Source organism: Crocosphaera sp. (assembly GCF_030064895.1).
Classification (GTDB): Bacteria; Cyanobacteriota; Cyanobacteriia; order Cyanobacteriales; family Microcystaceae; genus Crocosphaera.
Map to the genome: position 1 here is coordinate 1 of NZ_JASJEB010000062.1, position 56,570 is coordinate 56,570.

A 56,570-nucleotide genomic window follows, 5' to 3' on the forward strand; every position below is an offset into this window, starting at 1 on the left:
CTCAGACTTTCTCAAATAGCGAGGGTTATCAACAGTATTTCCCTGAGCATCAGTATAAAACTCTTTTAAGCCCAGATCAATTCCTGTTACTTGTCCCGTTGGTTCATGGTTTTCTTGACGTTCTACATCAATGAGAAACTGGCAATAATAACCGTCAGCACGTCTAACAACTCTTACCCGTCTAATCTGTTGTTCTGAATATAACGTTCTTTGACTACACCATAAATCAAATTCTCCTGCTTTAAATCCATCGGTGAATTTAATTTTACGTCTATCATCAGATAGCTTGTACCCTAATTTATTGGTCGGATTTCATCCCCCGCTAATTTTCATGAGTATTTTGTGGAAAAATGTAGCGGGGGCATTCATCCGACATTTTAGGTAAAAGGTTTCCGTGGTTAGGTAGGCAATGCCCACCTAAACCAAATAAAATTAAGCTTCGTCTAAAGCCGCAATACCAGGTAAAACTTTACCTTCTAGCAGTTCTAAACTAGCACCACCACCGGTAGAAATATGGCTCATTTTCTCAGCAACACCAACTTTTTCAACCGCGGCAACAGAGTCACCACCGCCGATAATAGTTGTGGTTCCGGTGCCGGTTAACTCAGCTAAAGTACGGGCGATCGCTTCGGTACCAGCAGCAAATTTATCAAATTCAAATACTCCCATAGGACCATTCCAAATAACTGCTTTACAATCTGATAAAGCTTCTTGGAAAAGTTTAATGGAGTCAGGCCCAATATCTAAGCCCATCCAACCATCTTCAATGCTATCAACGCTAACGGTTTTAGCATTAGCATCGGGGGCAAAGTTATCGGCTAAAACCACATCAGAAGGTAACAAGAAATCGACACCTTTCTCTTTAGCTTTGGCTTCGAGAGACTTAGCTAATTCTAATTTATCGTCTTCTACTAAAGACTTACCAACGCTTAAGCCACGGGCTTTATAGAAGGTGAAAATCATACCACCACCAATGATTAGCTTATCGCATTTTTCTAAGAGGGTTTCAATTACACCAATTTTACTAGAAACCTTAGAACCACCGATAATAGCCACTAAAGGACGTTGGGGGTTTTCGATGGCAGCTTGTAAATATTGCAGTTCTTTTTCAATCAAATAACCAGCAACACTAGGACTTAAGTAATGTGTTACTCCTTCAGTGGAAGCGTGGGCGCGGTGGGCGGTTCCAAAGGCATCGTTAATGTATAAATCTGCGTTAGCTGCTAACTGCTTGGCGAACTCAGGATCGTTGCCTTCTTCTTCTGCGTGGAAACGGAGATTTTCGAGTAAAGCAACTTGACCATTTTCTAGCCCTGCAATAGCTGCTGTAACGGACTCTCCAACACAATCATCACACATGGTGACTTCTTGCCCTAATAACTCCCCTAAACGGGCTGCAACGGGCTTTAAACTCATGCTCTCAACTACTTTACCCTTGGGACGACCCATGTGGCTACAGAGGATAACTTTGGCCCCATTGGTGATTAATTCTTTGATGGTGGGTAAAGCAGCACGAATACGGGTATCATCGCTGATGGTTCCGTTGTCGAAAGGAACGTTAAAATCAACCCTTACTAATACTCGTTTTCCAGCGAGATCGGCTACTGATAAATTGGCGATCGTTTTCTTAGACACAGTTAATATCCTCCAATGATTGCTTAGAGATGCTAAAAAAAAGATTAAATCAGCTTGTGCCTAAATACAAGCACTCCAACCCCTGAGAGAATAAAATGGAGACTGGGAGATAGGGGAGCAGAGGGAGCAGAGGGAGCAGGGGGGCAACATATTAATATTGTTTCTAGTCTTCCCACACTTCCCACCCTTCCCACCCTCCCCACTTCATAAAGTTTTCTTGCATTGAAATAGGGGCAGGTGATCACATAGTGTTGGTATTCAAAAGAGGGATAAGTTATGTTTAAAACAATTTTGTTTCCGGTGGATCAAAGTCGAGAAACCCGTGAAGCGGCTGAAACAGTGGTTAATTTAGTTAAGACTTATGACAGTCGTTTAATTTTGTTGTCGGTGGTGGAAAAAAACCCCGATGGTGAAGGTGTTTCTCAAGGAGGAATAATGACTTCTGCTGAAGCGGTCGCTCAATTATTACAAGGGGCCCAAGCTTTGTTTGCTGAGCAAGGGATTGAAGCGGAAGTTATGGAAAAGGAGGGGAAACCTCCGTTTGTTATTTGTGATGTGGCCGATGAAAACAATGTGGGGTTAATTGTGATGGGATCACGGGGACTCGGGTTAACAACGGAAGGATCTTCTGAGAGTGTTACTAATTTAGTGATTAATTTGGCTCCTTGTCCTATCCTAATTGTTCCTTAATTTTTTTTTCAATGGGCAATTATTAATTGTCCATTTTTCATTATTGATCTAAAATTTTGGCTACTGTTAGCTGAGATGTTAAATTTAGTTCTGATAATATTGGTGAAGCGATCGCCTCTTTTTCTTTAAATATTTTTTCTTTATATAATCCTTCTACTAGGTTAAATATAGTGATTTTTTGTTCAATTGGATCAACAATCCAATATTCAAGAATTCCTCTTGCTTGATATTGCGATCGCTTATAACGATAATCTCTATCTCTATTTTTTTTCCCTGGTGATACCACTTCTACAACTAACTTAGGGGGTGGCATATCCATTGTAATTGTTGAACGAGAGGCCGATTTTAATGCTATTACTAACTCTTCTGATAGTATTATTAATTCAGGTAAACGGACCGTTGCTTTACTTCCTGTGACTACAATTTCTGTACCGATTCTTAAACGATCAGAGGAAATTCCTTGGATAGCAAAATAAGCAAATAAAAATGAAGCGATACGAAGATTTAAGTCACTTTCAGGAGGCGTGATTAATAATTCTCCATTTTCTAGTTCATAACGATTTTCTGTCTCATTTTCGTATTTAAAATAGTCTTCTAATGACATTATTTGAGGTGCGATAACCATAGTTACTTAACCTTTGATTTTAGAATCATCTAAATTATAATATATTTTTCTTAAGAAATGTTAGGAATGGGTAAGTGAATAATTTGGTCTTGATATTCAGTCTTAAAAGAATATTCAGCAATCAAAATAAGTTCATCTAATGTTTCTCCAATAGTCATTCCAGGACTGAGGATGAAAATACCTGGAATATGACAATTTTTTTGTAAATGATCTTTTAAATTAACAGGCATAGATGTACGATTATTAGTAACAAGAATAAAATCATGTATCTCACACCAAACCAAAATTTCTGGGTCTAAAGTTCCTTTTGGAGGAGTATTTGGATCTCCAATTGACCAAACAACTAGATCGGGTTTCCGTCTTCTTAATTGTTGAAAATAAAGAGGAGATACATTTTCATCCATGAGATACTTTAAGGTCATTATATTTTTTTTCTTCTTTAATTTTCATCAATTTTTGAACAATAGGAGAAGGATTATTTTTTTGTTCTTCTCGCATTTTTTGACCCCATTCTAACCATTCAGCTATATATTTACTTACGGACTCTTTGTTATGTAAATAGTATAAAATGGTTGCATAAACTTGTTCTAAACTTAAAGTATAAGTTTGAGCAATTTCTTCTGGAGTTTTGGCTTTGTAGATAAAATCATACAAGATTGTTTCAATTCCAATTCTAGTGCCTTTGAGTCTAATATCATTAGAATTAATAAAGTTGAAATATTCTTCTAATTGCATTAATTTACCTTATTCATGGGTAATTTTTACTTATCTTATTATTTTATAACAAATAACCTCTGATTGCTTCATAAATGTTCTGTAATAATTCCTCAAAAGTGTCTCCTTCAGTTGCACAACCTGGAAGTGCAGGAACTTCTGCCCAAAAACCTCCTTCTTCTGCTTCATGGACAATAATTTTTACTTTCATAAGGTAATTTTTGGTTATTAATTATGATTAAACGTGATTATAACAGAAAATTATCAAGCTCAACTAATTGTTAATGTTTTGTTGTAATTAGGATATTTTAGAGAAGATTTTGTTATAATATTTCCTATTAGTTTTCGTTAAGCAACTTTATTAGAAAGGAGAATCTATGAACAATAATGAGCCTGATTTAAACAATAATCTTGAGGATAAAATATTACCTGAATATGATTTTAGTCAGGGAGCAAGGGGGAAACATTCTCAAGCTTACCGGGAGGGACATAGTTTAACTATCAATAAAATTAAACTGAAACACTTAATCCAAGAAAAACGCCAACAAATTATTGATATTGCGGCTAAACATGGGGCATATAATATAAGGATTTTTGGCTCAGTTGCCAGAGGTGAGGAAACAGAAAATAGTGATATTGATTTATTAATTGATTATCATTTAGATAAAATTACTCCTTGGTTTCCTTCTGGTTTAATGCAGGATTTACAATCAATTTTAGGTCGAAAAGTAGATATTGTTACTGTTAATGGTTTAAAAGAAAGGGTTAAAGAAAAAGTATTAGCGGAAGCAGTTAAGTTATGAGAGATGATCAAGAAAGATTACGAGATATTTTAGATGCAATTAATCAAATAGAAAAGTATTCAGTACAAGGAAAAGATAAATTTATGGAAGATGAATTAATACAAACTTGGGTAATTCATCATTTAATGATTATTGGTGAAGCTTCTAGTAACATTTCTCAGGAAATTAGAGAAAAATATCCTGATATTCCTTGGGTGGGGACTATTGATGTTAGAAATATTATTACCCATGAATATTTTAGGGTTGATCTTAATATCATTTGGATGATTGTTGAAGATAATTTACCTGATTTTAAAAAGAAGATTGAAACTATTTTATAATTACTTTTTACTCCATTATTATAATATGAAATTACCTGATATTTAATGATATTTTCTTACATATAGCTTATTCGGTGGGCAAATTAATATTATTTAATGGAAGATTCTTAACTTATGAAATTTTCCCCACCCTACCTTAATCAGATGATTATTTTTGACGAGATTTTTTCCATTTATCATAATCTTCCTCAGTTCTAATTAAAATCATTCCTGCTTTTTTGGGGTCAAAATTATCAGGGAAAGTTGTTGAGCAATCATTATTTGAACACCATCTCAATTTTGATTCTGAATCAGTATAAATTGCCCCTGATAGGTTAGCATCTGTTAAATTAGCATCTGTTAAATTAGCATCTGTTAAATTAGCATCTGTTAAATTAGCATCTTGTAGATTCGCTCCTTCTAAAATAGCATCTTGTAGATTCGCTCCTCCTAAAATAGCAGCTTGTATTTTAGCTGATCTTAAATCAGCATTTTGTAGTTTAGCTTCAAATAAATTAGCATTTTGTAGTTCAGCTAATCCTAAATCAGCAGCTTGTAGTTTAGCTGATCTTAAATCAGCATTTTGTAGTTTAGCTTCAAATAAATTAGCATTTTGTAGTTCAGCTAATATTAAATCAGCATTTTGTAGTTTAGCAGATTCTAATTTAGCATTTTGTAGTTTAGTTTTAAGTAAATTAGCATTTTGTAGATTAGCTAATCTTAAATCAGCATTTTGTAGTTTAGCTTGAAATAAATTAGCATTTTGTAGTTTAGCTTGAAATAAATTAGCATTTTGTAGTTTAGCTTGAAATAAATTAGCATATTCTAGATTAGCTGATTCTAATTTAGCATATTCTAGATTAGCTCCTCGTAAATCAGCATATTTTAGATTAGAATTATTCAAAGTAGCACCACATAACTTAATTTTAACAAGATAAGCATTTGGTGCAAATAAACCGTTTAAAGGCTGTCTTGGAAACCGATAACCAAAACTTCCTCTGTTTTTACATTCTTTACCATCCCAATACCAATGTTTATCTGTTGTGACAGTTATAAATGGAAATCTCGCAATAAATGGTAATCTTAATGGTCGAGAATTAAGAAATTCTAATGCCTCAATTCGTCCTCCACTTCCTGATTGTCCTGTTGCACTATTAATAGTTTGCCAAGCAGAAAAAATCGCAGAATTGCGACGGTCATCTTCCGTAACAATAAACATAATTAGACCAATAACAATGGCTAAATTTCCTAATCTTCCTAATATATCAAAAAAAGCTTGTTTATCTGTCCATGCTAACCCTGGTTCTAATATTTTTCTCTCTAAAATATAGTAAGGTTTGCCAACAACAAAATAAAAAGGTTTATATATAATTGGTAATCGTTTAAACTTAATTTTTTGCTTTGCTTTTTCCCAATAATAGTCTTCATAATAATCTAATTTATCCTCTGGTTTTCCATCTTTTTTCCAAAGAAAATAAGTCATTGATCTAATTTCTATTTCTATTTCCGCTTGCTGCAAATATTTTTGAAATTTTCCTTTAGGTTTTCCTGCTTCTTCCCAAAGTAAATAAGCAGTAGGTTTAATTTCTTGTTCTAATTGTGCTTTTTTATAATAATAATCAAAAGTTCCTTCTTCTCTTCCTGCTTCTTCCCAAAGTTCATAAGCTCTCTGCTCAATTTCTTGTTCTAAAGCATCGTTTTCTTGTAAATTCTTTAAACGAAAATTATTGAATCTATCTCTAAACCAATTCACTGTTTATTCCTCTAATAGTTTAAGGTAAATAATCATCATTTAAAATGTATTCAACAGGGAAAGGAATCTCTATAGGAAGAAGATTATCAGATAAATTAGTCTTATCCAAAACAATTTTTCTTGCATCACTGTAACATTTAGGAAGATTCTCATAAAATAAGGGGTTTAAACTAGGACTATCTTCAAGCAATAATAAAATTTGTCTTCTTTGTTCTCTAATGGTTCCTTTCCAATTTCTTTGATTATAATCTCTTTCAGTTTCCCAATAAGCTAATTTTAATAAGTATTCTAATAAAACAACTAAGAGACTTTTTATTTCTCTTTTATCGGACTTACCTAAACTATCTAATTCCTCAATAAGATTATCCCAGTCAATTTTATCAAAGTCTTGTGCTTTTATTTGTTTAATAGTGGTTTCTATCCATAAACAAAAATCTTGCTCATAGAGTTTTTTTTGAGTAAGTACCGAGTTGATAGGATGGGTATTCATAGACAGAAGTTAAGTCAAGGTAATCTTATTATAATTCACTTATCAGATAATGAAAGTAGAATCATGAGATGGAAAAAAGAAATAATTCAGATTATGATACAAGAAAATAAGTTACTCTAATTATGGAAACTAATAATAGAAAAAGCAAACTTATCCACAGGATATTGATTAATTCGAGTCAGCAATTTTATATACTCTGTTCCTGATCTTCGCTGTAAAAAGCTAATATGATCAGTGTCTAATAAATATATCATGTCTCCTCATCTATTTCATCCGTTAATTTTTCAGATTTACGCCATTTTTCACCATATTCTAATGCTTCTAAAAAAGCAGATTCATCAGAGATTGATCCTGTTATCTTTTCTAACCAGTTATTAGAATTAGGTTTATCATTAATCTTAGTTTGTAGATCAGCGATCGCTTGTTCAATATCGATTAATCTTTTTTCTAGATTGGTTTCGTTTAACATAAGATTGATTGATTAAAAACAATATTACTTTAATCTTAGTGTAGCATTTTATTATAAAATTTGCCTGAAATTGAGATCGCCTGTCAAATATTGTTTAATCTCTTTTCTATATTGGTTTCGTTTAACATAATATTAATTGATGATGTTAGATTTTACGTAGATATCGCATTTACTCATTGTTTGATTCTGTAATATATTATCTTATGATACAATAGAATAGATTAGTGTCAAATTAAATTACTAAATTATAATGCAAAAAATAATCATTGAAGTAATCCCTTTAGAGATATTATAATTATTACTCCCAATAACTTTTTGAATAAGTTAAATTTAGAATAACAGATTAATCTTATTGGGTGGGCAAATTAATATTATTTCAGATAAGATTGGTAATTTATTAAAATTTGCCTAACCTACTATACTTATGATATTATAAAAGTGGCGCGTCCCCAGGGAAAACTTACTAATAATTCAATTAACTGATTACTCCACATAAAAGAGGTAAATACAATGACTGATATTTTTATAAGTTGTAGTCTCAAAGATATTGAATGGGTTAAGCGTATTCAAGAACATCTTGCACCTTTACTTGAAAGAAAAAATTTATCTCTTTGGTCTTATGATTTTATTTATCCTGGAGAAAATTGGCAAGAGACTATAGAAAAGTCCATCAAAGAATCACAAGTTATCATTGTATTAATCAGCGAAAACTATCTGAATTCAAGTCTTCCAGAAGTTGAGCTATCTCTAATCTCTAAGAAATATCATCAAGATTCTGTTAAGATTTTCCCTGTTATTATTTCTTCTGTTTCCCAGTCGTCTGTTCCTGATCTTTTTCAAATGATACAAGCTTTTGGTTCTGTTTCTAAACCCTTAAGTGATCTATCAAAAGAAGGACAGGAAAAAGCTTTAAGTGAGTTAACAAAAATAATAGATGATTGTGTGTCAGCTAAACCACAGAATATACATATAAAAATAGCAAATATGGGTAATATAACAGATAATGTATTCGTTAATATAGCAAATAATTTAGCCAAAGATCATGAACAATAATCCAGAGGAAATTCACTCTCAACAAATTGATAATGATGATCTTTTTCTCATTCAAGAAGATGAAGAAGTTTTTTCTATTCTTATAGCATCTACTAATAAGAATTCAAAACATGATGAATTATTAGGGATGGTTGCTTATGCAAAGTATTCTCTACAAAAACATCAATATGTTAGTTTATATAAGCGAGAAAATAGACAATTACCAAGTAAAGAAGTTCTCAAAGCGATTATCACACCTTTCAAAGATGAAAATAGTGATGCTTTATCCTCACTAAAACAAAGTTCAGAGCAATTTTTAAAAGAATATACTCAAGAGTATTTAGAAAATACTAAACAAGAAAAAATAATACAGCCACTAGAAAAAGTTATAGAAAAAAATACTAATTTTTGGGTTGCTGTTTGGGCTGGTATAGTAGGAGCATTTATTTATTCAGTTATAATAGCTTTAGTCATTCTCATTGTAACTGCGGCTATTCCTAATAATAAGTTTGCCAGAATTATTAAAATTTTACTCGAAGATAATACGACAGAAATAAAACAGCCACCCCAAAACCCTTAAACCTAAATAAAGGATTAGATTGTAGCAATAAAGGCAAAGACAGAGTATACAATAAATTCGGTTTATTCTATCTAACTCTACAAAAACGCTTATGCCACGCCGCGAAGACTTAAAGAAAATCTTAATTTTGGGTGCAGGACCCATTGTTATTGGCCAAGCTTGCGAATTCGACTATTCTGGTACTCAAGCCTGTAAAGCACTACGAGAAGAAGGCTATGAGGTAGTATTGGTGAACTCTAACCCTGCCTCTATTATGACCGATCCAGGAATGGCCAATCGCACCTATATCGAACCCCTCACCCCCGATATGGTAGCAAAGGTGATTGCCAAAGAACGTCCCGATGCGTTATTACCAACAATGGGAGGACAAACTGCTCTTAATGTTGCCGTAGCGTTGGCAAAAAATGGCGTTCTCGACAAGTATAATGTAGAACTGATTGGTGCAAAATTACCAGCCATCGAAAAGGCAGAAGATAGGGACTTGTTTAAAGAAGCAATGAACAAGATCGGGGTTCCCGTCTGTCCTTCAGGTATCGCAAGTACCCTCAAAGAAGCACAAGCGATCGGTGAAGAAATTGGCTCTTACCCTTTAATTATACGTCCTGCCTTCACTTTAGGGGGTACAGGAGGAGGTATTGCCTATAACCAGGAAGAATTTGAGGAAATGGCGCAGTTTGGCATCGATGCGTCCCCTGTATCGCAAATTTTAGTAGAAAAATCCTTATTAGGGTGGAAAGAGTACGAACTGGAAGTAATGCGCGACTTAGCGGATAATGTGGTAATTATCTGTTCCATCGAAAACTTTGACGCTATGGGTGTGCATACTGGGGACTCTATCACCGTTGCACCGGCGCAAACTTTGACCGATAAGGAGTATCAACGCTTAAGAGACTATTCCCAAGCTATTATAAGAGAGATTGGGGTAGAAACCGGCGGATCTAACATTCAGTTCTCTGTTAACCCTACCAATGGGGATGTGATCGTTATTGAAATGAACCCCCGTGTCTCTCGTTCCTCGGCCTTAGCATCGAAAGCAACTGGGTTCCCTATTGCTAAGTTTGCAGCTAAACTTGCAGTGGGTTACACCCTCAACGAAATAAACAACGACATCACCAAACAAACCCCTGCATCCTTTGAACCCACCATTGACTATGTGGTAACCAAAATACCCCGTTTTGCCTTTGAAAAGTTCCCCGGTTCTCAAGCTATTTTAACCACCCAGATGAAGTCTGTGGGGGAAGCAATGGCCATCGGACGCACATTTCAAGAGTCCTTCCAAAAAGCGTTAAGATCCCTAGAAACCGGACGCTATGGGTTTGGCTGCGATCGCACAGAAACTTTACCCTCTCTATCCCAAGTTCGTTCAAGTCTGCGTACTCCCAACCCGGATCGAGTTTACAGTATCTATCATGCCATGAGATTAGGCATGACACCGGAAGAAATTTATGAGTTGACTGCCATCGATATCTGGTTTTTGGATAAGTTACAGGACATCATCGAAACAGAAAAAGTCCTCAAACAAACCAAGTTAAACGATATTACAGCGTCTGATATGCGCGCTATCAAACAAAAAGGTTTCAGCGATCGCCAGATAGCTTTTGCTACGAAAACAACGGAAGATGAAGTGAGAAACTATCGTAAAGGTTTAGGGATCATTCCTGTTTATAAAGTAGTGGATACTTGCGCTGCTGAGTTTGAAGCTTATACCCCTTATTATTATTCCACCTACGAACCAGAAGAAACAGAAGTCACTGTTACTGAGAAAAAGAAAGTGATGATCTTAGGAGGAGGTCCCAACCGCATTGGCCAAGGGATCGAGTTTGACTATTGTTGTTGTCATGCGTCTTTTTCCCTCAGTGACGCAGGGTTTGAAACCATCATGGTTAACTCCAACCCGGAAACCGTTTCTACTGATTATGATACTAGCGATCGCTTATATTTTGAACCATTGACCAAAGAAGATGTTTTAAACATCATCGAAACCGAGAACCCTGTGGGGGTTATTATTCAGTTTGGTGGACAAACACCTTTGAAACTTGCAGTTCCATTGCAGACATACCTGGATAGTCCCGAGTGTCCTGTACAAACGCAGATATGGGGAACTTCGCCCGACTCTATCGACACAGCAGAAGATCGGGAACGGTTTGAAAAGATTCTTGATGATCTCGATATTAAACAACCTCCTAATGGTATTGCGCGCAGCTATGAGGAGTCTGCGGTGGTTTCTTCTCGTATTGGTTATCCTGTGGTGGTTCGTCCCTCCTATGTACTGGGAGGACGCGCTATGGAGATCGTTTATTCTGATGAAGAGTTGGAACGATATATGACCTATGCAGTACAGGTTGAACCGGATCACCCTATTTTGATTGATAAGTTCTTACAAAATGCGATCGAAGTGGATGTTGACGCATTGTGTGACGCTACTGGAAAGGTAGTTATTGGTGGCATTATGGAACATATTGAACAAGCAGGGGTACACTCTGGAGACTCTGCTTGTTCGGTTCCTTTTACTACTCTTTCTAATAATGCTATTGAGACTATTCGTACTTGGACAACTCAGCTTGCAAATAGTTTAAAAGTTGTCGGTTTAATGAACATTCAATATGCAGTTCAAGGGGAGACGGTTTATATTTTGGAAGCGAACCCCCGCGCGTCTCGAACGGTTCCCTATGTTTCTAAAGCAACTGGTCGTCCTTTGGCAAAAATTGCCTCTTTGGTAATGTCAGGAAAAACCTTAGAAGAGTTGGGAATAACAGAAGAATTTGTTCCCCGTCATATTGCTGTTAAAGAAGCGGTTTTACCGTTCCAAAAATTCCCTGGTGCAGATACTTTATTGGGACCGGAAATGCGTTCTACGGGTGAAGTAATGGGAATAGATGAGGACTTTGGTAAGGCCTTTGCCAAAGCAGAAATTGCTGCCGGTGTTGATTTAGCTACGGAAGGAACTGTCTTTGTTTCTATGAGCGATCGGGACAAAGTTTCAACGGTTCCAGTGGTTCAAGATTTAGTTGAGTTAGGGTTTAAAGTAGTGGCAACTTCTGGAACCCAGAAAGTTTTAGAAGAGAACGGAATAGAAGGAGTAGAAGTAGTTTTAAAACTCCATGAAGGTCGTCCCCATGTGATAGATTGGATCAAAAATAAACAGATTCAATTTATTATTAATACCCCCAGTGGAGAAGATTCACACGCCGATGGTCGTCGCATTCGTCGCACTGCTTTAGACTATAAACTACCCATTATTACCACTATAGCAGGGGCAAAAGCAACCGTTGCAGCCATTCGTTCTTTACAGACTGAACCCTTAGAAGTTAAAGCGTTACAAGACTATATTTCCTAACATTTCGTCGGGTGGGCATTGCCCACCTTTTTGTTATATCATTAAGCTATCATCAAGTATAGGAGGTAAGATAAAATTTTACCCACCAATGAACAAGGACAAAAATGTATTTATTTATGTCAGTCCTTAACCAATACTTATCAGCCAATTTATTTAGTACGTCTTGATGAAAGAGACGGTCAATTATTTATTTTGGCAGGTAATGATATTCAGATATTAATTAATCGTAATGGAGATTGGGAGTTTTTAACATGAAACCAGATTTTAATAACATGAGCAAAGATCAATTACGTCAATATGTTATTACTCATCAAGAGGATAAAGAGGCGTTTTATATTTATGTAGATCGTTTAAAATCTAATCCTTCTACTCAAGTATATTCTAATTCTCTTTCTCCTAAAGAAATTGATGAACTTGTCACTAATCATTTAAAAGAAAAACAAAATTAAAATAATTATGGTTATTTGTAAATTATCAAATCCTTATCAACCTTCCGATGAAGAATTAGCACAAATAAGAGCAATTTCTGATGATGAAATTGACTTTTATGATGCACCTGAAACTGATCTAGAATTTTTGTCAAAAGCAACTAAAGTTAGTCCAAAAAAACAGGATAAAACTAAGGTATTAGTATCTTTAGATCAAGAATTAATGAACTGGTTAAAAAGTGAATCTGAAAGTCAAGGACTTGATTATTCTTCTTTGATTACTTCAATTTTATTCTCTTACAAAGAAGAAAATAATTAACATGGATATTTTTCATGTACATAATGGAATTACATTTGAATGGGATGAGAAAAAAGCAGTTTTAAATCTTAATAAACATAATAGTTCTTTTGAAAAAGCTTGCGAAATCTTTTTTGACCCCTTTTTATTATCATTAGAAACAGAATATGTGCAAGGAGAAGAACGAGATCGTATAATTGGGTTAACCTTAGACTGGAAACTTTTATTAGTGGTTTATTTCTTAAAACAAGATACCATAAGAATAATATCAGCACGTCCCACAACTTCTACAGAAAGAAAACAATATGAAATTCGATAAACTTAAACAGCGTTTACATCAAGATAGACCAAAGATTACAATCAATTTAGAAATTCCAGAAGATGTATTAAAAGACTTACAAAAAATTGCCCCAAAGTTAGGATTTTCTAATTATCAAGCTTTAATTCGTGCGTATATTGGTCAAGGTTTAAGAGTTGATTTGGAAAAACTCGACAATGATAGTATATCAAGTTTAATTGATAGTTTAAGAAAACATGGGGTTACTGATGATGTTATTGCTGCTGCTGTAGCTGATACAAAACAATCTTAATGTTAGTTAGCTGAAATATTTGGGAATACTAATACAAGGTATCAGTTAGATCAATTTGTTTATGGAATGGAAAAATTGGCAAAATACATCTTTCAAGTCCAAAGATCATCTTCCCTCATATTCGGGTATTTATGTAGTAGCAGATAAAGATGATCGTGTTTGGTATGTTGGACAAGCTAAAAATATATACTTAAGATGGCAAGGTACAAGTCATCATCGATATCCTCAACTAAATCGATCGCATAAAAAATTCAATTACACTATCTATTATTATCCATTTTCCCTTGAACAACTAGACGAAAAAGAACGTTACTATATCAATACCCTTAACCCAGAACTAAATAATAGTGAAGTTAAACAATATCTTCCTAAAGTTCCCTCTCTTGAAGAAGAAATTAAACGTATTCTTAAGGTACTCAATAAACCCAATAGTCTCTATCCAACCGTCCGATCACTGATTTTAGGCCAGTATCAAGATAATAATAATACTATTCATGTTTTGTGTCTTATTAATACTAATGACTATGACATATTGCAAAACTCAGCAACGAGAAAAAATGGAGGTTTAGTTAGAAATGCTTGGTCTGGACTTTATCGACATTCTAAGCGTACAATTGTTTGGATAGACACCCCTATTTATACAATGTCTGGATATCAGTTTGAGTTTTATGGTGGGTCAGAAGTCATTAATCATTTGGAGAGACACAGTGATCAAAGAAGTCGTTATCTTGAAAAAGCAACTATCTTAGGGGTTGATGTCTTGATGATAAAAGACTTGAGAATTCTTACTCTATCTAAATTACCTTTAAAAGACAAATTAAAAGACAAATTACCTTTATTAGAAAACAAAATGAATACAAACAATCAACAAGAATCACAAACCCAGTCCGAAGCATTAGTAACACCATCTTTACCCAAAAAGATGAAGCGATGGTTAGTAAATGTAGAAGATGTTGAAGTAGAAATCTGTAAAGATGAAAATGAAAAATATTATGTCCGACATAATTTATATTGGTATATTTTCTCTGGGAGAAAAAATCCAGATCCTATTCATAATTGTGTGATCAAGAACTGTGAAGATATAGTAAATAATAAACTAACTACAATTTGGTGGGCAGGTTACAGTTTTAAATTTGAAGAACTTGAGTTTGAAGAGGGACTTATAACCGAAGCTGTATTATTACCTTTAAAGATGTTTGAGGACTTTATTAAGTATTTATATGAAAACAATTTGAAAAATGACCGTTTTTCTGGTTATATTCTTCCTCCTGGACCTCCAAAATCTATGGGTTCTTCTTATAGAATATATCAATTAGGTAAATGGCTTCAAAATAATAGTTTAGAACAATTTAAAAAGTAGTTAATTTTAAAGCGATCGCTTAATTATGATGAACAAGGAAACTGGTTAGGAAATAAATGATATAATTTAACTAATTAACAGTTTTTACCTGAGTCTATGTTGAACTTTTATTGTCCCTATTGATGAAATTGACTTTTCTAATGCACCCGAAAATAATTTATAATTTTGTTCAAACGCAACTAAAATTAGCCCAAACTTAAAACATAAAAAAATGAATGATAAGTTAAACTCTATTTTAAAATCAATAGACAACTATTTACAAAATATCTATCATGATGAACTAGATAAAGTCATTCTTTTTGGATCTCAAGCGAGGGGTGATGCAACTTTTCAATCAGATATTGATATTTTAATTGTTTTAAAACATTCTTTTAGTTATTATCAAGAAGTCAAAAAAATAAGTGAATTTATTAGTGAATTATCTTTAGAATATAATCAATTAATTAGTTGTTGTTTTACTACATCACAGCAATGGGAAATAGAAAATAGTGCTTTTTATCGTAATATTCATAGAGAAGGAATAGTTTTATGAATGAAATTCAGCGTAAATTTTTAGAAAAACCAGAAAAAAGTTTAGCCGTTGCTAGACAAATAAATGAGACAGGTTATTCTGAGTTTGCCGTATCGAGAGCCTACTATACTATGTTTTATGTTGCTTCTGCTTTCTTAGAAGGAGAAAATTTATCTTATGGAAAACACTCAGCCATCATTTCTGCCTTTGGACAATATTTTGCTAAGACTGAACGAGTTCCTAAAAAGTATCATCGTTATTTAATTGAAGCAGAAAAACTTAGAAAAGGAGCAGATTATAATCTCGATATTGACATTAGTTTTGATGAAGCTAATCAAGTTATACAGCAAGCAGAAGAAATGTTAGTATTTGCTTTTGACCATTTATGAAAAACTATTTTATCATTTTATAAACAACAAAAAAGCACCCTCATTTCTGAGAGTGCTTTTTTGTTAATATTTAATTTTTATCAAGGAATTAACCATTGATTACAGGAGCAGATACAGGCTCAGCAGAAGCTAAGTCTAAGGGGAAGTTGTGAGCGTTACGCTCGTGCATTACTTCCATTCCGATTCCTGCACGGTTTAATACATCAGCCCAGGTTCCGATTACACGGCCTTGAGAATCAAGGATAGACTGGTTGAAGTTGAAACCGTTTAAGTTGAACGCCATGGTGGATACACCCATTGCGGTGAACCAGATTCCGATTACAGGCCATGCACCTAAGAAGAAGTGTAAAGCACGGCTGTTGTTGAAGGAAGCGTATTGGAAGATTAAGCGACCGAAGTAACCGTGAGCAGCTACGATGTTGTAGGTTTCTTCTTCTTGTCCGAATTTGTAACCGTAGTTTTGAGATTCAACTTCGGTGGTTTCACGAACTAAAGAAGAGGTTACTAAGGAACCGTGCATAGCGGAGAATAAAGATCCACCGAATACACCAGCAACACCCAACATGTGGAAGGGGTGCATTAAGATGTTGTGCTCAGCTTGGAACACGAACATGAAGTTGAAGGTTCCAGAGATTCCTAAAGGCATTCCATCAGAGAAAGAACCTTGTCCGATGGGGTAGATTAAGAATACTGCGGTAGCAGCGGATACAGGTGCAGAGTATGCAACACAGATCCAAGGACGCATTCCTAAACGGTAGGAAAGTTCCCACTGACGACCCATGTAGCAAAATACTCCAATTAAGAAGTGGAAGATTACTAACTGGTAAGGACCGCCGTTGTAAAGCCACTCATCTAAAGAAGCAGCTTCCCAGATGGGGTAGAAGTGAAGACCAATCGCATTGGAAGAAGGAACTACTGCACCGGAAACGATATTGTTTCCATAGAGTAAAGAACCAGCTACAGGCTCACGAATACCGTCGATGTCAACGGGAGGAGCAGCGATGAAGGCGATGATGAAGCAGGTGGTAGCAGTTAAGAGGGTGGGGATCATTAAAGTACCGAACCAACCTACATAGATGCGGTTGTTGGTGCTGGTCACCCACTGACAAAACTGTTCCCATACGGAAACGCTCTCGCGTTGTTGTAAGGTGGTAGTCATTTTGGTATAATTCCTATTCGTTTTTCAAGGTACGAAGGTTGGCTTTTTTGCCCGAAGGCGTTTGCCGTTTGTATGTATGAATCTATATTAACGAACCTGTAACGGTTTGTAAAGGGGTGTAACGAAAGATTTACTTATTATAAGTATAAGTAAGGTTAATGATTGTTAAAATCTTCTGTGGTATTAGCTGAATTACACCGAATCGGGGTAGGGTGATATTAGGGAGTGAAAATTTATAATATTTAATATTTCGGTAAAATATTCGACTTTAAAGCTATTAATTGTTAAAAAATATCACAATCTATTCTTAACTCTTATTTTCTGCTTTTATCTTCTGATTACTTCCCAAAAATATAATTTTTCTCATTAAGCAAACCGTAAAATGACCCCTACAGCCCTAAAAACCTATCTACAAAACCTCGTCACCCATAACCTGTATATCAGTACAATGATTTGGGGTGCGCCTGGTATTGGTAAGTCTAGTATCGTTGCGCAAGTTGCCAGGGAAAATCAACTAGAGTTTATTGACTTACGTTTAAGTCAGCTTGCCCCCACAGACTTAAGGGGTTTACCCGTTGCCATTGCAGAAACGGACAACTCTCCCCAAGGACTTTCTACTTGGTATCCTCCGGAGTTTTTACCCAGAGAAGGGAAAGGTATTCTCTTCTTAGATGAACTTAATATGGCACCTCCGGCCATGCAAGGGGTAGCGCAACAGTTGATTTTAGATAGACAAGTGGGGGCCTATAAAGTGCCGGAGGGTTGGTTTATCTGGGCGGCCGGAAACCGCAAAGAAGATCGGGCTTCGGTGTTTGCTATGCCCTCTCCTTTGGCAAATCGTTTTTTACATTTGAATGTAGAGGTAGATTTTGATAGTTTTAAGGCTTATGCGTTATTAAATAGCTTTCATGAACAGATTCTTGCCTTTTTATCCTATCGAACCAATCTATTACACTATCTTGACCCTCAAAATGCCGCTTGGCCTTCTCCTCGTTCTTGGGAAATGGCCAATTATCTCCATCAGGTTAACTTAGATATTGCCTCGGCAGTAGGGGAAGGAGCAACAGCAGAGTTTAACGCCTTTGTTAATTTATATGAAAATTTACCGGACCTCAATGAAATATTAGACGGAAATGGTCATCATGTTCCTTTTTCCTCTGAACCCTCTGTGCGCTATGCCACTACCATTGGTTTAACCGTGAGGGCAAAAGATGTTAATCAAGCTTACAATGGGTTTCGCTGGTTAACCGATAAAGCTACTGCGGAATGGGTACAAATATACTCAAGTGATTTAATTGGTCAAATGAGGGCTAAAGGACAGGTCGGAAAATTAGCCCAGTTAATCCAAAAAGATTCTAAATTTAAGGAATTCTTCCAAGACTATAAAGAATTAATGGGAGTGTCCTAATAGCAAAATCCGTAGGGACTTAATGGTATTAAGCCCTTGGTTAATAATATTAACATTGCTGGAATTATGAATGAAAATATTTTAAATTTACAACAAGAAGCTATTAATGAAAACACTTCCCCTGAAAGATTAGAGGAACTAGCTGATATGTCGGAATTGGCACATTTAGTTGCTCAAAATGTTAATTGTCCTTCAGAAACTTTGATAAAATTAACAAAAAATGCTAGTGATAATATTCTGAAAGCTGTTGTTAGTAATCCTAGCACCCCAACAGAAATTTTAATAGAATTAGGTGCTAAATTTCCTCAAGAATTAGTCAAAAATCCCATTATTGATCTTTGGTTACTAGAAGATGAAAATCCTTTATATTTTGACAATCAATTAACAGCAAAGTTAGCTATCAATCCGAATACACCCATTAACTTATTAAAACTATTAGCTCAATTTCCTGATTCTCAAGTTCGGATTGATGTAGCTAAAAATAGCAATACTCCTGCTAGTATATTAGAGAAGTTAGCTACCGATTCTGATGCCAATGTTCGTCTTCGAGTATCTTACCATCAGAATACTCCTATTAGTGTATTAGAGAAGTTAGCCACTGATTCTGATTCTGGTATTCGTTGTTATGTAGCTTTGCATCAGAATGTTTCTGTTAATTTACTACAACAATTAGCCGAAGATTCTCATCTATTGGTTCGTTATAATGTAGCTAAAAATACCAATACTCCTGTTACTTTATTAGAAAAATTAGCTACTGACTTTAACTATGGTGTTCGTTGTAATGTAGCTAAAAATCCTAATACTTCTATTATTTTACTAGAACAATTAGCCAGAGATGCTGATGTAGTTGTTCGGTGTTGTGTAGCTGAAAATCCGAAGATTCCTCTTAGTTTACTGCAACAATTAGCCACTGATGATAAGAAATCTGTTCGTCGTAATGTAGCTGCAAATCCAAAGACTCCTATTAATTTATTAGAGCAATTAGCCAACGATTTTGATGTAGTTGTTCGTCGTGGTATAACTTCTAATGAGAACATTCCTATTTATTTATTAGAAAAATTAACCACTGATTCTGATGCTTCTCTTCGGTCGACTGCTAGAAAAAAACTAAAATATCGTAAGGATAATTCACATGAATAATAACCTTTTAAACCTACAACAAGAAGCAATCAATGAAAACACTTCCCCTAAAAGATTAGAGGAATTAGCTAATATTCCAGAAGTGGCTCATTTAGTTGCTCAAAATGTGAATAGTTCTCCAAAAACTTTAACACAGTTAGCAGAAAATTCCAGTGAGAATATTCTGAAAGCTCTTGTTGTCCATCCTAGTACAGCAACAAAAATTTTAATCAAATTAGGTGATAAATTTCCTGAAGAATTAGTCAAAAATCCCATTGTTATTTCATTAGAACAATTAGCTACCGATTCTGTTGATTATGTTAGTTATACTACTAGAAACCAACTAAAATATCGTAAGGATAATTCATATGAATAATGACCTTTTGACCCTACAACAAGAAACTATTGACGAAAACACTTCCCTTAAAAGATTAGAGGAATTAGCTGATATTTCGGAATTAGCACATTTAGTTGCCCAAAATGTTAATTGTTCTCCAGAAACTTTAACACAGTTAGCAGAAAATGCTAATGAGAATATTCTGAAAACTCTTGTTAGTAATCCTAGTACACCAACAGAAATTTTAATCAAATTAGGTGTTAAATTACCTCAAGAATTAGTCAAAAATTCAATTATTGATCTTTGGTTACTAGAAGATGATAATCCTTTATATTCTTACAATCAATGTAGTGTAGCTGTTAGTTAAAAAACACCAATTCATCATAGTAATTATTTTATATATAAGCCAATCTTTGCCTAAAAATCAGTAAGAAACTGCACCTCCAAAATCAACTCAAATGACTGAAAACATCGACAAAATTATCAGTGCTTCTCGCCTTCGAGTTCGCATGAAATCACCTTTCTTTGCTACTCTTTCTCTCTTTGCTAATTATAGACCATCTTCTTCTATCTCTACTGCTGCAACCGATGGAAAAGATGTCTATTTTAATCCCGATTTTCTATTATCTTTATCCAAACCTCAACAAGATGGATTACTATTACATGAACTACTCCATGCTGCTTTACTACATATTACTAGAAAGGGGCAGAGAGAAGCTAAATTATGGAATATTGCAGCCGATATTGTGGTTAATGGGTTAATCTTTGAACAAGGGTTATTTGAATTACCAGAAGGAGGAATTCGTAAACCAGAATGGGAAAAAATGAGCGTTGAAGAAATCTATGATTTATTACTTAAAGAATCTCCTCCCTTAAAATTATGCAACCCTGATTTATTATCCCAACCTCCTAAAGACTGTCAGGGAAATAGTTCAAGTATTTCTCACAATTCAGAAGCAGAGCAAGATAAAAATAAAGATAAAGATAAAAAGGCTTCAGACAATACTCACAATACTCAAAAAAAAGAAGAGAAAAATAATAGCTCATCTCAGAAAAATAAGGATAATAAGCATTCAAAAACTAATCTATTTGATAGTTTAAGTGAAGTACAAAAACAAAAATTGGCATCCCATTGGAAAAATGCCATGCAACAAGCTGCGGTAATTCAAAGAACAAGTAATCAAGGAAAATTCCCAGCAGGAATTATCAGACAGTTAGAAGAAATATCCCAATCTCAAATCGACTGGCGTAGTTATTTATGGCGATATTTAGTACAAACTCCTAACGATTTTCAAGGTTATGATCGCCGTTTTGTTAGTCGAGGTTTATATCTAGATACTGTAGCAGGTGAATCGGTTCAAGTCTTTGTTTGTGTGGACACCAGTGGTTCTATTGGGAATCAAGAATTACAATTATTTTTAAGCGAAGTTGTGGGAATTTTGGGGTCATATCCTCATGTAAAATGTCAATTATATTATGCAGATGCTGATGTTTATGGACCCCATTCTCTTACCTTAGATGAAAATATTCCTAAACCAGAAGGAGGAGGAGGAACCTCTTTTATTCCTTTTTTTGAAAAAGTAGAAAAAGATCGAGATCCTAACTTGGAAGGAGTCTGTGTTTATTTAACCGATGGTTATGGAACTTTCCCCGAAGAAGAACCATTATTACCGACTCTTTGGGTAGTTACTTCAGGAGGATTAAACTTAAATAAAATTCCCTTTGGTGAATCTGTTAAACTATATATTAATTAACTATCTAATATTGCTATGAATGAAAAATATTTAGCCTTAGAACAAGAAGAAGAAGCACTTAACGAAAATACTCACCCCGAAAGATTAGATGAGTTAGCGGATGTTCCACATTTAGCTGCTTTAGTTGCTGAAAATGTTAATACTTCACCAGAAACTTTCACGAAATTAGCAATAAATAAAAACGAAGATATCCTTAAAGCTATTGTTCGTAATCCTAGTACACCAACAGAAATTTTAATCGAATTAGGTAGTCTATATCCTCAACAATTAGTCAAAAATCCCATTGTTGATCTTTGGTTACTAGAAGATAATAATCCTTTTTTATATGAAAATACCTTTAAGAAAAAGTTAGCTTGTAATAGAACTACACCCGTTAAACTCTTAAAAATATTAGCTCGTGATTCTGATTCTAACGTTCGTTTAGAAGTAGTAAAAAATCCTAATATTCCTGTTAGTTTGTTAGAAATATTAGCTCGTGATTCTGATTCTAACGTTCGTTTAGAAGTAGTAAAAAATCCTAATATTCCTGTTAGTTTGTTAGAAATATTAGCCTATGACTATGACCCATTGGTTTGCGATACCACATCTATTTATTTTGTCTATCGAGTGTTGACAGATGATAATACCCCCGTTAGCTTATTACAAAAATCAGTGAATCAGCTAAAACATAATAAAGGTTTCTTATCTTTATTATAATTATCTAAACCTATTGAGGAATGCTATCAGGTTTGTCATTTCAGGAGTAATGATCTTTTTGAACTTAAAGAATTAGTGCTGAAAATAGCTAATAATCCTAATACCCCTCTTAACTTACTCCAATTTATAGTTGAACATTCTCCCAAATATGTTGATGAGATAGTTTATGTGGGAGTGAATTCTGGCATACGGGGATGCATAGAGACAACTGATAATACAATCTATATAGTGGCATACCGCAACTTCTACAAACGTCACGGCAATCGCATTTAATTTTTGCTCATGCTGACTGCATAGAGGTAAGCGCGATCGCTGTTCATTTGTACTGGAACTCTAAAATCTTTACTGGATCACGGATCTCAGATTTTAATGCGATTGCCCTGCCACAAACGTAAATTTAGGGTCTAATTCAATGACGAAAAACCACAACCACAACAAGTACGTGGAGCAATCGCTAAACTATAGAATAATTCTACACACACTTAATTTATTACGTTATGAGATGGTCTATTTTTAGCAAAAGTTGGCGATCGCTTTTAAAATCTCGCTTTTTACAACTCTTTTTAGCCACATTTTTCAGTACCATATTACTCAGTCACCCTTTATTTGCCTTTTCTCCTCCTAAAACAGAGATTCGTGGGGTTTGGTTAACTACAAATGACACTGATACTTTACTTGATAAACCCAAACTAGAAGAAGCGATCGCCGAATTATCTCGTCTCAATTTCAATACAGTGTATCCGGTGGTTTGGAATTCCGGTTATGCGCTTTATCCTAGTGCGATCGCAGAAAAAAAAGGAATACAACCCTTTGTTCATCGGGGTTTTCAAGGGCAAGATCCCTTGACAGATTTAATCGACAAAGCACACGCTAAAGGTTTATTAGTCCTGCCCTGGTTTGAGTTTGGGTTTATGGCCCCACCCAGTTCAGAATTAGCCAAAAAATACGCTAGATGGTTGACTCAGAAACGAGATGGAACCCAAACCACCATCAGTGCAGCCGGTCGAGTAGTATGGTTGAACCCATTTCGTCCCGAAGTCCAAGAATTTATTACTTCTTTAGTATTAGAAGTAATGGACTTATACGATGTAGATGGGATTCAATTTGATGATCATTTAAGCTTACCCAGTGAGTTAGGTTACGATCCATATACAGTTAATTTGTATAAACAAGAAACGAAAAAAAATCCTCCTGCTAACCCAGAAGATCCAGCTTGGTTAAAATGGCGGGCTGATAAATTAACGTCCTATGTTTCTCGACTAAATAAAGCCATAAAAGCGAAGAAAAGTAATGCTATTTTTTCTGTTTCACCTAACCCTTATGATACGGCTTATCAGGGTCATTTACAAGATTGGTTTAACTGGGTCAAAAAGGATCTGGTTGATGAGATAATTGTGCAAGTTTATCGCCCAGATTTAGAAACTTTTATTAGACAGGTAGAAAAACCAGAAATAAAAGAAACTAGACGAAAAATTCCGACAGGTATTGGTATTTTAACCGGGTTAAGGAATCGACAAATTGAAATGGAGTTTATAGAGGAAAAAGTCTTAGCAGCGAAACAAAATGGTTTAGGGGTTTCTTTCTTCTTTTATGATAGTTTGTGGAATTATGCACCAGAATCTAAAATAAAGAGACAAGAGCAATTTTTAGCTTTATTTCCTTATCCAGCAGAACGAAAATTACAAACTATTAAACGTCCCACTTTACCAAAACCACAAATAATAGAAATACCAGAAATACCAGAAAATACAACTAGAGTTGATGATTTTAAACCCTATCCAACTCAGCAATATAATAACTTTGATCCCTATAATGAAGTTCCAGAGGTCATGGAAAATGCTCTTCCTGCTCAACAACAAGAACTTATCATTCCTGTAGAAAATAATATCCCTAACCAACAACAAGAAATCATTATTCCTGTAGAAAATAATATCCCTAATCAACGACCAGAAAACAAGCCTCCAGTAGAAACAAATATCCCTAAACCACCACAACAAATTATTATTCCTGTAGAAACAGCTACCCCAAATGAAACCATAGAAAATATGCCAGAAATTGAAAATATTACTCCTTCTCGACCATCAGGAAAAGTTCCCTTTGATGAAAATTTTACACCCTATCAAACACCAGAAAATATGCCTCTTGTAGAAGAGATGAAACCCTATAGACCTTAAAAAATGTTGATTTTTTATAATCTCGATAATAAACTAAATTATTATTAATTAATAATCAAAAATCTTTTGATAACTATCAACTGTATCCTAAAGTATTAGTAAATATTATTCAGATTAATTTATCCACAAAACTGTTAGGTCAAACCCTATGTATTGCTATTCGTATTAAATAGTTTAATTGAGTCTCTCAGAGATTAAATGAGTTTCTGTGTTATAATTCTAACTGTTAATTTTCCAGTAGCATAGTTACTTTAAAATAACTTAATGCTATCCCAATTAATATAAATAATAATCATATTTTGTTTATAAACATTCTTTTAGAATTAATAATTATGTCAAAAATGAAGAAAATAAAAACAAATCAACATCCCATGCAACGGCTTTTTCAATATGGAAAAGCTTACCGTCCTCTTATTTGGCAAGCTGTTGCCTGTTCTATTATAAATAAAATCTTTGATTTAGCCCCTCCTGTATTAATTGGTGCTGCTGTTGATGTTGTGGTTAAACAACAAGATTCTTTAATTGCACAGTTAGGGTTTAAAGATGTTTTTTCTCAATTACTCATTCTAACATTTCTCTCTGCTTTAGTCTGGGGATTAGAATCATTATTTCAATATACTTATGAACAATTATGGCGTAATTTAGCTCAAAATATTCAACACGATTTAAGACTAGAAGCCTATGGTCATTTACAACAATTAGAGTTAGCCTATTTTGAAGAAAGAAATACAGGTCTACTTTTATCTATCTTAAATGATGATATTAATCAACTTGAGCGTTTTTTAGATGTAGGTGCCAACGAAATATTACAGGTTGCGACCACAGTTATTATTATTGGAATTGCCTTCTTTATAGTTACCCCAGGAACTGCATGGATGGCTATGTTACCCATTCCTTTTATTTTGTGGGGTTCCATTACCTTTCAAAAATTATTAGCCCCTCGTTATGCAGATGTTAGGGAAAAAGTAGGCTTATTAAATAGTCGTTTGTCCACTAATTTAAGCGGAATTACTACCATTAAAAGTTTTACAACAGAGGCTTATGAATTAGAAAGATTACGGGAAGATAGTCAAGGTTATAGAAAGAGTAATCAAAAGGCGATCATCTTCAGTTCTGCTTTTGTTCCTCTCATTCGCATGGTTATTTTAGCAGGATTTACTGCTATTTTATTATACGGTGGCATGGAAGTAGTTGAGGGTAAATTAGCAGTGGGAACTTATAGCGTTTTGGTGTTTATGACTCAACGTTTACTATGGCCATTAACTAAATTAGGACAAACTTTAGACCTATATCAACGTTCAATGGCTTCTACTAATCGGGTGATGAAGTTATTAGATACTCCTTTAACTATTCATTCTGGAACTATTGCGTTACCCATAGGAACAGTCCAAGGAAAAATCAATCTTGACAATGTTACTTTTGCCTATCAGGAAGGTTATCCTATTATCAAAAACTTATCCTTAGAAATCCCTGCTGGTCATCGCATAGGTGTTGTGGGTTCTACAGGTTCAGGAAAAAGTACATTGGTGAAATTATTACTCAGATTATACGAAATTAATCACGGTCAAATGACTTTAGATGATATCAATATTCAGGATATATATTTAGGAGATTTACGAAAAGTGATCGGCTTAGTTAGTCAAGATGTGTTTCTATTTCATGGAACCGTTAAAGAAAACATTGCTTATGGAAATAATGATACCAGCTATCGAGAAATAATAGAAGCTGCTAAGATAGCAGAAGCACATGAATTTATAGAACAATTACCCCAAGGATACGATACTATTGTAGGAGAAAGGGGACAGAAATTATCTGGAGGACAAAGACAAAGAATTGCCATTGCTAGAGCAATTTTAAAAGATCCACCTATCTTAATTTTAGACGAAGCAACCTCAGCAGTAGACAACGAAACCGAAGCTGCGATCGCTCGTTCCTTAGAAAAAATTACTGCCCAAAGAACTACTATTGCGATCGCCCATCGTTTATCGACTATTCGTCATTCTGACTGTATTTATGTTATGGAATTTGGCAAAATTGTTGAACAAGGAACCCATGAACAACTATTAGAAAAGCAAGGTATTTATGCAGGGTTGTGGCAAGTACAAACTGGGGTTATCAGTGAATATTAAGCAACGGAAAACGATAAGAAATTATGGAAATAAAATCAGAAAACCTTCTTGAGTAAAATGTTTATCATGACTCAAAACTTCTGTAATTTCTAATCGTTTCATCGTATTCATAGAAATACAATCAGTCAAACTATATCCCTTATCTAAACGTTGTTGATATAGGGCAAATCCTAAACAAAAAGATTGATGACTTTGTTCGATGACTTGAATTTGATGATGGGTGAGAATACTTTGGACAAAAGTGACTGTTTTTTGCCTTAATTGATAACCAGATTTTGAATAAAAAGCTAGAACTTATCCCAAAATTTCTTCTGTTGTGATTAATCGAGTTTGAGTCAAGGATTGACTCACTTGAATCACTCTCTCATACCAATCATCTTGAGGGTTAATTAAAGCAACCCAGTAAAAAGTATCAGCAAAAACAAGTCTCATGAATTTATTTTCGGTGTTCCATAAATATAGTGGTCATGTTGTTCTGCACCATCTTTAGGAAGTTCTGATTTTTCATCTTCTGTCAAGTCTTCCATCAAATTTTGAGCAATTTCCCAAATTGGTTTATCTGTCTCTTGATCTGAAGTGGTAGCAGATTCTTCTAAATAGTTTGCAATAGTTGTTTTAAGATTATTAACGACAATATCTAATGATTTAGCGGTTACTTTATACCCTTCAATTTCTGAACAGTAAGCAATGTAACCTGATTCATCTTTTTCGATTAGGATATTGATTTTTTGTTTCATTATTACCTCTTTTAATGTTAAGGATCATTTTAAGCTATGAGCAAAGGAATATTAATCATTATGATACAAGGGAAAGCTTAGAAAGATGAAATTACTACCTCATAATTCAGCAAAATCTTAATAATGACAGATTAATTTAATATTTTGCCCTGTGAATAATTGCTTAAACCTGGGAATCTCTCGCTGATGGGTTTATTCTGCTTATATTGATAAAAAATAAGCGTTTTCTTGACAAATTTTGAGGGGGGGGTAGAATAAGGGCGTTTATTCTTTTTCAGTAATAAATAAAGGATAAAAACCTGGTAAATTGCTTTATTTTGCCTGAAACGAATATGAACAAAACCACTTTAACCGCACTGACTGTTTTGGGTGTCTCTGCTACCTCCCTTTTGATCAGTAACTCTGCTCAAGCAGCACTTTTTTTTAACGTAACTGAAGATGGGGGAAATACCACTGTTACTCTAACTGGTATCGACTTTACTACATCTGGGTTAACTCCAGACTTTGTGACTTCTATCGTAGATACTTCTATCACTCCTTCATCTGGTAGTATTACCTATTCTGGAGCCACAGATACTTTTATTCCTTTAGATGGACCTGCTTTCATTATTCCAACATTTTCCTTTGGAACTGGTTCAGTTGAATCATCCGCTTTCGACTTAAGTTCTAGTAATCCTTTTATTAACCTGGATGGACAGTTAGGGAATATTTATAGTCGTGCATCTTCTCCTATCCCTTCTGACTTTGTTGCCACCGCTACTTACGCTGGAACTATTGCCGATTTAGGGATAGACACGACACCACAGACAATTACTTGGTCAAATGGACAAGAGTTTCGTTTATTTCAACCTGTACCGTCTGCATCTACTCCTGAACCTGGAACGATTTTAGGCTTATTAGCTTTCGGTTCTATGGGTGCATTAGCTCGCAAACGCAAATAACGTTAGTTCGGAGTGCGGAGTTCGGAGTTCGGAGTTATGATTTTTTAAACGAGAGAATGAGGGTTTGATATTTCTGATTTGAGTCAGTTTTCTACAAATCTACTTATATCGAACTCAGGTTAAATAAAACCCCGTCGTTAACTACGGAGTTTAAATAAAACATAAATTTCGGTGTGAGGAAGGTTTAAACCCCTTCTTTTTTTTGTATATTCCTAACCTTTTCAATGTCTAACTGTAGGTTTCAGCTACCTGTTCAACTGTTAACCCCAATGCTAATAAACGAGGGACAGTTTCTAGTTTATTCTCAAGTATTCCCTCCTCGCGGCCTTCTTCAAGAACATCCTGAAAATACCGAGTTTACTTTAATTCATCTAAACTAAACTAAACATCGCTTCTACCTCCCTACGGGTTAAACGGGGTAATTTATAAACAAGAATTGTCTCTATTAATTGTAAAAGTTCTTCAGGCTTTTGGTCTGGCGTTAACTCGTTTCTGACTCTTTGAATCAGTTGACGGGTAAGATCAATAGCTTCTGCTTCAGGTAAAGTAATTAACTGTACAGTTGCTAAACCAATTGAACTTTGATTAAGGTTTTCTAGTTCATCCAAATAAAGGCGAGTCACCCTACCAGAAGTTAACATATCTCGATAGTGTTCAATATTATCTGTGTCCACTCGACGGTTAGGATAGATGATTACACCACGCCAATCATTGGTTAACTCGGTTTGACTGAGATATGAGAATATTTCCGCAAAAAAGCGACCATAAAAGTCATCATCCTTTTGAAACTGTACCTCACAAAAGTAAATCGGTACATGAGGATTATTATTTTGCGGTAGAAATATCCCGTCAATGCGAAAAGATAACTGCTTAACCTCTAGGGAGTTAAAACAAACCGACTCGAAACAATAGTTATTTGCTTCCGTTGCAGGAAGTTGAATCAGTTCAAAGAAAATAGACGGAAAAGATTGAAAGATAGGATAAAAGATGGTATCTGTTTTCATGCTTTCATTGTACCTTTATAGGTGTGAGTAAGGTTTAAAGCCCTTCCTTTTTTTGTATATTTCTAACCTGTTCAATGTCTAACTGTAAAGCTTCGGCAACCTGTTCAACCGTTAACTCTAATGCTAATAAACGAGGGACAGTTTCTAATGCTTTGTCAAGTCTTCCCTCATCGCGACCTTCTTGACGACCTTCTTCACGGCCTTCCTCAAGAACATCCTGAAAATATCGAGTTTGCTTTAATTCATCTAAACTAAACATTGCTTCTACCTCCCTACGAGTTAAACGGGGTAATTTATAAACAAGAACCGTTTCTATTAATTGTAAAAGTTCTTCGGGCTTTTGGTCTGACGTTAACTCATTTCTGACTCGTTGAATAAGTTGACGAGTAGTATCAATAGCTTCTGTTTCAGGTAAAGTGATTAACTGTACTGTTGCTAAACCAATTGAAATTTGATTAAGGTTTTCTAATTCATCCAAATAAAGGCGAGTCACCTTACCAGAACTTAACATATAGCAATAGACAGGCTAGTTAGGACACATAAATTATATTTTAAGGGAACAGGGAACAGGGAACAGGGAACAGAAAAATGTCCTAATAGCTTTGGCGACTGCTATATCTCGATAGCGTTCGATGTTATCCGTTTCCACTCGACGACTAGGATAGATAATTACACCACGCCAATCATTCGTTAAATCGGTTTTACTCAAATACATGAATATTTCTGCAAAAAAGCGACCATAAAAGTCATTATCCTTTTGAAACTGTACCTCACAGAAATAAATCGGTACATGAGGATTATTATTTTGCGGTAGAAATACCCCGTCAATGCGGAAAGATAACTGCTTAACCTCTACTGAGTCAAAATAATAGTTATTTGCTTCCGTTGCAGGAAGTTGAATTAGTTCAAAGAAGATAGACGGAAAAGATTGAAAGAGACGATAAAATATAGTATCTGTTTTCATGCCTCTATTTTACGTTTAATCCTGATGCGTCAAAATGTTACTATTTTTAATTGGTGGGCGTGTAGCGCATCCCCTCCCTTCATTGAAAAAAATAGACTATGACATCTATCCGCGAACTCCATCAACAATTAGTCAACAAAGAACGATCTGCCGTTGAGATTACCACAGAAGCCTTAGAAAGAATCAACGCAGTCGATAAACAAGTTAAAAGTTTCCTACAAGTTACCGCCGATCACGCCCTGGAAACCGCCAAAAAAGTCGATGCCAAAATCGCCAATAACGAAGAAATTGGCCTGTTAGCTGGTATTCCCATCGGCATCAAAGATAATATGTGTACCACAGGCATTAAAACAACCTGTGGGTCGCAAATTTTAGCTGATTTTGTCCCTCCCTACGAATCCACCGTCACCCAAAAATTAAAAGATGCAGGGGCCGTCATGGTGGGCAAAACCAACCTGGATGAGTTTGCTATGGGTAGTTCCACCGAAAACTCCGGTTATCAAGTCACCGCTAACCCTTGGGATCTTTCCAGGGTTCCAGGGGGATCATCCGGGGGATCAGCCGCAGCCGTAGCCGCCTCAGAATGCGTTGTCTCCCTCGGTTCTGATACAGGGGGTTCGATCCGTCAACCAGCCTCTTTATGTGGCGTAGTGGGGCTAAAACCCACCTATGGTTTGGTGTCTCGCTATGGGTTGGTAGCTTATGCCTCTTCTCTGGATCAAATTGGACCCTTTTCCCGCAACGTAGAAGACGCAGCCATCTTATTAGGGGCGATCGCAGGTTACGATGCCAAAGATTCCACCAGCATTAACACACCCATACCCGACTATACCCAATTCCTCAAACCCTCTTTAGAAGGGTTAACCGTGGGAGTGATTGATGAAACCTTTGGGGAAGGATTAGATCCTGTGGTGGCTAAAACCGTTCAAGAAGCGATCGCCCATCTGAAAACGTTAGGGGCAAAGGTAGTTAATATTTCCTGTCCCCGTTTCCGTTATGGTTTGCCTGCATACTATATCATCGCCCCCTCAGAAGCATCCTCAAATTTAGCCCGTTACGACGCAGTAAAATACGGTATTCGTGAAGATGCAGATACCCTCATCGATATGTACACCAAAACTCGGGCCAAAGGATTTGGAAATGAGGTGAAACGACGCATTATGATCGGAACTTATACCTTATCCGCCGGTTATTATGACGCTTATTATCTGAAAGCGCAAAAAGTTCGCACCTTAATTAAACAAGATTTTGATGCAGGGTTTGAGAAGGTTGATGTATTAGTTTGTCCTACCTCTCCTACAACCGCATTTAAAGCAGGGGAAAAAACATCTGACCCCTTGAGTATGTATCTGTCTGATTTAATGACTATTCCAGTTAATTTAGCTGGTTTACCAGGGATGAGTATTCCTTGTGGGTTCGATGAGCAAAATCTACCCATTGGCTTACAATTAATCGGTAATGTTCTGGAAGAAGGGAAACTATTTCAAGTAGCTTATGCTTATGAACAGTCTACAAATTGGCACAATCAATTACCTCCTTTAAAGTAAGGTGAATAGAATATATTAATGTGCAAAAATTGAGGATAATCCCTGAATGTTAAATAACCTTCTTTTGAAAGGATTACTAACTGGTGTTGGTGTAGGAGTGATAGCCTATCTATCTCTTTGTGTTGCTTTGATTTGGGGTCAAAATCGACTGATTCTAAAACCTTCTTTCTCCATAAATACAACTCCTAATGAGTTAGGAATGTCTTATGAAGATGTCTGGTTACCGGTTACGACTCCTCAAGGCAACATAGAAAAAGTACATGGTTGGTGGATTAACCCTAATACTTATCCAGAAAAAGTCTTATTATATTTACACGGTATTGGTGGCAATGTTAGCTACAATTTAAGCACAGTTCAAACCTATTATGATCAGGGATATTCTATTCTGATTATTGATTATCGAGGTTATGGCCTCAGTAAAGGTCAATTTCCCAGAGAGGCAGAAATATACCGTGATTCTCAAATAGCATGGGATTATTTAACCGAAGAACGTCAAATTAAACCGCAAAATATCTTTATTTATGGTCATTCTTTGGGTGGGGCAGTAGCCATTGATTTAGCAGTTCGTCAACCAGACGCAGCCGGTGTTATTGTTGAAAATACCTTTACTTCTATGATGGATATGATTAATTATTCAGGGTTAATTTATCAACTATTTCCTGGCAAATTATTGTTACATCAACGCTTTGATTCTTTAGGAAAATTATCCTCATTAAAAGTTCCTTTACTGTTGATTCATGGAACTAGCGATCGCACTGTTCCACATACCATGAGTGAAACCCTTTTTAAAACAGCTAATGTTCCCAAAAAACTTATCCTAGTTGAAGGTGCTGATCACGTTAATATTAGTGCGATAGCCCCTGAAATATACATCAAAGGTTTACAAGAATTTGAAAAATTAGTGACTCAAAATCAGACAAAGTTAGCTTTCTAGTTTTACTTTTTATGTCTTCAAACTATCATTCCGAGGAAAGAGAAATCTCTGTAACTTTCTAATTATAATATGGAGTTTTATAGAAATAATCAAAAATTTAAGGATTACCCATAAAGAATGTTCTAAAACCTGCCGTTGCTATTGCCCCAGCTAAAAGTACAATTAAAGCCCAAACTTGATTTTTTTGGGTTCCCTCAACTGATTGTAATCGTTCATTCATTCCCTCAACTTTTTCGGTTAGTTTTGTCTGTCCTATTTCTAGACTGTTAAGACGTTCTTCTACTTTCTCAAATTTAGTCTCGAATTTCTGCTCAAGTGCATCTATTTTAGACTCAAACTTCTTATCAAGTGCATCAAATTTAGCCTCGAACTTCTGATCAAGTGCATCAAATTTAGCCTCAAATTTCTGGTCAAGTGCATCAAATTTAGCCTCAAATTTCTGGTCAAGTGCATCTATTTTAGTGTCGATTTTTTCATCAAGTTTATCTAACTTACTATTGATATTTTTTAAAAGTTCTTCTAGGGAGTATTCCACTGCGATGGGTGTTTGACTCATGAATTAAATTCCTTAATGAACTGGACAATGATCATATTATCATTATACAATAGTCCAAAAAATTAGTAAGTTAAAATCAAAGATAGTTAATCTGAAAATTTTACACAACTAATAAATTATCTAAAAACTATTGAATATTGAAACAAAATCAATGGCTTGGTCAAGAGGAAAAACATTAAAAAATAATAGATATATCATTCAAGAAATCCTTGGAAAAGGAAGATTCTCTCTTACTTATTTAGCTAAAAATAGTCAAAATGATGATAAATTTGTTATTAAAACAGCAAAAGATGTATTTTTAAATTTAGGTAAATTCAAAGAATTACAAAACAGTTTATCTGAAGAAGCAGTTAAATTAGCAAAATGTCATCATCCCCATATTGTTGAGATTAAAGATACTTTTTACGAAGATAATATTTATTGTATTGTCATGGAATATATTAGTGGAAAAACTTTAGATAAAAGAGATAACAAAATCATCTCAGAAAAGGAAGCATTAAATTATATTCAACAAATAGGAAACGCTTTAATAGAAGTGCATAATCATCAATTATTACATCGAGATATTAGACCTGGAAATATTATCATCCGTACGGGAAAAGCAGAAGCAGTATTAATTGACTTTGGTTTAGCACTAAATTTTGATCATGAATTAACCAAAACTAGAACCGAAGAATTAGCAAAAGGTTTTGCCCCTATTGAATGTTATTATCGTGACGGCAAACGGTCAGCTTATACAGATATTTATTCTCTCGGGGCAAATTTATACGAATTATTGACAGGAACAACTCCAGTTAGTGCTATTGAACGTAAACTGGAAAATAAACTCTTAATTCCCCCAAAAACTATTAATTCTGCTATTAGCGATCGCACTAATCATGCTATTTTGAACGCAATGGAACTTGAAGCAAGCGATCGCCCTCAATCAGTACAAGATTGGTTGAAACAGTTGGATTTATCTCCCAATGGGGTGAAAATATCCTCAAATTCAGGGTTTTCTATTCGTGCTATCAATTGGACTGTGTTCTGGACTGCGATCGCTGCGATCGCTGCCTTATTAACTGCATTGGGACTTCCCCAAATAGTTGAAACATTGTTAACACCCCAATCCACTCCTACTCCTACTCCTACTGTTTCCCCTAGTCCTTCTTCTTCGTCTCAACCTTAAAGCTTTTTCCAAATTCATTATCATTGAAGTTTAATAGTACAAATAAATCTTTATAAAGATATTTATGTATTGCTTGAGAGTTGAAAATTCTCTTGTTTTTATTATCTTGGCTGTTTTTTAGTACACAAAAACCTTTATAAAAATATTTATGTATTGTTTGAGAGTTGAAAGTCCTCTTATTTTTATTATCTTGGTTGCTTTATAGTACACAAAAACCTTTATAAAGATATTTATGTATTGTTTTAAAGACAAAGTTCCATTTTCTTGTTTTCCTCGAGTACAATTTCAGAGAAAGATGTAAAACAATGTTATGGTTTGGCAAACTGGCCAAAAATTACAGGGAGGAAAATACGAAATTATCAAAGTCTTGGGACGAGGAGGGTTTGGTATCACTTACCATGCGCGTCACATAAAGCTCAATACAGAAGTTGTCATCAAAACCCCTGATCTCCTGCAAAAAAAAGATATTGAATATGAACAATATGTAAAGCAATTTCAGGATGAAGCGCAAAGATTAGCCAAATTTTCAACTAAACCACATCCTCACATTGTTAAAGTTCGAGATTATTTCCTAGAAGACACATTACCCTGTTTAGTGATGGATTTTATCAGGGGACAAACCTTAATGGAGATTATCAAAACTCAAGGGCGTTTGTCAGAAGCACAATGTTTAATCTATATTCGTCAGATTGGCAAAGCTTTAGAAACCATACATCAAGCCAAAATGGTGCATCGAGATGTCCATCCTGGGAATATTATGATTCAAGATGGTGAGGCTATCTTGATTGATTTTGGCATCGCTAGAAACATTATTCCTGCAACTCAAAGTATTACAAGTAACGCCGCAAACCCCAGTTTTGCACCCTACGAACAGATATATCGAGGCAGTAAGGAACGTCAATACACCATTGATGTTTATATCCTTGCTGCTACGTTTTACTATGCTGTTACAGCAGAACTTCCCACTCCTTCGATGCAAAGAAAGTTAGATAAAAACAGTATTCTTCTTCCTCCTAAACAAATTAATAATCAACTCAGTGAACATATTAATGAGGTTATCCTAGAGGGAATGGCATTAGAAAAAGAAGATCGTCCCCAGTCTATCTCAGCATGGCTTGGGTTATTAGAATCCTCTCAACCACCTCCTTCTGTTGCGCCAGAGTATCGAAAAGAGCAGATTAAACCAAAACCAAAACCAAAACCAAAACCACCACCACCTAGAAGTGTTAATGTACGTCTTCCGTTGTGGCTTGCGGCATTGACATGTATATGGAAATGGGCATGGGAATTGGCATCGGCATGGGAATTGGCATTATTGGCATTTGCATGGGCATTTGCATGGGTATGGCCATCGGCATTTCCATTACCATTGGCATGGGGATTGACAGGTCTATTGGAATCGGCATTGAAAAAGCTAAAAGAAAAAAATTTTAGTCGAACTCATCAATTTTTAATCCTTTCAGGTGTTAGTTTAAGTGGGATAGGTTTAGGTTATTTAATATTTAGTTATTTTGGGGACGTTTTGGACGTTGAATGAAGTATTTTAGGGTGGGCAAAGCCAGAATATAGGTGAATTAATCTAGAATATAGATATCTTGCCCACCTAACACCTAAATGATAATGGTGGGCAATGATTATGGGTTAGTATTCAATAAAATAAATTACCCCATTTGTCCACCCTACTCTAATTCTCATAATGATGGTGGGGAATCATTATCGGTTAATATTAAATAAAATAAATTCCCCCATTTGCCCACCCTACCTATTCGCCGACTTGATCAATAATATCAGAAAAATCAGGTATTTTAGGTGACTTACCTTGACAACAACATCCCCATTCAACAGGATATAATCCCTTCTTTACCCATTTATGAAAACTGGAATATTGCCAATTATGGGGACAAGAAACTAATCCATGTTTAACCGGATTATAATGAATATACTCTAAATGTTTTTCTAAATCTTTTTCATCCCTAATGGTATGTTCCCAAAAACGTCTTTGCCATACATTACTTTCTCTATGTTTACCTCGTGAATTAGAAATATTATCCACTAATCTTAAATTTCTTCCAATAGAACGAGTAAATAAAACCTTCATCCGTGCAATACGTTGAGAATAATTACTATCATTTTTTGGTAATGACCAAATAAAATGTAAATGATTAGGTAAAATAACAGCCCCGACAATATCAAAAGGCTTCTCTTTTTTGACTGTAGAAACAGCAAGACGTAATTTAGCGATCGCATCAGGATCTTTAAATAAAGGAACTCGTTGATAAGTCACAATAGTTAAGAATACGGTGCTACCTTGACAATATAAACGACGATAATTTGACATTTTTAAATCAATTTTTAATTATGAATCTTGTAGGGTGGGGAAAGCTAGAATATAGGTGAATGAATCTAGAAGATAGATATCTTGCCCACCTAATACCTAAATAATAATGGTGGCCAATCATTATAGGTTAATATTCAATAAAATAAATTATCCCATTTGCCCACCCTACTCTGATTCTCATAATAATAGATATCTTTCCCATCTAAATAATCATGGTGGGCAATGATTTTGAGTTAATCTTAAATAAAATAAATTATTTCATTTGCCCACCCTACTCTGATTCTCATAATAATAGATATGTTGCCTATCTAACACCTAAATAATAATGGTGGGCAATGATTTTGAGTTAATCTTAAATAAAATAAATTATTCCATTTGCCCACCCTACTCTCATTATCATAAAAATCGTTAAGTATATGGTAATTTATAAATGCGATCGCTTAATAATAGATTGAGTTCAATAAGCGATCGCATTATTTGCTCTTAAGATTCCTGTTGTTTTCTATTCTGATTAAAAACTTCAAAAACTTGACGGCAAAAACACTTAAATCTTTCCGCAATATCCTTAGCCGGTTGATAGTCACCTTCCAATTGCCAGTTTTCTACAGTTGAAAGTCGCCACGCTTGTCCCTGATGATTAAAAGCAGTTATTTCTAATCCCACTAACCTTTGGATTTTATCCACAGGATCTTTATGAAACCTAATCTGTACTAACATACTCCGACTTTGAAAGCGAGGACTCCATCCAGGTAAATGAAAGGCAATATCAATGGAGTGAGGATCGACTAATTCCAGGGTATCAGGATCATTACGCCAGGGTTTAAGGTCTGCTTTAGCATCAGGAAAATGGGTTTTAAATAAATGAACAGTAGATGCAATTTTTGTAGCGATTTCTACACCTTGAGCTTTTTCCGATGCGTTCATGTTTTAGTCTCCTCTTGATAAATCTTAAGCAACGGCTAAAATTAGCCATCCTGCTTTATTCTATGTCAGTATTTTAGTTAATTCATTGATTAAACAGGATAACAAACTTAAAAATTTTGTGTAATTTTTTATCAAGTAAATACGAAAATACTATTTATCAATTTTTTAACCTCCCCGTCTCCCCATTGGGGTTAGTGAGCAAGATGCTCATAGTCCGTAGACTTTCGACACTAAACCTAACCTAAAACTCTGATAGGGATTATCATAGCTGTAGAGAAGTTTCTAGTTGACTCACCAGATGGTGAATAAGGGCTGGAAACTCTAGTGTAGATATCCGCTTATTTGAAACTATTAATCCCCTTACAACTGTCTTTGAGGCAATGGCCATTATGGCATCAAATCAAGATAAAGATGAATTCTTCTATCCTCGATATCCTTATCGTGGGGAAGTAAAACCGGAAAATGTAGTTTTTAATGCCAACCTACAAGAGTTTGCCCAAGAAGTTAACTATCTTTGTAACTTAGAAACCGCGGGAAAAATTAAACCTGAACAAGCTTATCAAAAAATCAAACAACTATGGAAAAAACTCAAATTATCGAAAAAAGAATTAAAAATAGGAGAAAATTTATTTAACCAAGAATTTGATGACGATGACGAAAAGGGGACTGACAATGAATAGCTTGACCGATCGCACGGTCTAAAGTAGATAATATTATAACTCTGGTTTTCTTGCTATTACGGGCAACCCCTGGTGATCCGGCGTATGCTATTTTGGGAAACCCTGCGCCGGACCATTTGTTAACGGCCATATCTTATTAATTTAGGAAAATATGAAATATTTAGATAAAATCAAAACAGTTTACAAACAAATTTTAACCCTAATTTTAGTTGGGTTTTCTATCTTAAATTTAACCGCTTGTGCTGCTGCTGGTAATCAAAATCAAGTGGTTTTATCCATTTTAAGCGATCCTAAAACTTTTAATGCTGTCTTATCTCAAGAATCTCCTAATATTTTTGGTTTAACCTATGAAGGGTTAATTACAGAAAATCCTTTAACAGCAGAAAAGGAACCTGCTTTAGCAGAATCTTGGGATATTTCTGAGGATAAATTAACCATTGTTGTTACTTTAAGAGAAGGTTTAAAATGGTCTGATGGAGAACCATTAACAGCAGATGATGTTGTTTTTACTTACAATGATTTATATTTGAATGAGAAAATACCTAACCTTTATCAAGATCGTTTGCGAGTCGGCCGTAAGCGGGATTTCCCTACTATTAAAAAGCTAGATGCTCGAAGCATAGAATTCAAAATTACAGAACCCTTTGCTCCTTTTCTAGATAGTGTCAGTTTTCCTATTTTACCTGCTCATATTTTGCGTAAAACCATCCAAGAAACCGATGGGGAAGGTAGTCCCAAATTTTTATCAACCTGGGGAACAGATACCCCACCAGAAAACATTATTGTTAATGGTCCTTATAAACTTAAGGAATATGTGACAAGTCAAAGGGTTGTCTTTGAAAAAAATCCTTATTATTGGAAACAAGATCAACAAGGAAATCAGTTACCCAATATTGAAAATGTTGTTCAGGCAATTGTCGAATCAACAGATACTTCTTTATTACAATTTCGTTCAGGTAGTTTAGATTCTATTAGTGTCACTTCTGAATATTTCTCTTTATTAAAAAACGAGGAAAATCGCGGTAATTTTACTATCTATAATGGTGGTGCAGCCTACGGCACAGTGTTTATTTCCTTTAATCAAAACCGAGGTAAAAGGGAGGGTAAACCTTTAGTTAATCCCATTAAAGCTGAATGGTTTAATAATGTTAATTTCAGAAAAGCTGTTGCCTACGGAATTGATCGTCCTCGAATCATTAATAATATTTATCGTGGTTTAGGTAGTCCCCAAAACACACAAATTTCTGTGCAATCTCCCTACTACAATCAAGCAGTAGAAGGATATGATTATGATCCCGAAAAAGCCAAAGAATTATTATTAAAAGAAGGGTTTACTTATAACTCAGAAGGAAAGTTATTAGATAGTAAAGGGAATAAGGTTGAATTTAATTTAATTACCAACTCAGGAAACGAAATCAGAGAAGCAATGGGAGCGCAAATTGAAGAAGATTTGGGCAAACTAGGAATGCAGGTGAATTTTAGTCCTTTAGCTTTCAATGTTTTGGTAGATAGACTTAGTAATTCCTTAGATTGGGAAGCACATATTATTGGTTTTACAGGAGGCAATGAACCCCATTCTCCTAGTATTTGGTACACAGATGGTAACTTACATATGTTTAACCAAAAACCCCAACCTGGAACTAAACCTCTCACCGGAAGAGTTGTATCAGACTGGGAGAAAAAAATTGAACAGTTGTATATTGCTGGTTCTCAAGAAGTCGATATGGATAAACGCAAACAAATCTATAACGAGGCACAGGAATTAGTATCAGAATACCTCCCTTTTATTTATTTAGTTAATCCCTATTCCTTAGCTGCGGTTAAAAATCGTTTTGATGGTATTGAATATTCTGCTTTAGGAGGTGCTTTTTGGAACATGGAAAAACTGTCTGTTAAAGATGTTAGCCAAGAATAACTCAAAGTTAAGCAGGATTTAACATTATCTCTTGTCTTTTTGATAAATATTGGCTGGAGTGGAACGAGAATTATTGCAATTACATCTATTGTTTAAAAGAGATTACTCGTTCCTAACCAATAACAAATTATACCCTGTTTAATAAGGGCAATTTAGATGCACTTATCTTGCCAAAAATACTATCTAAATTATTCAGTAACGCTTCTGAAATAATTGAGGAAGCCCAAGAATAACGGTAATTTGGCATAGCATTGCAGCCATTATACCAAATAGAATGGCCTGACTGTTTAATTAACTTAAGAGGTTGAGAAAGTTCAGTTGTCTGGGTAAAATTAGCACCATGATCCGGTTTATGAATAGGATCAATAAATGCCATATTACATTTTAGTTGAGAAAATTTATCATCAGGAACAAAAGTCCATTTTGGTTGAGAACTAGAAGGAATTGTAGCGTTAACAATAATATCAGCTTGGGGTAACAGATTATCAATTAAAGGTAGCTTTAAATCCTCATTAATCACCTCATAAGTATTATTATAATCATATTCCATCTGACGATATTCTACTCCTTCCAATTTATTAATTAGGCTTGAAGGTTGACGCTGAGTGTAAACAACAATTTTCTCAATTCCTTGTCGAATTAATTCTTTTGTTGCACCAATTCCCAAATTTCCATAACCGAGAACTACTGCTAATTTTTTCTCTGTAATTGCAGGAGAAAATGGATCACTCTGTTGTAATGTTTCTAGGGTTTGAAGCACCCCACATTCACCAGAAATATGAGCATTTTTATAGAGTAATTTTTGGGGTCGTCCTTCGCACCAAATAATAATGTCTTCTAAATCTAAAAATTTTACATTGGTTGTATGTTTAGGAGGTAACTGAAGATGATTAAACCAACCAATTAAGACAGTTCCAGGACGCATATATTGCCATTCATCAGTAGGTTTGAGAGAAATTACAATATCACTTGATTTAAGTAAGGTGAACCTATCTACAACTTTACAACCGAGTTTAAGTAAATGATCATCGGCTGATTTTTCAAACGTATGTAAGCCAAAATTTTCCTCAAAAATAAACTCTTTAACTGAGTCATGATTAAGATGTTTAGAGGTTAAATGTTGGTACCAGATAGGTGAACGCATCTCTTTTGGTAAATTTGAGCGACTAATAAAGCCTAAAGAGTATTTATTATTCATGATTTTAAGCTGAAAATTATTTAATATACCCGCTCTAATTTGATTAGGGCGTGGCAAGCAGATTATAAAATACTTTTGACAGAAAGTCTATGAACGTTTGGTCTGAGCAAGGCGAAAGCAATAGAGATAATTTTTGAATGCTTCGCCCCTAGAAAATGTAATTATTGGCTACTTGTTTATGCTGATGTTAACAGTTAGTTAAGTATCAGAAGAAAAGTAAGGTGTTGTAGTTCACCCAGTTAGGGTTACCTATATTTAATTAATTATCAATTATCCATTAATAAAAATACAGGGTAAAATTTAGCAGAAACTAAGTTTTACCCTGTATTATCAAAAGAGTTTTTATTTGTTAAGTTGTAACGTTTTAAACAGCAGCTAATCCATGAGCGGACATTTTCATGATCTCACGAGTAGAGAAACCAATCTCACCCAAAGCTTCTCCATAACTAATCATGAAGTCTTCTACTAAAGCATCTTTTTCCATCCCCAAAACTTTGGCATCGTCTTCAACTTCGTTGAGCATTTGCCAAACAATAGGTAAATTTTCTTTATTGGCTTGTTCTAATTCTGCTTTAGAGTCCTCAAAATGTTCTTTTAACCAAACTTCCCCAAAATTAAGGTGAGTGTACTCATCTTTAACCACCCCTTCGGTGATTTTGCGAGCAAAGGGATCAGCCATGGGGATATAGATATTATAAGCAGCGATGGCAAAAGCTTCGATAATCAAAGATTGAATCAATAAACAGGTAACAATTTTGCCTTCAGCTTTAGCAGTTTGAAAGTTGCCATGAAGTTGAGAGAAAAATTTTTCAGCGTAGTCCATATCTGGGGTAACGTTGAGATTTCTGCCACAAGCTTGAAACCCCTTTTTATGACGGTTTTCCATCTTAGACAGACGGATTAACTCCTTCTTGTCCTGTGGAAGAAGTTCGCCCATATCAATATAATTTTCATAGGCTTCTTGTTCACCTTCAATGACAATAGCGTTGATGCGACTGTAAGCATCTTTATAGGTGTCGCTGTTAAAATCGAGTTCTGGGCGTAAAGCAAGCTCTTGCATAAGCTATTTTATCTCCTGTGTTTTATGAACTAAGTTACTGGTTAAATGGGTTTCTCTAATTAGGTTAACGCAACTGACAATATAAGTATAAGTCAACCGTTATTAACTTTTGGCTATTGTCCATCTATGAGTTCTACTCTAATGTATATACTTTAAGCCGAAAAGACAATTAAACATAGATGATCACAGAACAAACAATAACGATTGGTTCCTTAGAATGGTTTTATCGAGAAGTTACCCCCAACAACCCCAACAAGAAACCCCCAGTAGTTTTGCTTCATGGGTTGCCCAGTCATAGTTATATTTGGCGCAGGGTGATGGCTAATTTAGGAGACCAAGGGTTTCGAGCGATCGCCCCTGACTGGATCGGTTCAGGGTTTTCTGCTAAACCAGATAAACGGGACTTTGCTTATACCTCAGATGCTTATGAAAAGGCTTTAGGTGAGTTTCTTGAAGGGTTGGAATTGGAGCAAGTATCTTTAGTGGTGCAAGGTTTTTTGGCTTCTGTAGCCATTCAATACGCTTTTAACCATGCTGATACCATCCATCGCTTAATTGTTCTCAATACCCCTTTATCTCCTGACGTTAAACTTCCTTGGTTGATGCAGCAATGGACTATTCCCTTTGTGGGGGATATGGTGACTCAAGATCCCTTATTGGTGGATCGTACCCTGGAAAAAGGCAGTGGTTTTGTCATTGAGGATCAAGATTTAGATATTTTTCGACAACCCTATCTCAAAAGTTCTGCCGTGGGACGCGCTTTGTTAACAACCACAAAAAATCTTAAGCTATCTCAAACCTTGAAAAACATAGAAAAAGATTTTTCTGCTTGGAGTGTTCCCACCTTGATGCTTTGGGGTATGAGTGATCCTTGGTTATCGTCTGATATTCCTGAAAAATTGACCGCCAATGTTTCTAATATTGAGATGGTTAAGTTAGATGAGGCGAAACATTATCCCCAAGAACACTGGCCTAAAGAAGTTAGCGAAGAAATTATTACTTTTTTGCGTCGTCAGGTAGTTTGATAACACTTTTTGCATAATTCTAGAATCCCTGTGGTTTTAACCCGGGGAATCTCAAAGAGTTTTCATTTGCATAGAGCAAAATATTAATATTGATTCTAGTCTTCCCACACTCCCCACACCTCCCACACTCACTCAACCAAAATATATAATACACTCAATTGAAAACTGCTACAGACACCAAGGATCAAACCCACTGTGAGTTCTAAATATCTACCCAAAACCACTGCTTATGTCCGTATTACTCAACAGTCTTGGCAACAAGGACAAATGGAAGGAGAAGTCAGGGCAGCAGAATATGAATGGCGGTTTAAATGGCATTTCCGTCAGGGACAATTATTAGTACAACCATCCTTAGGTCGTGCCTTAATTTATGAACCTTTAGGTCGGTTTTTGGAACGATCTGACTATCAACTCGAACCAGGAGGAGATTATGAGTTTACCCTGCGATCGCAGCTTTAACTCGCCCTTGTGGGCAAAGTAAAGAGGCAAAAAGCAAATGTAAAAATTTAGCCCGAAATTTAGACTTAAAGGGTCTTTATTTATGAAGAAGAAAAACAAAAAAATAATTATTTATTGAATCCTACTTTTGTGCGATAGCGTGCCGGAACTTAGTGAAGAAATCCTGAACCGTATTCACGGCTTTTAATCTTCGTCAAATTCTGGCCATAATAACCGCAAAGCCATTACAGCAAAGCCTATAGCTGCCATCGCCTTTAATAGTTTCGTTGGTAAAAACTGGGCAATAGTTCCCCCAGCGATAACCCCTAAGAAACTAGCTAAAATTAAAGCAGTAATTGAACCAAAAAATACCGCACGAGGTGACTTAGAACTCCCTCCTAATGCGATTGCTGCCAGTTGACTTTTATCTCCAATTTCTGCTAAAAAAACCGTAATAAAACTTAATCCAAATAATTGCCAATCCATGCTTAATTCACCTTAACTATTTAACACATCTCCTATCAATAACCCTGTAATTATTAGTAATAACAAAGCTACTGCTATATCTAACTTTTTAGGAGATAAACGACGGGCTAACCAATAACCAATTAATACCCCTAATAAACTGGTGGCAATTAAAGCGAGCGCCGACCCGGCAAAGACGACCCAAGGAGACTGAGATTCTGCACTAATTAATAGGGTTGCTAGTTGGGTTTTGTCCCCCATTTCTGCTAAAAATATGGTCAAAAAAGTCGAACTAAAAACCGTCCAAAAACTCCATGATTTTTCTGGTTTTGAAGTTTCTTCAGAGGTCTGATTTTGCTGATTTTCAGTTTCATTTTGATCAGAAATATTCATGATAGAATAGGTTAAAGTTTAAATTATTTTTTATCTTGATAAGCCATCCCATTTGCTTCTGCATAACGTTCCATAAAACGCATAAACCGATCCCAATGCTCATCTTTTTCGAGATCAAATCCACATCTAACCTCTTTTAATTCATCCCCTTCATCCCCTCCCCAAATAATTTTTAAAGAAGAAGGTGTAACGCTAATTTCTCCCTCCGAATCAATTAAACGTAAATCACCATAGGTTTGTGTTGTATAACTTCTAAACCTTTCTAAAGATTTTAAATTCTCAAAAATCATCAATACATTACGGATTCCTGTTTGCTTGCTTCGTCGTAAACTCACATTACTTAATTCCTCAGAAATGCCCACAAAAAACTCAATGGAAGGGCTGATATCGCTCATAATTAATTATTTCGATATTTTATTAACAATAGGGATTTTAAATAAGGAGGAAAGTGAATACTATAAGCCAATTTCCTCCTAATGCTTATGGCTTATTCAGCTTCCCCTCCTTGAACTTTAAGAATAAGAAAGCCCCAAGCTAAGCCAAAAAGAACTAAAACCATTAAAACAACGGCACCATTAAACATCATACTTTCAGCAGTCATTTTTATTCTCCTAATTGAATGGATAAGTATTAATAATTACCTGACAGTTTTAGCTTATCATTGAAGTTACCATTACGGTAAAAGTTCATCAATTTCAGCCAAAGTTTGCCCATCATCCTCTAAGTATTGTAGAACACCAAGGCACAATCATAAGATGCAATCTTCACACAACCCAAAACCTCAACGTCCCCATTTAGCCTTAACTATGGGCGATCCTGCTAGTATCGGACCAGAAATTATTCTCAAAGCTTTGTCTGATACCAGTATCACCGAAACTTGTGATCTCACGGTCATCGGAACGCGATCGCTACTTGAGCAAACTTATCGCCAATTACACTTACAGGGACAGTCTTTAGCTCATCCGGACAGCTTATCCATCATTGACATTGCTCTCGACCCTAACACCCTTAGTCAAATTATTCCAGGATCGGGGAATGCAGCAAGTGGGAAGGCTAGTTTTCTCTATTTGGAGACAGCGATCGCCCATACCCTGGAAGGAAAGTTTCAGGGTATTGTGACGGCCTCCATTGCAAAGTCTTGTTGGAAAGCTGCCGGTTATGATTATCCAGGACAAACAGAAGTATTAGCCCAAAAAGCCAAAATTGAGCGATTTGGGATGTTATTTGTGGGGCGATCTCCTTATACGGGTTGGACTTTGCGAAGCTTATTAGTCACCACACATATTCCTCTCAATCAAGTTTCTCAGACATTAACCCCTCAATTAATGTCCCTGAAGTTGGAGTTATTAATTAATTGTTTGCAGCAAGATTTTGCCCTGAAAAATCCTAAAATTATCATCTCAGGATTAAACCCTCATAGTGGAGAAAATGGACAGCTAGGGACAGAAGAAAAAGATTGGTTATGGACCTGGTTAGAAAAAGCAAAAAAGCAGTATCCTCATGTAGAAATAGTTGGTTTAGTTCCCCCTGATACTATGTGGGTTAACCCGGCCAAAGCTTGGTATGGAGATCCTTTAAAAACAATTGAAAGCGGTGATTCATCTCCTTTAAACATCAATAATTTAGGGGATGCTTACTTAGCCTTGTATCACGATCAAGGGTTAATTCCAGTGAAATTAATGGCCTTTGATCAAGCGATCAATACCACCATTGGTTTACCCTTTATCCGTACTTCTCCCGATCATGGTACTGCCTTTGATATTGCTGGAAAAGGTATTGCTAGGGAAACCAGTCTTAAAGCAGCCATCCGCTTAGCTGTTGAGTTAAGCCAACAAAGATTAATATAAATTTACGTAAGTAGAATGTTAGAGAAACACATCTAAGGTGATCAAGATCACCGTTTCAGTAGGATTTAGATCAGTGGAAATTACAGATTAATCATTCATAATTAAGGACAAGTTTATGAAGTGATTCAGATAATTACATCGTTCTTCCGCTACTCTTGAATCTTATTATGATACATTCTACAGAAAAGAAACAAAATATACAACATATATTGGCCTTTAATTTAACCAGTGGGCAACGAGTATTTTATCTGGAAGAACCAGAATATTGTATTGGAAGATATTCTAAAAATTCTATTTTTATCAATGCCGAAGGAATTTCTAGACAACACGCCACCTTGATCAAAAAGCAGAAAAAAAATGCTCCCTTTTCTTATATTTTAATTGATGGCAATAATCAAGGAGATAAAAGTACAAATGGACTTATGGTTAATGGGGAAATAATTGAAGAAGTGGAACTCAAACATGGAGACACGATTCATTTTACTAGAGATGTGAAAGCCCATTATTATATTATTGATAACAGGAGTCAAGAGTTTATTGATAAATTGAAACCCAAGGTCTTTTCAAATGCTATTTATCCGAAAAATAATACCCTTTCTTCCGATACACAAATTGTACAAAGTACCGCAAAAAAACCAAGCTTATCAGAAATAAAAAATCTAGCTTCTGTTGTAGAGTTGAGTCCTATTCCGATTGTTGAAATTAATTATCAAGGGACTATTACTTATCTTAATCCTTCTGCTAATTTAAAATTTCCCAACTTACAAAAAGCGCAACTTGAACATCCTTTATTGAAAGGATTAATTGAAAAACAAAATTATAAAAATGGCAGTCTAGTGATTCGAGAATTTGATATAGAAAACCAAAGTTTTGAACAACATATTCATTATTTAGCACAAGAACAACTGATCAGAAGCTATATCTTTGATATCACCCAGCGCAAACAAGCAGAAAATAACTTAAAGTATCATGCTTTTCACGATAATTTAACAGGACTACCCAACCGCAGTTCTTTTAATCAAAAGATTTCTTTAATATCTCAAAATAGCCAAAGATATCAAAAATTATTTGCTATTTTATTTCTTGATATTGATAATTTTAAAAATATTAATGACACATTAGGTCATAACATCGGTGATCATATTTTACAATATTTTGCACAACGTTTAAGCTCTCAAGCCCGAAAAAGTGATTTTGTTTGTCGTTGGGGAGGAGATGAATTTGTAGTGCTTCTTACAGAGATTAAAAGTCCCGATCAAGCAGCTAAATTTTCCCAAAGATTGCTAAAAAGTTTTGAATATCCTTTACAAATAGAAGGGCATGAAATATATCTTAAATGTAGTGTAGGAATTGCCATTTATCCCGAAGATGGAAAGGATGTAGAAATACTGATCAAAAATGCTGATTCTGCTTTATATCGTACCAAAGAATATGGGCGAAATCATTATCAATTTTATAACCCACAAATGAGTGTAGAAATTGCCGAGAATTTTACCCTAGAAAACCAGCTTCATCAAGCTATAAAAAATGGTGAACTCATTCTACATTATCAACCCCAAATTAATATTAAAACAGGTGAAATTTACGGTTTAGAGGCATTAATTCGCTGGAAAAATCCTCAACTGGGTTTAATTAGACCAAATAAATTTATACCTCTAGCAGAAAAAACAGGGTTAATTTTACCCATGGGTGAATGGGTACTAAAAACTGCTTGTCAACAAAATAAAAAATGGCAACAAATGGGTTTACCACCTGTAAGAATTTCAGTTAATCTATCCGCACAACAATTACAACAACCTAACCTACTTGAAACCGTAGAAAGTACCTTAGAAGCTGTCGGATTAGACCCCCAATGGTTAGAGTTAGAAGTAACTGAATCTATGTTGATGAAAAATACAAAATTAGCAAAGAAAACCCTAGATGAATTAAGGCAAATGGGAGTTTATATTTCTATGGATGACTTCGGGACAGGATATTCATCTTTAGGTTACTTAAAAAAATTCCCCTTTGACACCCTGAAAATTGATCAAAGTTTTGTGAAAGAACTTAATCAAAGTTCTGAAGATGTGTCTATTATTTCTGCTATTATGACCTTGAGTCGTGGCTTTAATATGAGAGTTATTGCTGAGGGAGTAGAGAATAAAGAACAGTTAAAACTCCTTCGAGAATTAGATTGTGAAGAAATGCAAGGATATTTATTTAGTCCTCCTTTAAACGCAGAAGATATACTAAACTATCTACTAAGTTTTAAAGAACAAAAAAATTTAATTTTTGCTTTACCCTAACCATTTAAGAGATTGTAATTGAACTTTTGCTAAAACCGATCATCTCTAAACATTATGAACACTCATGTAAATCATTCTCACGAAAACCGCCACCTACTCGTTATTGAAGATAAAAAGTATCGTCAAACTCTTTCTTTAGAAGAAGAAACCTATTCCATTGGCAGACATACAAGCAATTCTATTGTTATTCATTCCCAACAAGCTTCCCGTCGTCATAGTACCTTAATGAGACGAAAACATAGCTATACTAATAGTTATTCCTACTGGATTATTGACGGGGATTTAAATGGTCATAAAAGTCGTAATGGGATTTATGTCAATGGAGAAAAATGCTTAATCAAAGAGTTAAAAAATGGAGACTTAATTAACTTTGGATGTGAAGTCAATGCCACCTATTATGCTAGTCATGAATGGTCTAATACAATCATCAATGTTGTTCAAAGTAAACCCCAACCATTATCTAATAATTCCTCTGTAGTTAATAGTCCATATACCTCATCACAACCTCATATCAATTTTAATACTGATTCTCAACCTCTTAATCCTAAAGATACACTTCAAGCACAAGAATATCAAGATCCGTTAACTAAATTACCTAATAGAATTTTATTTCAACAATACTTGTTAAATTCTCTGAAAAATGCTCAGCAATATCATACACTAATGGCAGTAGTTTTATTAGATATTAATCATTTTAGAGCCATTAATAAAAATTGGGGTTATCCTGTGGGTGATAAAATTTTAGTAGAAGTAGCTAAAAGACTTAAATCAAGTTTAAGAGGAAGTGATATTGTTAGCCGTTGGGTAGATGATAAATTTATGATTTTATTACCAAAAATTAGCCAGGTAGATGATCTTGAAAAAATAACGCAGAGACTTCTAAAAAATATTGGTGAGTCCTTACAATTCTCAGAAAAACTCTTACACTTAGAATATAGTATAGGTTCTGCTATTTATCCTCAAGATGCTCAAGATGTCAAAACCCTTCTACGACAAGCAGAAGTGAGGTTAGTAAATCATAAAAAAGAGATGCGATCGCAGGATAAAAAATCTCATTTGACAATTGATCCCAAAGCCTCTAAATTATTAAAAGCGAAAACGGCACTAGAAGAAGCTTTAAACCGTCAAGAATTAGAACTTTATTATCAACCTCAAATCAAAATAAACACAGGAGAGATTTCAGGATTTGAAGCATTAATTCGTTGGAATCATCCAGAATTAGGTCAAATTAATCCGAAAAAATTTATACCTGTTGCTGAACAAACTGATTCAATTCTATCCATAGGTGAATGGGTTTTAAAAGAAGCCTGTCGTCAAAATCGTGCTTGGCAGGATATGGGTTTACCTCATTTGAGAATGTCCGTTAATTTGTCGCCTTTACAATTAAAAGATACTAATTTTTTCAACATAGTTGAAAGCATATTAAGGGAAACAAAACTAGATCCTCAGTGGCTAGAATTAGAGATAACAGAAAAAGCAATTCTAGCTAATACAGAACTAGCGCATAAGGTTTTGCAAAATTTAAGACAATTAGGAATTCATTTATCTATGGATGATTTCGGCACTGGTTATTCTTGTATTAATCATCTTCCCCAATTTCCTTTTGGTACCTTAAAAATTGATCAATCTTGTGTTCAAGAAATAACAGATAAACCAGCAAATATTGCTATTATTTCGGCGGCTGTTGCCTTAGGAAACAGTTTAAATTTACGAGTAATTGCGGAAGGAGTTGAAACTCACAAACAACTAAATTTATTGGAAAATTTAGATTGTCGAGAAGCCCAAGGATATTTATTAAGTCAACCCTTAAATTATCAAAAAGCAACCCAATTCTTAGAAATTTATCGAGACCAGAAGGTTCCTTGTTAATTTTGATAAAATGGTAACATAGCCTTTTAGGCTGCGATCAGCAGTCTACTGGTGTTATATTATTGACGACTCAAATGTAAACCATGTCTGAAGCAAGCGATAATAATTCTTGGAACTTTCCAGACTTAGACGAAGCGTTAGTGAATTTTGATGAAATTCAAGAACAATTAAACTATCAACAAGCACAAGATAGTCTCAGAAATTTAGTTAACCATTTAGATTTAACTAATAGGGAACAAATTGGCTTAGAAAGTGAGTTAAAGAACCTAACAGAGATGTTAGAAAAATTGGAATGTTCTCTGGTACAAATCGTTGCTTTTGGTATGGTAGGAAGGGGTAAATCTTCGCTTTTAAATGCCTTAATAGGAAAAAATATTTTTAAAACAGGGCCTTTACACGGAGTGACTCAAACTATTGATGCAGCAGACTGGAAACTACAAGAAGATGAGCAAATAAAAGGGTTACAAACAGTAGCATTATCTGGGTGGGGACAGTCTCAAATACAGTTAATTGATACCCCGGGAATTGATGAAGTGGATGGAGAAAGTAGGGAAATGTTAGCCCATGATATGGCTAAACAAGTAGACTTAATTCTCTTTGTTATTTCCGGGGATATGACTAAAGTAGAATTTGAGGCTTTATCGCGGTTACGATCAGTAGGAAAACCGATTATTTTAATTTTTAATAAAATTGACCAATACCCAGAAATTGATCGCTTAGCTATTTATGAAAAAATACGGGATGAACGGGTTAAAGAGTTGCTTTCCCCAGATGAAATTGTTATGGTTGCTGCTGCCCCTTTAATCACAGAAATTAGTCAAGATGAACAAGGAAATTTAAAACAGAAAAGAAGTAGAGGAAAGCCAAAAATAGAGAGTTTAAAGTTAAAAATATTAGAAATTTTACATCGGGAAGGTAAGTCTTTGGTCGCGCTTAATACAATGTTATACGCCGATGAAGTTAATGAGCAAATCGTAGCTCGTAAATTACAAATTAGGGAAAAAGCAGCTAACCAATTAATTTACAAAGCAGTGATGATCAAAGCCATGGCTGTTGCTTTAAACCCCGTTACAGTAGTCGATTTATTCACAGGGGCAGTGGTAGATGTAGCCATGATTTTGTCCTTGTCCAATCTCTATGGTATTGCCATGACCCAACAAGCAGCGATCGCCCTTTTGCAAAAAATTGGGGTGAGTATGGGTGGTATTAGTGCCACCGAGTTTCTCACCTCCTTGGGGTTGAGTTCCCTCAAAGGAATGTTAGGGTTGATGGTTCCCACAACCGCAGGGTTGTCTTTGCTTCCTTATGTTTCCATTGCCATTACCCAAGGTAGTGTGGCCGGGGTGTCTTGTTATGCTATTGGCCAGGTAACTAAACGTTATTTAGCCAATGGGGCAGCCTGGGGACCAGAAGGACCAAAAACAGTGGTGAAGCAGATTTTACTATCTTTGGATAAAACTTCGATTTTGAATCGCATTAAGTGGGAGTTGGGGGCTAAGTTGAAGCGAGATCAGGGTTTTAAGGTTATGTAGTGATAGGGCGTGTGGGAAGTGTGGGAAGTGTGGGGAGTGTGGGAAGAATATTAGTCTAACCATAAGAGCAACTTTTGCTAAGCATTAAGAAAATTTACAAAAAGGGACTTGACGAATCCTTAAAATTTGCTGTACTCTTCTATAGTAATTAGACTATGATTTATTTAAAACAAATAGAAGTTAGTCTATAACGTTATCAGCAACAGACTTCTCGCTCTGTTGAGGGTGTAAGTACGGGATTCATAAGAGTCTTGACCCTTTGCCCCCTCATCCATAAAGTAACTTTTGTCTGTAAATTTACGGAGATGTCTTAGCAAAAGGCACTAAGCACATAAAATCAAAAAATGAGAAAATTCTAAGCAAAACTTAACATTTAGTCATGCAAATAACAAATCGTATTCATTTTAGAAATGTCAAGGGGGATATATTCGGCGGGGTAACCGCAGCCGTGATCGCCCTTCCCATGGCCCTAGCTTTCGGGGTGGCCTCTGGTGCCGGTCCTGCTGCTGGTTTATGGGGTGCAGTGTTAATTGGTTTTTTCGCTGCTTTATTTGGCGGAACTCCAACCCTCATATCTGAACCCACTGGTCCAATGACGGTGGTAATGACGGCGGTTATCACAAAATTAACCGCAGACAACCCTGAAAACGGTCTAGCGATGGCTTTTACCGTGGTCATGATCGCAGGGATCTTTCAGGTTATTCTCGGTGTGTTGAAACTAGGTAAATATATTACCTTAATGCCTTATACGGTAATTTCTGGCTTTATGTCGGGTATTGGACTGATTTTAATTATTTTACAATTCGGTCCATTACTGGGAACAGCTAACCCCAAAGGTGGGGTAATAGCAGCCCTACAAAATGCCCCCAATGTCTTGAGTAGTCTCAATATGAATATCGGTGAGGCTATTTTAGGGTTGTTAGCGGTAGCAGTATTATTTTTAATGCCCTCGAAACTGAAGAAAGTTGTTCCTCCTCAGTTAGTAGCTTTGATTGGTTGTACTTTAATTTCAATCTTTTTCTTTGGCAACGCTGAGATTAAAACCATCCCTGAGTTTAGTGCGGGACTTCCTTCTTTAGTTATGCCAACCTTTAGCGCAGATCAAGTACAAATCATGATTGTAGATGGTTTAGTGTTAGGGATGTTGGGATGTATCGACGCATTATTAACCGCAGTTATCGCTGATAGTTTAACCCAAACGCAACACAACTCTGATAAAGAATTAATCGGTCAAGGTATTGGTAACTTAGTCTCTGGTTTATGCGGTGGTTTACCCGGTGCTGGTGCAACTATGGGAACCGTCGTTAATATTCAAGCTGGGGGACGCACTGCCCTATCTGGTTTATCTCGTGCTTTCATCTTATTAGTTGTGGTGCTTTGGGCTGCCCCTTTAACCCAAAATATTCCTTTAGCGGTGTTAGCTGGTATTGCCTTTAAGGTGGGTATCGATATTATTGACTGGAAGTTTCTCCAACGCGCTCATAAACTTTCTTGGAAAGCAGCGGCCATTATGTATGGGGTAATGTTGCTCACTGTCTTCTACGACTTAATTACTGCTGTTGGTTTAGGGGTATTTGTTGCGAATGTTTTAACCATTCAAAAATTAGCCAATATTCAAGCCGATCGCGTCAAAGCTATTGACACCCATGAAGATGATCGTCTGGCTAATCAAGAAGCTAAATACTTAATGAAAGAAGCCAATGGACGCATTTTATTACTTGACTTAGGTGGTCCTATGAGTTTCGGTGCTTCTAAGGCCATTACCCAACGTCAGAATATCTTAGATAACTACGAAATGTTGGTCATTGACTTAACTCATGTGCCTTTATTGGGTGTCACTGCTACCTTAGCCCTTGAGAAAACGATCGATGACGCTTATGCTAAAGGTTTAGAAGTTTATATTGTCGGTGGGGAAGGCAAACTCAAAGAAAGACTGCAAAAATTCGATATTTTGGATCGGGTTCCTCACAAAAACCGTGTTCAAACCCGTGTTGCAGCTTTACAGTTAGCCGTGGCCAGTCTGAATGGAGACACCATCGAACAAATTGACAAAAATATGGGAATGAATGCTTCTTATTTCCCTGAAGATAATACTAACCCATCTAATGGGTCTAGTTATAGCGATCCCATTTCTAAGTAGATAAGGCAGGGGGAGCAGAGGAAGCAGAGGAGGAAAATGTAAATATTCTTCCCATACTCCGCACACTCCCCACACTTTTCTCAAAATTGTCCACTTATTAAAAAATTATGTTCACAAGTCCACCTATTCCACTATTAGCCACAGAAACAACAGCCAATCTTGGCCCGATGGTTTTAGCCGGTGTTTTACTCAGTTTAATTGTCGTTTATTTAGCCAGTAAGTTAGGGGGAGAAATCTCAAGATCCCTTAATTTACCTCCGGTTTTAGGAGAATTAGTCGGTGGTGTAGTTGTTGGTGCATCGGCCTTACATTTATTAGTGTTTCCCGAAAGTGGTGCCACTGCTGCGGACTCAGTGTTGATGAGTACCTTACAATTAGTAGCTGGTTTAAGTCCGGAAGCTGTTCCTGAAGTGTTTAGTACCCAAAGTGAAGTTATTTCTGTTTTAGCAGAACTTGGGGTAATTATCCTTCTCTTTGAAATTGGTTTAGAATCAGATATCAGAGAGTTACAGGAAGTAGGTTATCAAGCTGCTATTGTTGCGGTTGTGGGTGTGGTTGCTCCCTTTACTGCTGGTACGGTTGGCTTGATGTTACTGTTTAATGTTCCTACTATTCCTGCTATTTTTGCCGGTGCAGCTTTAACCGCTACCAGTATCGGTATCACCTCTAAGGTTTTGTCGGAGTTGGGCTATTTGAAGTCCAAGGAAGGACAAATCATTGTTGGTGCTGCGGTTATTGATGATGTGTTAGGAATTATCGTTTTAGCTGTGGTTGCTAGTTTGGCTAAAACTGGATCTGTTGATGTAGTTAATGTTATCTATTTGATTGTCAGTGCTACTGTCTTTTTATTGGGTTCCATTTTCTTAGGCAAATTCTTTAATAAGTCTTTTGTTGCCGTTTCTGAGGTGTTACAAACCCGTGGTAAGTTAGTGATTCCTGCTTTGATTTTTGCTTTCTTTATGGCGTTTTTAGCTAACGTTATTCAACTAGAAGCTATCTTGGGGGCCTTTGCTGCTGGTTTAGTTTTAGATGAAACCGATAAGCGCAAAGAATTGGATCAACAAGTGATTCCTATTGCTGATATTTTGGTTCCCATTTTCTTTGTTAGTGTCGGAGCAAAGGTTAATTTAGGGGTACTGAATCCTTTTGTTGCTGAAAATAGAGAAGGTTTAATCATTGCTACCTTTTTGATTGTTGTTGCTATCATCGGTAAATTAATTACAGGATGGACGATAACAGGACAAGAAAAAATTAACCGTTTAGCTATTGGTTTTGGCATGATTCCTCGGGGTGAGGTTGGCTTAGTTTTCGCTGGGATAGGTTCAGCTAGTGGGGTATTAAGTCAGTCTTTAGAAGCAGCTATTATTGTAATGGTGATTCTGACGACTTTTCTCGCACCTCCTCTCTTAAGGTTTGCCTTTAAGGAGCCTTCAGAAAGCGCAGAAAAATTGCAAAATGCTGATGTAGCTAACTAACAGTAAGAAAAGGGACAATTATCAACTAGATTTTGTCCCTTTTTGACCCTTGCTATGGTATGATGAAAAGTTAATCATGGTCAACGCAGTCACAATGGTAAAAAGAAACCCGTCTAAAAACAGGTTTAAAAATTTGATAACTAAGACAACTAAATTATTGAAGGATGATAATTTTATGATCGGTATTCACTTTGTTGAGAATGCCGTTTCTAAAATTTTGTCTGTTGCTCTGGTTATTGTGATTGGGGTTTCTATATTTGAGTTGACTTTGGTATTAGCAAAGGATTTATTTACTACTGAACCGGTTGGTTTCTTTAATAAAACTTTAATTGAAATATTTGGATTATTCCTAAACA

At 35.5% G+C, this 56,570-nt stretch carries 60 protein-coding genes and 3 pseudogenes (1 of these 63 running past the window's edge); 38 read left to right on the forward strand and 25 right to left on the reverse strand.

Going from position 1 to position 56,570, the window contains the following annotated elements:
• Both QNJ66_RS14560 and QNJ66_RS14565 read right to left on the reverse strand, forming a co-directional pair.
• A pseudogene (locus QNJ66_RS14560) lies at positions 1 to 300 on the reverse strand (RNA-guided endonuclease TnpB family protein); the annotation flags it as partial.
• A 132-nt stretch (positions 301 to 432) separates the two neighbouring features.
• Positions 433 to 1,635 (reverse strand): phosphoglycerate kinase, encoded by a 1,203-nt coding sequence (locus QNJ66_RS14565; protein WP_300508130.1) that lies wholly within the window; start codon positions 1,633 to 1,635, stop codon positions 433 to 435.
• A 276-nt stretch (positions 1,636 to 1,911) separates the two neighbouring features.
• On the opposite strand from QNJ66_RS14565, the gene QNJ66_RS14570 reads away from it, so the two are divergent.
• A complete protein-coding gene (locus QNJ66_RS14570; RefSeq protein ID WP_300508132.1) occupies positions 1,912 to 2,325 on the forward strand; it encodes a universal stress protein in 414 nt (137 codons plus the stop codon).
• Between the two features lie 40 nt (positions 2,326 to 2,365).
• Here QNJ66_RS14570 and QNJ66_RS14575 read toward each other — a convergent pair whose 3' ends face one another.
• Genes QNJ66_RS14575 through QNJ66_RS14590 form a run of 4 tightly spaced genes read right to left on the reverse strand, consistent with a single transcriptional unit; the run spans position 2,366 to position 3,875 of the window.
• Positions 2,366 to 2,950, reverse strand: a complete 585-nt coding sequence (locus QNJ66_RS14575; protein WP_300508134.1) for a Uma2 family endonuclease — start codon at positions 2,948 to 2,950, stop codon at positions 2,366 to 2,368.
• 50 nt (positions 2,951 to 3,000) lie between these two features.
• Entirely contained in the window at positions 3,001 to 3,372 is a 372-nt protein-coding gene (locus QNJ66_RS14580; RefSeq protein ID WP_300508136.1) for a DUF5615 family PIN-like protein, read from the reverse strand.
• Positions 3,347 to 3,685 carry a DUF433 domain-containing protein gene (locus tag QNJ66_RS14585; RefSeq protein ID WP_300508138.1) on the reverse strand — a complete coding sequence of 113 codons (339 nt, stop codon included), beginning with the start codon at positions 3,683 to 3,685 and terminating at the stop codon, positions 3,347 to 3,349. The genes QNJ66_RS14580 and QNJ66_RS14585 overlap by 26 nt, the downstream gene beginning before the upstream one ends.
• 43 nt (positions 3,686 to 3,728) lie before the next feature.
• The gene (locus QNJ66_RS14590) at positions 3,729 to 3,875 is read right to left on the reverse strand and encodes a type II toxin-antitoxin system HicB family antitoxin (protein ID WP_300508140.1); all 147 of its coding nucleotides are present in this window, start codon (positions 3,873 to 3,875) and stop codon (positions 3,729 to 3,731) included.
• A gap of 298 nt (positions 3,876 to 4,173) precedes the next feature.
• Here QNJ66_RS14590 and QNJ66_RS14595 point away from each other — a divergent pair, with 298 nt between their 5' ends.
• On the forward strand, positions 4,174 to 4,467 hold the full coding sequence (locus QNJ66_RS14595) for a nucleotidyltransferase family protein (protein WP_300508253.1): 294 nt from the start codon (positions 4,174 to 4,176) through the stop codon (positions 4,465 to 4,467).
• Complete coding sequence (locus tag QNJ66_RS14600; protein ID WP_300508142.1) at positions 4,464 to 4,787, forward strand: DUF86 domain-containing protein; 324 nt, start codon at positions 4,464 to 4,466, stop codon at positions 4,785 to 4,787. The genes QNJ66_RS14595 and QNJ66_RS14600 overlap by 4 nt, the downstream gene beginning before the upstream one ends.
• A gap of 148 nt (positions 4,788 to 4,935) precedes the next feature.
• On the opposite strand, the gene QNJ66_RS14605 is transcribed toward QNJ66_RS14600, so the two are convergent.
• From QNJ66_RS14605 to QNJ66_RS14620, 4 genes are all read right to left on the reverse strand, one after another.
• A complete protein-coding gene (locus QNJ66_RS14605; RefSeq protein ID WP_300508144.1) occupies positions 4,936 to 6,519 on the reverse strand; it encodes a pentapeptide repeat-containing protein in 1,584 nt (527 codons plus the stop codon).
• Positions 6,520 to 6,538: 19 nt separating this feature from the next.
• Complete coding sequence (locus tag QNJ66_RS14610; RefSeq protein ID WP_300508146.1) at positions 6,539 to 7,009, reverse strand: DUF29 domain-containing protein; 471 nt, start codon at positions 7,007 to 7,009, stop codon at positions 6,539 to 6,541.
• Between the two features lie 116 nt (positions 7,010 to 7,125).
• A complete protein-coding gene (locus QNJ66_RS14615) occupies positions 7,126 to 7,263 on the reverse strand; it encodes a hypothetical protein (protein WP_300508148.1) in 138 nt (45 codons plus the stop codon).
• Positions 7,260 to 7,478 (reverse strand): transferase hexapeptide repeat containing protein, encoded by a 219-nt coding sequence (locus QNJ66_RS14620; protein WP_300508150.1) that lies wholly within the window; start codon positions 7,476 to 7,478, stop codon positions 7,260 to 7,262. The genes QNJ66_RS14615 and QNJ66_RS14620 overlap by 4 nt, the downstream gene beginning before the upstream one ends.
• 510 nt (positions 7,479 to 7,988) lie before the next feature.
• On the opposite strand from QNJ66_RS14620, the gene QNJ66_RS14625 reads away from it, so the two are divergent.
• The 10 genes from QNJ66_RS14625 to QNJ66_RS14675 all read left to right on the forward strand — a co-directional run bounded on the left by QNJ66_RS14625 (position 7,989) and on the right by QNJ66_RS14675 (position 16,003).
• Positions 7,989 to 8,531 carry a toll/interleukin-1 receptor domain-containing protein gene (locus QNJ66_RS14625; RefSeq protein WP_300508152.1) on the forward strand — a complete coding sequence of 181 codons (543 nt, stop codon included), beginning with the start codon at positions 7,989 to 7,991 and terminating at the stop codon, positions 8,529 to 8,531.
• A complete protein-coding gene (locus tag QNJ66_RS14630; RefSeq protein WP_300508153.1) occupies positions 8,521 to 9,090 on the forward strand; it encodes a hypothetical protein in 570 nt (189 codons plus the stop codon). The genes QNJ66_RS14625 and QNJ66_RS14630 overlap by 11 nt, the downstream gene beginning before the upstream one ends.
• A 91-nt stretch (positions 9,091 to 9,181) precedes the next feature.
• Positions 9,182 to 12,427: a carbamoyl-phosphate synthase large subunit gene (gene carB, locus QNJ66_RS14635; RefSeq protein ID WP_300508155.1), complete on the forward strand. Its 3,246-nt coding sequence runs from the start codon at positions 9,182 to 9,184 to the stop codon at positions 12,425 to 12,427.
• Positions 12,428 to 12,678: 251 nt separating this feature from the next.
• The gene (locus QNJ66_RS14645) at positions 12,679 to 12,876 is read left to right on the forward strand and encodes a hypothetical protein (protein ID WP_300508157.1); all 198 of its coding nucleotides are present in this window, start codon (positions 12,679 to 12,681) and stop codon (positions 12,874 to 12,876) included.
• A gap of 7 nt (positions 12,877 to 12,883) precedes the next feature.
• Positions 12,884 to 13,174 (forward strand): hypothetical protein, encoded by a 291-nt coding sequence (locus QNJ66_RS14650; RefSeq protein ID WP_300508159.1) that lies wholly within the window; start codon positions 12,884 to 12,886, stop codon positions 13,172 to 13,174.
• A gap of 1 nt (position 13,175) precedes the next feature.
• Positions 13,176 to 13,472 carry a BrnT family toxin gene (locus tag QNJ66_RS14655; RefSeq protein WP_300508160.1) on the forward strand — a complete coding sequence of 99 codons (297 nt, stop codon included), beginning with the start codon at positions 13,176 to 13,178 and terminating at the stop codon, positions 13,470 to 13,472.
• Complete coding sequence (locus tag QNJ66_RS14660) at positions 13,459 to 13,743, forward strand: hypothetical protein (RefSeq protein ID WP_300508162.1); 285 nt, start codon at positions 13,459 to 13,461, stop codon at positions 13,741 to 13,743. The genes QNJ66_RS14655 and QNJ66_RS14660 overlap by 14 nt, the downstream gene beginning before the upstream one ends.
• 61 nt (positions 13,744 to 13,804) lie before the next feature.
• Entirely contained in the window at positions 13,805 to 15,103 is a 1,299-nt protein-coding gene (locus QNJ66_RS14665; RefSeq protein ID WP_300508164.1) for a GIY-YIG nuclease family protein, read from the forward strand.
• A gap of 211 nt (positions 15,104 to 15,314) precedes the next feature.
• Positions 15,315 to 15,635, forward strand: coding sequence for a nucleotidyltransferase domain-containing protein (locus tag QNJ66_RS14670; RefSeq protein WP_300508165.1), 321 nt, complete (start codon positions 15,315 to 15,317; stop codon positions 15,633 to 15,635).
• Positions 15,632 to 16,003: a HEPN domain-containing protein gene (locus QNJ66_RS14675; protein ID WP_300508166.1), complete on the forward strand. Its 372-nt coding sequence runs from the start codon at positions 15,632 to 15,634 to the stop codon at positions 16,001 to 16,003. Before QNJ66_RS14670 ends, QNJ66_RS14675 begins: the two co-directional genes overlap by 4 nt.
• A gap of 88 nt (positions 16,004 to 16,091) precedes the next feature.
• On the opposite strand, the gene psbA is transcribed toward QNJ66_RS14675, so the two are convergent.
• Entirely contained in the window at positions 16,092 to 17,162 is a 1,071-nt protein-coding gene (psbA, locus tag QNJ66_RS14680; RefSeq protein ID WP_300508168.1) for a photosystem II q(b) protein, read from the reverse strand.
• A 382-nt stretch (positions 17,163 to 17,544) separates the two neighbouring features.
• Here psbA and QNJ66_RS14685 point away from each other — a divergent pair, with 382 nt between their 5' ends.
• From QNJ66_RS14685 to QNJ66_RS14720, 9 genes are all read left to right on the forward strand, one after another.
• Entirely contained in the window at positions 17,545 to 18,570 is a 1,026-nt protein-coding gene (locus QNJ66_RS14685; protein ID WP_300508170.1) for a MoxR family ATPase, read from the forward strand.
• Between the two features lie 66 nt (positions 18,571 to 18,636).
• Positions 18,637 to 19,710: a HEAT repeat domain-containing protein gene (locus QNJ66_RS14690; protein WP_300508172.1), complete on the forward strand. Its 1,074-nt coding sequence runs from the start codon at positions 18,637 to 18,639 to the stop codon at positions 19,708 to 19,710.
• Positions 19,703 to 20,065, forward strand: a complete 363-nt coding sequence (locus QNJ66_RS14695) for a hypothetical protein (RefSeq protein WP_300508174.1) — start codon at positions 19,703 to 19,705, stop codon at positions 20,063 to 20,065. The genes QNJ66_RS14690 and QNJ66_RS14695 overlap by 8 nt, the downstream gene beginning before the upstream one ends.
• Positions 20,058 to 20,393 (forward strand): hypothetical protein, encoded by a 336-nt coding sequence (locus tag QNJ66_RS14700; RefSeq protein ID WP_300508176.1) that lies wholly within the window; start codon positions 20,058 to 20,060, stop codon positions 20,391 to 20,393. Before QNJ66_RS14695 ends, QNJ66_RS14700 begins: the two co-directional genes overlap by 8 nt.
• A gap of 91 nt (positions 20,394 to 20,484) precedes the next feature.
• Positions 20,485 to 21,780: a VWA-like domain-containing protein gene (locus QNJ66_RS14705; RefSeq protein WP_300508178.1), complete on the forward strand. Its 1,296-nt coding sequence runs from the start codon at positions 20,485 to 20,487 to the stop codon at positions 21,778 to 21,780.
• A gap of 15 nt (positions 21,781 to 21,795) precedes the next feature.
• Positions 21,796 to 22,476, forward strand: a complete 681-nt coding sequence (locus QNJ66_RS14710) for a HEAT repeat domain-containing protein (RefSeq protein ID WP_300508179.1) — start codon at positions 21,796 to 21,798, stop codon at positions 22,474 to 22,476.
• A gap of 497 nt (positions 22,477 to 22,973) precedes the next feature.
• The gene (locus QNJ66_RS14715) at positions 22,974 to 24,650 is read left to right on the forward strand and encodes a family 10 glycosylhydrolase (protein WP_300508181.1); all 1,677 of its coding nucleotides are present in this window, start codon (positions 22,974 to 22,976) and stop codon (positions 24,648 to 24,650) included.
• 47 nt (positions 24,651 to 24,697) lie between these two features.
• Positions 24,698 to 24,823: a hypothetical protein gene (locus tag QNJ66_RS26215; protein ID WP_366146289.1), complete on the forward strand. Its 126-nt coding sequence runs from the start codon at positions 24,698 to 24,700 to the stop codon at positions 24,821 to 24,823.
• 159 nt (positions 24,824 to 24,982) lie between these two features.
• Positions 24,983 to 26,779: an ABC transporter ATP-binding protein gene (locus QNJ66_RS14720; protein WP_300508183.1), complete on the forward strand. Its 1,797-nt coding sequence runs from the start codon at positions 24,983 to 24,985 to the stop codon at positions 26,777 to 26,779.
• A gap of 294 nt (positions 26,780 to 27,073) precedes the next feature.
• Here the strand turns inward: QNJ66_RS14720 and QNJ66_RS14725 are convergent, their stop codons facing one another.
• Positions 27,074 to 27,211, reverse strand: a complete 138-nt coding sequence (locus tag QNJ66_RS14725; protein WP_300508185.1) for a hypothetical protein — start codon at positions 27,209 to 27,211, stop codon at positions 27,074 to 27,076.
• Positions 27,208 to 27,516, reverse strand: a complete 309-nt coding sequence (locus QNJ66_RS14730; RefSeq protein WP_300508187.1) for a hypothetical protein — start codon at positions 27,514 to 27,516, stop codon at positions 27,208 to 27,210. The genes QNJ66_RS14725 and QNJ66_RS14730 overlap by 4 nt, the downstream gene beginning before the upstream one ends.
• Positions 27,517 to 27,848: 332 nt before the next feature.
• On the opposite strand from QNJ66_RS14730, the gene QNJ66_RS14735 reads away from it, so the two are divergent.
• The gene (locus QNJ66_RS14735) at positions 27,849 to 28,457 is read left to right on the forward strand and encodes a PEP-CTERM sorting domain-containing protein (protein WP_300508188.1); all 609 of its coding nucleotides are present in this window, start codon (positions 27,849 to 27,851) and stop codon (positions 28,455 to 28,457) included.
• A gap of 184 nt (positions 28,458 to 28,641) precedes the next feature.
• On the opposite strand, the pseudogene QNJ66_RS14740 reads toward QNJ66_RS14735, so the two are convergent.
• A pseudogene (locus tag QNJ66_RS14740) lies at positions 28,642 to 29,461 on the reverse strand (Rpn family recombination-promoting nuclease/putative transposase).
• Positions 29,462 to 29,495: 34 nt separating this feature from the next.
• Positions 29,496 to 30,425, reverse strand: a pseudogene (locus QNJ66_RS14745) (Rpn family recombination-promoting nuclease/putative transposase).
• A 98-nt stretch (positions 30,426 to 30,523) separates the two neighbouring features.
• Here QNJ66_RS14745 and gatA point away from each other — a divergent pair.
• Both gatA and QNJ66_RS14755 read left to right on the forward strand, forming a co-directional pair.
• Positions 30,524 to 31,972 carry an Asp-tRNA(Asn)/Glu-tRNA(Gln) amidotransferase subunit GatA gene (gene gatA / locus QNJ66_RS14750; RefSeq protein ID WP_300508189.1) on the forward strand — a complete coding sequence of 483 codons (1,449 nt, stop codon included), beginning with the start codon at positions 30,524 to 30,526 and terminating at the stop codon, positions 31,970 to 31,972.
• Between the two features lie 46 nt (positions 31,973 to 32,018).
• Positions 32,019 to 32,906 (forward strand): alpha/beta fold hydrolase, encoded by an 888-nt coding sequence (locus tag QNJ66_RS14755; RefSeq protein ID WP_300508191.1) that lies wholly within the window; start codon positions 32,019 to 32,021, stop codon positions 32,904 to 32,906.
• A 97-nt stretch (positions 32,907 to 33,003) separates the two neighbouring features.
• Here QNJ66_RS14755 and QNJ66_RS14760 read toward each other — a convergent pair whose 3' ends face one another.
• Entirely contained in the window at positions 33,004 to 33,462 is a 459-nt protein-coding gene (locus QNJ66_RS14760) for a DUF4164 domain-containing protein (protein WP_300508193.1), read from the reverse strand.
• A 151-nt stretch (positions 33,463 to 33,613) separates the two neighbouring features.
• On the opposite strand from QNJ66_RS14760, the gene QNJ66_RS14765 reads away from it, so the two are divergent.
• Both QNJ66_RS14765 and QNJ66_RS14770 read left to right on the forward strand, forming a co-directional pair.
• The gene (locus QNJ66_RS14765; RefSeq protein WP_300508195.1) at positions 33,614 to 34,630 is read left to right on the forward strand and encodes a serine/threonine-protein kinase; all 1,017 of its coding nucleotides are present in this window, start codon (positions 33,614 to 33,616) and stop codon (positions 34,628 to 34,630) included.
• 310 nt (positions 34,631 to 34,940) lie between these two features.
• Positions 34,941 to 36,167, forward strand: a complete 1,227-nt coding sequence (locus tag QNJ66_RS14770; protein ID WP_300508197.1) for a serine/threonine-protein kinase — start codon at positions 34,941 to 34,943, stop codon at positions 36,165 to 36,167.
• Positions 36,168 to 36,392: 225 nt separating this feature from the next.
• Here the strand turns inward: QNJ66_RS14770 and QNJ66_RS14775 are convergent, their stop codons facing one another.
• Positions 36,393 to 36,968: a transposase gene (locus QNJ66_RS14775; RefSeq protein ID WP_300508198.1), complete on the reverse strand. Its 576-nt coding sequence runs from the start codon at positions 36,966 to 36,968 to the stop codon at positions 36,393 to 36,395.
• Between the two features lie 483 nt (positions 36,969 to 37,451).
• On the reverse strand, positions 37,452 to 37,892 hold the full coding sequence (locus QNJ66_RS14780) for a hypothetical protein (RefSeq protein WP_300508200.1): 441 nt from the start codon (positions 37,890 to 37,892) through the stop codon (positions 37,452 to 37,454).
• A gap of 389 nt (positions 37,893 to 38,281) precedes the next feature.
• On the opposite strand from QNJ66_RS14780, the gene QNJ66_RS14785 reads away from it, so the two are divergent.
• Positions 38,282 to 38,572, forward strand: a complete 291-nt coding sequence (locus tag QNJ66_RS14785; protein ID WP_300508202.1) for a citramalate synthase — start codon at positions 38,282 to 38,284, stop codon at positions 38,570 to 38,572.
• On the opposite strand, the gene QNJ66_RS14790 is transcribed toward QNJ66_RS14785, so the two are convergent.
• Positions 38,523 to 38,702 carry a hypothetical protein gene (locus QNJ66_RS14790; protein WP_300508204.1) on the reverse strand — a complete coding sequence of 60 codons (180 nt, stop codon included), beginning with the start codon at positions 38,700 to 38,702 and terminating at the stop codon, positions 38,523 to 38,525. The genes QNJ66_RS14785 and QNJ66_RS14790 overlap by 50 nt on opposite strands.
• A gap of 21 nt (positions 38,703 to 38,723) precedes the next feature.
• Here QNJ66_RS14790 and QNJ66_RS14795 point away from each other — a divergent pair, with 21 nt between their 5' ends.
• The gene (locus QNJ66_RS14795) at positions 38,724 to 40,487 is read left to right on the forward strand and encodes an ABC transporter substrate-binding protein (RefSeq protein ID WP_300508206.1); all 1,764 of its coding nucleotides are present in this window, start codon (positions 38,724 to 38,726) and stop codon (positions 40,485 to 40,487) included.
• 127 nt (positions 40,488 to 40,614) lie between these two features.
• Here the strand turns inward: QNJ66_RS14795 and QNJ66_RS14800 are convergent, their stop codons facing one another.
• Both QNJ66_RS14800 and QNJ66_RS14805 read right to left on the reverse strand, forming a co-directional pair.
• Entirely contained in the window at positions 40,615 to 41,685 is a 1,071-nt protein-coding gene (locus tag QNJ66_RS14800; protein WP_300508208.1) for a hypothetical protein, read from the reverse strand.
• Positions 41,686 to 42,049: 364 nt separating this feature from the next.
• Entirely contained in the window at positions 42,050 to 42,745 is a 696-nt protein-coding gene (locus tag QNJ66_RS14805) for an aldehyde oxygenase (deformylating) (RefSeq protein WP_300508210.1), read from the reverse strand.
• A gap of 179 nt (positions 42,746 to 42,924) precedes the next feature.
• On the opposite strand from QNJ66_RS14805, the gene QNJ66_RS14810 reads away from it, so the two are divergent.
• On the forward strand, positions 42,925 to 43,770 hold the full coding sequence (locus QNJ66_RS14810; RefSeq protein ID WP_300508212.1) for an alpha/beta fold hydrolase: 846 nt from the start codon (positions 42,925 to 42,927) through the stop codon (positions 43,768 to 43,770).
• 195 nt (positions 43,771 to 43,965) lie between these two features.
• On the forward strand, positions 43,966 to 44,229 hold the full coding sequence (locus tag QNJ66_RS14815; protein WP_300508214.1) for a DUF3146 family protein: 264 nt from the start codon (positions 43,966 to 43,968) through the stop codon (positions 44,227 to 44,229).
• A 183-nt stretch (positions 44,230 to 44,412) separates the two neighbouring features.
• Here QNJ66_RS14815 and QNJ66_RS14820 read toward each other — a convergent pair whose 3' ends face one another.
• The 4 genes from QNJ66_RS14820 to QNJ66_RS14835 all read right to left on the reverse strand — a co-directional run bounded on the left by QNJ66_RS14820 (position 44,413) and on the right by QNJ66_RS14835 (position 45,667).
• The gene (locus QNJ66_RS14820) at positions 44,413 to 44,694 is read right to left on the reverse strand and encodes a TMEM165/GDT1 family protein (protein ID WP_300508216.1); all 282 of its coding nucleotides are present in this window, start codon (positions 44,692 to 44,694) and stop codon (positions 44,413 to 44,415) included.
• A 12-nt stretch (positions 44,695 to 44,706) separates the two neighbouring features.
• Positions 44,707 to 45,066: a TMEM165/GDT1 family protein gene (locus tag QNJ66_RS14825; protein ID WP_300508218.1), complete on the reverse strand. Its 360-nt coding sequence runs from the start codon at positions 45,064 to 45,066 to the stop codon at positions 44,707 to 44,709.
• Between the two features lie 23 nt (positions 45,067 to 45,089).
• Positions 45,090 to 45,461 (reverse strand): photosystem II reaction center protein Psb28, encoded by a 372-nt coding sequence (psb28, locus tag QNJ66_RS14830; RefSeq protein WP_300508220.1) that lies wholly within the window; start codon positions 45,459 to 45,461, stop codon positions 45,090 to 45,092.
• Between the two features lie 92 nt (positions 45,462 to 45,553).
• On the reverse strand, positions 45,554 to 45,667 hold the full coding sequence (locus QNJ66_RS14835; RefSeq protein ID WP_300508222.1) for a PetM family cytochrome b6-f complex subunit 7: 114 nt from the start codon (positions 45,665 to 45,667) through the stop codon (positions 45,554 to 45,556).
• A gap of 154 nt (positions 45,668 to 45,821) precedes the next feature.
• Between QNJ66_RS14835 and pdxA the strand changes: the two genes are divergently transcribed.
• From pdxA to QNJ66_RS14870, 7 genes are all read left to right on the forward strand, one after another.
• Positions 45,822 to 46,913 carry a 4-hydroxythreonine-4-phosphate dehydrogenase PdxA gene (pdxA, locus tag QNJ66_RS14840; protein WP_300508224.1) on the forward strand — a complete coding sequence of 364 codons (1,092 nt, stop codon included), beginning with the start codon at positions 45,822 to 45,824 and terminating at the stop codon, positions 46,911 to 46,913.
• 167 nt (positions 46,914 to 47,080) lie between these two features.
• Positions 47,081 to 49,198: an EAL domain-containing protein gene (locus QNJ66_RS14845; protein WP_300508226.1), complete on the forward strand. Its 2,118-nt coding sequence runs from the start codon at positions 47,081 to 47,083 to the stop codon at positions 49,196 to 49,198.
• Between the two features lie 54 nt (positions 49,199 to 49,252).
• Complete coding sequence (locus QNJ66_RS14850) at positions 49,253 to 51,067, forward strand: EAL domain-containing protein (protein WP_300508228.1); 1,815 nt, start codon at positions 49,253 to 49,255, stop codon at positions 51,065 to 51,067.
• Positions 51,068 to 51,150: 83 nt separating this feature from the next.
• Complete coding sequence (locus tag QNJ66_RS14855; protein WP_300508229.1) at positions 51,151 to 52,599, forward strand: GTP-binding protein; 1,449 nt, start codon at positions 51,151 to 51,153, stop codon at positions 52,597 to 52,599.
• Between the two features lie 379 nt (positions 52,600 to 52,978).
• Positions 52,979 to 54,739, forward strand: a complete 1,761-nt coding sequence (locus QNJ66_RS14860; RefSeq protein ID WP_300508231.1) for a SulP family inorganic anion transporter — start codon at positions 52,979 to 52,981, stop codon at positions 54,737 to 54,739.
• A gap of 107 nt (positions 54,740 to 54,846) precedes the next feature.
• On the forward strand, positions 54,847 to 56,214 hold the full coding sequence (locus tag QNJ66_RS14865) for a cation:proton antiporter (RefSeq protein ID WP_300508233.1): 1,368 nt from the start codon (positions 54,847 to 54,849) through the stop codon (positions 56,212 to 56,214).
• Positions 56,215 to 56,389: 175 nt separating this feature from the next.
• Positions 56,390 to 56,570 carry the 5' end (the start) of a phosphate-starvation-inducible PsiE family protein gene (locus tag QNJ66_RS14870; protein ID WP_300508257.1) on the forward strand. The gene runs 227 nt beyond the window's last position, so only the first 181 of its 408 coding nucleotides appear in the window; the start codon lies at positions 56,390 to 56,392; its stop codon lies off the right edge, out of view.

Excerpts from the sequence above, each read along its gene's own strand:
- gatA (WP_300508189.1), top strand. The coding sequence starts at position 30,524 with ATGACATCTATCCGCGAACTCCATCAACAATTAGTCAACAAAGAACGA.
- QNJ66_RS14690 (WP_300508172.1), top strand. The coding sequence starts at position 18,637 with ATGAATGAAAATATTTTAAATTTACAACAAGAAGCTATTAATGAAAAC.
- psb28 (WP_300508220.1), bottom strand. The coding sequence starts at position 45,461 with ATGAGCGATATCAGCCCTTCCATTGAGTTTTTTGTGGGCATTTCTGAG.
- psbA (WP_300508168.1), bottom strand. The coding sequence starts at position 17,162 with ATGACTACCACCTTACAACAACGCGAGAGCGTTTCCGTATGGGAACAG.
- carB (WP_300508155.1), top strand. The coding sequence starts at position 9,182 with ATGCCACGCCGCGAAGACTTAAAGAAAATCTTAATTTTGGGTGCAGGA.
- QNJ66_RS14720 (WP_300508183.1), top strand. The coding sequence starts at position 24,983 with ATGTCAAAAATGAAGAAAATAAAAACAAATCAACATCCCATGCAACGG.
- QNJ66_RS14770 (WP_300508197.1), top strand. The coding sequence starts at position 34,941 with ATGGTTTGGCAAACTGGCCAAAAATTACAGGGAGGAAAATACGAAATT.
- QNJ66_RS14785 (WP_300508202.1), top strand. The coding sequence starts at position 38,282 with ATGGCATCAAATCAAGATAAAGATGAATTCTTCTATCCTCGATATCCT.
- QNJ66_RS14670 (WP_300508165.1), top strand. The coding sequence starts at position 15,315 with ATGAATGATAAGTTAAACTCTATTTTAAAATCAATAGACAACTATTTA.
- QNJ66_RS14715 (WP_300508181.1), top strand. The coding sequence starts at position 22,974 with ATGAGATGGTCTATTTTTAGCAAAAGTTGGCGATCGCTTTTAAAATCT.
- QNJ66_RS14805 (WP_300508210.1), bottom strand. The coding sequence starts at position 42,745 with ATGCAAGAGCTTGCTTTACGCCCAGAACTCGATTTTAACAGCGACACC.
- QNJ66_RS14685 (WP_300508170.1), top strand. The coding sequence starts at position 17,545 with ATGACCCCTACAGCCCTAAAAACCTATCTACAAAACCTCGTCACCCAT.
- QNJ66_RS14570 (WP_300508132.1), top strand. The coding sequence starts at position 1,912 with ATGTTTAAAACAATTTTGTTTCCGGTGGATCAAAGTCGAGAAACCCGT.
- QNJ66_RS14615 (WP_300508148.1), bottom strand. The coding sequence starts at position 7,263 with ATGATATATTTATTAGACACTGATCATATTAGCTTTTTACAGCGAAGA.
- QNJ66_RS14780 (WP_300508200.1), bottom strand. The coding sequence starts at position 37,892 with ATGAACGCATCGGAAAAAGCTCAAGGTGTAGAAATCGCTACAAAAATT.
- QNJ66_RS14845 (WP_300508226.1), top strand. The coding sequence starts at position 47,081 with ATGATACATTCTACAGAAAAGAAACAAAATATACAACATATATTGGCC.
- QNJ66_RS14730 (WP_300508187.1), bottom strand. The coding sequence starts at position 27,516 with ATGAAACAAAAAATCAATATCCTAATCGAAAAAGATGAATCAGGTTAC.
- QNJ66_RS14765 (WP_300508195.1), top strand. The coding sequence starts at position 33,614 with ATGGCTTGGTCAAGAGGAAAAACATTAAAAAATAATAGATATATCATT.
- QNJ66_RS14810 (WP_300508212.1), top strand. The coding sequence starts at position 42,925 with ATGATCACAGAACAAACAATAACGATTGGTTCCTTAGAATGGTTTTAT.
- pdxA (WP_300508224.1), top strand. The coding sequence starts at position 45,822 with ATGCAATCTTCACACAACCCAAAACCTCAACGTCCCCATTTAGCCTTA.
- QNJ66_RS14650 (WP_300508159.1), top strand. The coding sequence starts at position 12,884 with ATGGTTATTTGTAAATTATCAAATCCTTATCAACCTTCCGATGAAGAA.
- QNJ66_RS14590 (WP_300508140.1), bottom strand. The coding sequence starts at position 3,875 with ATGAAAGTAAAAATTATTGTCCATGAAGCAGAAGAAGGAGGTTTTTGG.
- QNJ66_RS14795 (WP_300508206.1), top strand. The coding sequence starts at position 38,724 with ATGAAATATTTAGATAAAATCAAAACAGTTTACAAACAAATTTTAACC.
- QNJ66_RS14675 (WP_300508166.1), top strand. The coding sequence starts at position 15,632 with ATGAATGAAATTCAGCGTAAATTTTTAGAAAAACCAGAAAAAAGTTTA.
- QNJ66_RS14755 (WP_300508191.1), top strand. The coding sequence starts at position 32,019 with ATGTTAAATAACCTTCTTTTGAAAGGATTACTAACTGGTGTTGGTGTA.
- QNJ66_RS14860 (WP_300508231.1), top strand. The coding sequence starts at position 52,979 with ATGCAAATAACAAATCGTATTCATTTTAGAAATGTCAAGGGGGATATA.
- QNJ66_RS14660 (WP_300508162.1), top strand. The coding sequence starts at position 13,459 with ATGAAATTCGATAAACTTAAACAGCGTTTACATCAAGATAGACCAAAG.
- QNJ66_RS14655 (WP_300508160.1), top strand. The coding sequence starts at position 13,176 with ATGGATATTTTTCATGTACATAATGGAATTACATTTGAATGGGATGAG.
- QNJ66_RS14600 (WP_300508142.1), top strand. The coding sequence starts at position 4,464 with ATGAGAGATGATCAAGAAAGATTACGAGATATTTTAGATGCAATTAAT.
- QNJ66_RS14865 (WP_300508233.1), top strand. The coding sequence starts at position 54,847 with ATGTTCACAAGTCCACCTATTCCACTATTAGCCACAGAAACAACAGCC.
- QNJ66_RS14610 (WP_300508146.1), bottom strand. The coding sequence starts at position 7,009 with ATGAATACCCATCCTATCAACTCGGTACTTACTCAAAAAAAACTCTAT.
- QNJ66_RS14580 (WP_300508136.1), bottom strand. The coding sequence starts at position 3,372 with ATGACCTTAAAGTATCTCATGGATGAAAATGTATCTCCTCTTTATTTT.
- QNJ66_RS14575 (WP_300508134.1), bottom strand. The coding sequence starts at position 2,950 with ATGGTTATCGCACCTCAAATAATGTCATTAGAAGACTATTTTAAATAC.
- QNJ66_RS14775 (WP_300508198.1), bottom strand. The coding sequence starts at position 36,968 with ATGTCAAATTATCGTCGTTTATATTGTCAAGGTAGCACCGTATTCTTA.
- QNJ66_RS14855 (WP_300508229.1), top strand. The coding sequence starts at position 51,151 with ATGTCTGAAGCAAGCGATAATAATTCTTGGAACTTTCCAGACTTAGAC.
- QNJ66_RS14760 (WP_300508193.1), bottom strand. The coding sequence starts at position 33,462 with ATGAGTCAAACACCCATCGCAGTGGAATACTCCCTAGAAGAACTTTTA.
- QNJ66_RS14620 (WP_300508150.1), bottom strand. The coding sequence starts at position 7,478 with ATGTTAAACGAAACCAATCTAGAAAAAAGATTAATCGATATTGAACAA.
- QNJ66_RS14630 (WP_300508153.1), top strand. The coding sequence starts at position 8,521 with ATGAACAATAATCCAGAGGAAATTCACTCTCAACAAATTGATAATGAT.
- QNJ66_RS14820 (WP_300508216.1), bottom strand. The coding sequence starts at position 44,694 with ATGGATTGGCAATTATTTGGATTAAGTTTTATTACGGTTTTTTTAGCA.
- QNJ66_RS14850 (WP_300508228.1), top strand. The coding sequence starts at position 49,253 with ATGAACACTCATGTAAATCATTCTCACGAAAACCGCCACCTACTCGTT.
- QNJ66_RS14700 (WP_300508176.1), top strand. The coding sequence starts at position 20,058 with ATGAATAATGACCTTTTGACCCTACAACAAGAAACTATTGACGAAAAC.
- QNJ66_RS14695 (WP_300508174.1), top strand. The coding sequence starts at position 19,703 with ATGAATAATAACCTTTTAAACCTACAACAAGAAGCAATCAATGAAAAC.
- QNJ66_RS14645 (WP_300508157.1), top strand. The coding sequence starts at position 12,679 with ATGAAACCAGATTTTAATAACATGAGCAAAGATCAATTACGTCAATAT.
- QNJ66_RS14710 (WP_300508179.1), top strand. The coding sequence starts at position 21,796 with ATGAATGAAAAATATTTAGCCTTAGAACAAGAAGAAGAAGCACTTAAC.
- QNJ66_RS14800 (WP_300508208.1), bottom strand. The coding sequence starts at position 41,685 with ATGAATAATAAATACTCTTTAGGCTTTATTAGTCGCTCAAATTTACCA.
- QNJ66_RS14835 (WP_300508222.1), bottom strand. The coding sequence starts at position 45,667 with ATGACTGCTGAAAGTATGATGTTTAATGGTGCCGTTGTTTTAATGGTT.
- QNJ66_RS14735 (WP_300508188.1), top strand. The coding sequence starts at position 27,849 with ATGAACAAAACCACTTTAACCGCACTGACTGTTTTGGGTGTCTCTGCT.
- QNJ66_RS14825 (WP_300508218.1), bottom strand. The coding sequence starts at position 45,066 with ATGAATATTTCTGATCAAAATGAAACTGAAAATCAGCAAAATCAGACC.
- QNJ66_RS14790 (WP_300508204.1), bottom strand. The coding sequence starts at position 38,702 with ATGGCCGTTAACAAATGGTCCGGCGCAGGGTTTCCCAAAATAGCATAC.
- QNJ66_RS14725 (WP_300508185.1), bottom strand. The coding sequence starts at position 27,211 with ATGAGACTTGTTTTTGCTGATACTTTTTACTGGGTTGCTTTAATTAAC.
- QNJ66_RS14705 (WP_300508178.1), top strand. The coding sequence starts at position 20,485 with ATGACTGAAAACATCGACAAAATTATCAGTGCTTCTCGCCTTCGAGTT.
- QNJ66_RS14625 (WP_300508152.1), top strand. The coding sequence starts at position 7,989 with ATGACTGATATTTTTATAAGTTGTAGTCTCAAAGATATTGAATGGGTT.
- QNJ66_RS14585 (WP_300508138.1), bottom strand. The coding sequence starts at position 3,685 with ATGCAATTAGAAGAATATTTCAACTTTATTAATTCTAATGATATTAGA.
- QNJ66_RS14665 (WP_300508164.1), top strand. The coding sequence starts at position 13,805 with ATGGAATGGAAAAATTGGCAAAATACATCTTTCAAGTCCAAAGATCAT.